Origin of the sequence: Vibrio spartinae (assembly GCF_024347135.1) — a bacterium.
Lineage (GTDB): Bacteria > Pseudomonadota > Gammaproteobacteria > Enterobacterales > Vibrionaceae > Vibrio > Vibrio spartinae.
In genome coordinates, this window is the sequence record NZ_AP024908.1 from 980417 (window position 1) to 1038087 (window position 57671).

The following is a 57671-nucleotide window of genomic DNA, read 5'->3' on the forward strand; positions in this document are numbered from 1 at the left end:
TTATTAGCGTTAGTTTATTTTCAACAGTCTTTGGTTGCTGAACAGCAAGAAGATTACCAAAGTGCATTAGTGGCTTTTAAACGCTACCGCAGTTGTTCCACGTCGCAGCTAGATATGCAAAACAAGCGGGAAAGTAAAGACAAAGTCCGGAATTCGAAAAAACAGTTGGAACAAAGAGCGAGAAAGCTCATTAACCGAATCCGGGGTCAATATGAATATGACCCAGAGAAACATCTGACCAATGTCGTTTCGGAAACTTACTGGTGGGAACAACTGGTCTTATTTAAAACCGCACTGAAATCATCAAACTATTCCGTCATTATTATCTATCATGAGACCCCCCGTTATATTGACGCCTGTACCGAATTAACCCACTCACTCTGTTCAAAACGGGATCTGGTCTCCCGCCTGAGCTCAGACCGACTGGGACTATTACTGGCAGATACCGGTGACAATGCTCAGCAGATTTTCGATATTTTACAGCAGATGATTCAGATTTATCCTTGGGGAAGAAAAGGTCTGACAGGCGACCTTCCGGATATTTCACTTCATAATATCCTTTCTTTCCCGTTTACATTAGATCAACTCACTGAATTACCACTGAAAGGGTCGTAAAATGCAGGACTTACTCAATAAAGTAAAAAATGCAGGTCTTGATGTCACTGCGGTCAGTGGGGAAGAAGCCATCACTTTCTGGGAACAAGTCAAAAATGACATTGCCTCAACACCATGGCAAAAAGCCCAGTGCTATATTATCAGCGCAGAGTACCGAGTATCGCTCAATCAGTTTCAACAAAGTATTGAGGAACTCAAAGCCGCCCGAGCATTCCTGCAATTTCCACAAGATGCTGACAAAATCTTATCGATAGAAATCAGTTTAAGTGAACGCTTTATCGCAATCGGGGATTATCAAACTGCCTTACAAGCGTATATTTCTATTTCAAACCTCGCTGTTGAGTACGGTTTTATTGATGAATACGCTCAGGCTGTTCTGGGGATGGGATCACTCTGTCATCGCTATGGTGACTCGGCTAAAGCAATGCGCTTTTATCAAAAAATCGATAGTATTGATCATGCACTCTCCAGTCGTGTGCTCCGTCTTCGCTATAGAATATCGATGCTCGCCTGCTGTATCGACCTTAAAAATTATAAACAGGCAAAACTGCTCATCAAAGAGTGTGAGGAGCTCAGTATACTGGTCAGTGACAAAACACTGGCGGGTCAGATCCTGTTATACAAAGCAAAAATTTATCTCGCAGAAAATAATGTTTCTGATGCTTTACACGTTATCGCCTCTGTCCCTTATACCACTCGACATCACTACCTGATCTCACTCTCGTGCTTAATCAAAATCGAGCTGGCGCATTGCTTCACTCGAATCGGAAAAGTTCATCTCGCAGAAATGCTACTCCTCAGTCAGAATAAGAAAATTGCGTCATTTACCCATCCGGAATTGAAAAAAGATCTATATCAGGTTCTCAGTTATATTTATGAATATCAACATAAATACCAGCAAGCACTGGACTGTCAAAAGCGCGCCTTTCAGGTCGAATCCGATTTAATGAAACGGATTCCGATCGGCGATTTGGGCACAACGCAACTTCGTCGGCTATCTCGCTTTGAACTTCAGTTAAAACTGATTTTGTCAGAGATCGAAAATCGGGAACTCAAAGAAACAACGGAAAATCAAAAAAATACCGTGGCTCAGCTCCAGCAAGATGTCTTTACCGATCCGCTGACAAAACTCCATAATCGCCGCTGGTTGGATACTAAGCTCAAAGATCTGCTGCTGCATGAAGTCCCCTTCGCCTTTCTTGTCGTGGATATTGATCATTTCAAATCCATTAATGATGAGCTCAGTCACCTTGTCGGAGACAAAGCCATTGTCAATGTATCCAGACTGTTAAGCGAGTATTTCGGTTTTCAACAGGCCTCTTGTGTGCGTTTTGGCGGCGAGGAATTTCTGGTGATTATCGAAGGGACAACACTGGAAAAAGCGCAAACCCATGGTGAACACTTCCGTGAAAATATATACCAATTCAATTGGCAAGAGATTCTGGGAGAAAGAGGATTGACGGTCAGTATTGGAATCACGTTACACCGGGAAGGAGAGAACACACAGCGCACCTTCTATCGCGCGGATAAAGCGCTCTATCGTGCGAAAGCCAACGGCCGTAACCAAGTCTGTGTCGAAGAATAACCCATCGCAAGCCGAATCAAGAACAACGCCCAGAATATGTTGCATCACCAGCGGCTCTGAACTGACAAGAAAATCACGCAAAAAAAAAGCCAAGCGCAATACGCACTTGGCACAATCAATGTGAACAACAAGGTTCACTAACAACGTCAGTTGGCTAGGTGACCCTCGGCTTAAGGGTCATTGTGATTAATGCACATCCCATGCCAACTTTAAATAACCAGCAAATACAGAAAATTAGATGATATGGTCAACAATTGAGTGCATTCATACGAATAGACAAATTGCATTTTGCAAAAAACATCCTCATCTTGCAAAAAGCAAACTGAATTCAAACACCAATTTTGCAAAGTCTATGGGGATCTCGATCAGAATTCGATATACTGAATGCCCAATGACTTTTTATATCTGATTGACTCAATGAATTATTTCATCACTTTCTTAAAAGGCCTCGCCATGGGCGCCGCAGATGTTGTGCCAGGTGTTTCCGGTGGCACGATTGCTTTTATTACCGGTATCTATGACAAACTGCTGGAAAGTATTCGTCGTATTAACCCCAGACTGATCACCTACCTACGTCAATATGGCGTAGCCGACACATTGCGTCATATCAATGCGTTATTTTTACTGAGTCTGTTCAGTGGCATTTTTGTCAGTATTCTCACACTGGCCAAACTGATCTCTTGGTTGCTGGAGACCCACCCGATCCCACTCTGGTCATTCTTCTTCGGTCTTATTCTGGTTTCCGTCTACCATATTTTCAGACAAATCGAGCAGAAACGTTTATTAGACCTCGTCGCATGGGGAGTCGGTTTAGCGCTCGCCTACACCATCACCGTCTTACAACCGCTGAACTTAGACCCCTCACTGCTGAATGTTTTTATTGCCGGGGGCATTGCGATTTGCGCCATGATTCTACCGGGAATTTCCGGGAGTTTTATTCTGCTGCTGCTCGGCATGTATACACCGATTCTTGATGCGGTGAAAGTAATGCAAATCGATATTCTTATGGTCTTTTTGGTCGGGTGTGTTGTAGGGCTATTAAGTTTTTCTCACCTGCTCTCTTGGTTACTGAAACATTACCGGAATATCACATTGTCAGGATTGACGGGGCTTATGGTCGGAACATTACCGAAGATCTGGCCGTGGAAAGAAACGTTGACCTGGCGGACCAACTCTCATGGTGAGCAAGTTCCGCTTGTGCAACACAATCTGTCGCCAATGGCGTATGAGCAACTCACATCGCAATCCGCGCAACTGTTGCTGGCAATCGTAATGATGTGTAGTGCCATTGTCTTGGTACTGGCCCTTGAAAAATTTGCCCGTCCGTCACATGGATAAGCATCGCAGACACATGTCGATTTGGGGAAGGATCACTTCCCCATGATAATATGCAACAAGGCTAATTAGAGAAAATGAACCCACCCTAGAATTTTTAGTCACAAAAAATCAACAAATACAACAAAATCATCCGTTTTACCGCCTGATTAACAATTTTCCTACCTGAAATCTAATTAATTCTAGACACATCATTTTGTCACTATAATATGAATTTTTCTGGACTTGAGTGACACGAATGGTGGCACGAATCACAGCACACGACTTCAGTCTCACGACCGTTCAGAAATATTATAATTCGAATCCGGATGTGATCTGAGACAGAGACAAGCCGTCCTCCGGCAAAAATCAATCCCGATGATCAACATTCCCCCCATCACTAAATCGCAGGAATTAGTATGCAAAGCAACAACATCTTCGCTCGTTTTGCCCGAGGCAACTTAGTGCTGCAAATCATTGCAGGCATTGTTTTCGGCGCACTTCTGGCGACCTTCGCTCCCGAAGCAGCAACAAAAGCCGGCTTGCTGGGCAGCTTTTTTGTCAGCGCACTGAAAGCCGTCGCACCCATTCTCGTTTTCGTTTTAGTTGCAGCTTCTATTGCCAATCAGAAAAGAAACCAACATACCTTTATGCGCCCTATCGTGGGGTTGTATTTACTGGGAACATTTACCGCTGCGCTCACTGCAGTCGTATTAAGTTTTATGTTTCCAACCACATTGACACTGGTTGCCGGTGCGCATGGCGCAACTCCACCACAAGGCATCACAGAAGTCCTTCATACCCTTCTGTTTAAGATTGTCGATAATCCAATCAATGCGATTGTTCAAGCCAACTATATCGGTATTCTGGCTTGGGCAATTGGTTTGGGATTAGCCTTACATCATGCCAGTGCATCCACCAAAGCCTTACTCGAAGATCTCAGCCACGGTGTCACAATGATTGTTCGCTTCGTCATTCGCCTCGCGCCGTTCGGTATCTTTGGTCTGGTGGCTTCAACATTTGCGACAACCGGATTTTCGGCACTTGCCGGCTATACCCATCTGCTTGCGGTCTTGCTGGCATCAATGTTGATTATCGCTCTGTTTGTCAATCCGATCATCGTTTATGTCAAAACGCGTCGCAACCCTTATCCATTGGTTCTGCAATGTCTGCGTGAAAGCGGTGTGACCGCCTTCTTCACCCGTTCGAGTGCTGCCAATATTCCGGTCAACCTCAACCTGTGTGACAAACTCGGATTGGATGAAGATACCTACTCCGTATCCATTCCTCTCGGCGCGACGATCAATATGGCGGGGGCTGCTATCACGATCACCGTTCTGACACTGGCGGCAGTGAATACCATGGGCATTGAAGTTGATATGATGAGCGCATTACTGCTCAGTCTCATTGCAGCAATCTCGGCATGTGGCGCTTCGGGTGTTGCCGGTGGCTCTCTGCTCCTGATTCCACTCGCATGTGGCCTTTTCGGTATCTCTAACGATGTGGCGATGCAGGTCGTTGCGGTCGGATTTATTATCGGGGTCATTCAAGATTCAGCAGAAACCGCGCTAAACAGTTCAACAGATGTTGTGTTCACCGCAGCAGTCTGTCAATCAGAGCATCAGAAGACAGTCTGATGCTGTTGTTTTGTTATCCTGCCTAAGGGCAGGATAACATCTATCAATATTGATGAGCGGGGCTCAGTGCATATGCTTATCGGTAAAGTCCAGTTTGAGATTCGTTTCCTCACCCCCACCTTTTCCAGTGTCAGCATCCGCTGGTGCTTCACCGCTGGTTGTATCGTCATGCGGACCGGGCAACAACTCTTCCATTTCTGCAACCAACGCATCGCTGTCATCGGTTGACGGTAAGTCGTCATCTGGATACTCACGTTGGGGAATCGGAACATTACGCTTATATAACTTATTGAAAGCCCGAATAATCAGATGCTTCCCGATTGTCCCTGACTTAATTTTTTTCAACAATGGTTTGGCAAAACTTTGCAACAACACAATCGAGTCAACCCCAAGGCGGCTACCGACATCATCCCGCATCCCTTTTGCCGGTTCATAACCACAATGTGCCGATAAAAATAGCCAGATATAAGCGACTGAATTACCGTATGCACCATGATCCATCCACGCTTTCCCGGCATGATACATCGCCTCGGCATTGCCTCTTTCTCCGGCACATTCCAGCCAGTAGCAGCCTTTGCGATGATCTTGGCTCACACCATTGCCCTTGAGATAACTCAAACCTAATTTCATCATGGCCTCCGAGCTATCCAGCCTCGCAGCCTTGGCATACCAGAAACAAGCATCTTCAGGCTTCGGGACCGGGTTATCCCGGGAAACATACCAGTCTCCTAAGTTCAGTTGGGCCGGGATGAAGTTTGACATTGCCACCTTTTCGAGGATCCGGACCCCTTTTTCAATATCTACGGCAATCCCCAAACCGGAGAAATAGGCTTTCGCCGTTTCGCAAAGTGCATGTAAATCCCCTTCCAGACCACGAATATACACTTGCCAGAACCTTGCTTTTTCTTCGAATATCGTATCCTTGCGGGAACGCTGACAAATCCGCACGACACCATACATTCCGGTAATATTTTCCAGAGACGCCGCCTTCTCATACCAAAATAATGCTTCCCGCAGATCGCGTTTCTCGGCTTCTTTAGCCAAATAAAGAATAGTCGGAATGTGGCCTTCATCGGCTTTTTTCTGCCGCTCTTTCCGGTCTTCTGCCATGGCTTGCTCTCTCGCACGACGCCCTGAGTCTTCTCTTGCCTGACGTTCAGCTTCCAGCCGTTTTTGTTTTACCGAAAGGACCAGCATCCAAGACACCAATAAAATCAGTGATAGACCAGCCAGTCCCATTAAAAATCCGATAATATTCATTCATGCCTATTTCTGGTTGGTTGCAAAGCAGAGCAATCAGGCACTGATGCCTGATGATTCCAATATCAAAAAGAATATCAGCAACAGATGTAATCATGCGAGTCATTTTCCTCACAAAGTGATATCTACCTAAAATAAGGATGAGAATCGATGCTGAAGATTAGTCACTTCTGACAGACTTTCATCGACTCCCGCCGCAAAAATAAATCCTGTGGTATATAAAATATATAACTAAAATATATAGCGTGTGTCGCCTTCGTTTGCGTTAACCTTGTAGCAATCGCGTGATCTGTGTACATTTTGTGACGAACTGTACATTTTGTAACGAACACTTGACCAATGCACAACAAAGTTTTTTACTAGAACTGTTTTTAGCAGAAACAATACAAGTAAGAATAACCGGGTGGAAAACTAAATGCATAAAGTGAACGATACGGTCCAATCTCAACCTTATCCTTTAGGTGCCACACTGGACGCCGACGGATGCAACTTTTCTGTTTATGCACCGGGGGAGCAGTCCATTCGGCTCGCATTATTCGATGAACAAGGACGCTACGACACATATCCACTCGACGATGAGTATGCCGGCATCCGGTTTACCTATATTCCGGCAATTCGCGCCGGTCAAAAATATGGCTATCTCATCAAGCAGCCAGAGCAGAAAAAGTGGCAATATATCTCCGACCCTTATGCAAAATCACTGGATGGGCCACTCAGCTATACCCCCCCATTCACCATCAAATCAAGTTTTCAACTGCCCAAATGTGTGGTTGTCGATGACCGCTTTGACTGGCAGGAAACATCTCACCCCAATATTCCACGGGAAAAGACTGTTCTATTCGAAACCCATGTGAAGGGTTTGACACAACAACATCCGGATATCCCGCCCAAGTTGCGAGGAAAGTATCTCGGACTGATTCACCCGGCGATGATGGCATTTTATCAAAAGCAGCATATTCAAACGCTCCAGCTCCTGCCTATCGCCGCTTGTATGCATGAACCTCACCTGTTAAAAGCACAACAAGTCAATTATTGGGGATACAATCCGTATCTGTTTATGGTGCCCGATCCACGCTACGCGATTGATGATCCGGTCACAGAGTTAAAAACGGTGATTCGCACGCTGCATGAGGCGGGTATTGAAGTGATTTTGGATGTGGTATACAACCACACTGCCGAAGGTGGCGCTGATGGGCCGCTCTTCAACCTGAGAGGGTTAGACCCCAAATATTACATCACGGATGACCATGCTTATGCCAATTTTACCGGGTGTGGCAACACCATCGATCTGGCTTATCAGCCGTCTCTCAATCTGGTCATGGATACACTCCGCTATTGGGTCAGTGAATATCACATCGATGGCTTCCGTTTCGATCTTGCCGCAACCCTCGGCCGTTCCGGAGAATCATTTAGCCCGAATGCTCCGTTTTTTAAAGCCGTTGCTCAAGACCCCGTACTCAAGCAAACCAAACTGATCGCAGAACCTTGGGATATTGGGCCGAACGGTTATCAAGTCGGCAACTTCCCGTTCGGCTGGAACGAAACCAACGATAAGCTCAGAGATATCAGTCGCAGCTTCTGGCGTGGTGATCAGGGATACCTCAAAGAATTTGCAACCCGAATCATGGGTTCACGGGATTTATACAGTGCTGCAAACTGGCCTTTCAAACTCACGGTCAATTACATCACTTATCATGACGGCTTTACCCTTCAAGACCTGGTGTCATACAAACACAAGCATAATGAAGCCAATGGTGAACAGAACCGGGACGGTCACGGCGACAACCGCTCTGAAAACTATGGCATCGAAGGCCCGACCCAAGATGCGGAGATTAACAAAGTCCGGATGCAGCAGAAACGCAACTTTATGGCCACAGTTCTGTTTTCATTTGGTATCCCGCACCTCCTGACGGCCGACTTGCTGTCCCATACACAACAAGGCAATAACAACGCATACTGTCAGGATAACGAGATTAGCTGGCTCAAATGGCAGTTAAACAAAGATGAACAGCAGTTTCAGGCTTGGCTGGGCAAACTTGTCACCGCGCGGGAAAAATATATGGTGCCGTTTATTCAGGCATTCAGCGGTGACTCTCGCAACTCGAACCGGGTTTTCTGGCGTAAGGAGGATGGCTCACTGATGACTCAAGACGACTGGAACCAACTCAATCGTGTTTCGCTGCATTTGGGGCTCGGAGATACCGGTGACGAAATCCTCTACCTGATCAACCGCACCCAGGAATCGATCCTATTTTCTCTCCCCGAAGGTCAGCAAGTCTGGCAAGTTTTATTTGATACCGCCGCCTTTGAAATGATGTCCACCATAGACAAGAACGAACGGTCACAACCCGCCATGTCTTTTGCCATTCTCTATTGTGCATCTCAGGATTGCTCATCTCAGCAAACGTCTCTATCGTAACAGTTCTCAATCGTAACAGCTCTATCGTAACAGACTGTGAAAGCCTCCAAAGATGATTATAATGGAGGCTGATTGTTTTCTCACTCGCTGCCGGGTAACCGTCTGCTCGGAGAGCAACACCATACCGCCGTGATTTACCCAATGATTACCGAAACCAAAGGACCTTTATGTTTAAGCGATTTGAGGGGTTTACGCAGGCTTTTCCCTCAGAAGAGCCACAACAACCGCCAACGACTTTATGGGCGTTTTGTCGTCATTATACGCAAGGATTTATCAAGCCATTAATCATCATCGCTTTATTGAGTATGGCAATCGCCATTATTGAAGTCGCCCTGATCGGATTTATGGGTCGATTGGTAGACTGGCTTTCTGCCAGCCAGCCGGAAACATTTCTTGCCGATAATCAATCGCTTTTGATTGGTCTGACGGTGTTAATCCTGATCGGTATGCCACTGATTGTCGCGATTCATTCATTATTGATTCACCAAACGATGCTCGGGAACTATCCGATGTCGATTCGTTGGCTGGCACACCGCTATCTGTTAAAACAAAGCCTCTCTTTTTACCAGGATGAATTTGCCGGGCGCATTGCAACCAAAGTGATGCAGACCTCGTTGGCCATTCGCGAAACCGTGATGAAAATGGTTGATGTTTTTATTTACGTCAGTGTTTATCTCACCGCGATTTTGGTCCTGCTTGGCGATTCTGACTGGCGTCTGATGCTCCCCATGCTGCTCTGGCTCATCAGTTACATCGGCATCCAGTTTTTCTATGTCCCCAAGCTCAAACATGTTTCGTCACTGCAAGCCGATGCCCGTTCAACCATGACAGGACGCTTCGTTGACAGCTACACCAACATCCAGACGGTCAAGCTGTTCTCACACAATCACCGGGAAACCAGCTACGTTCAAGAGAGTATGGAAGGATTTCTCGGTACCGTGTACCGCCAGATGCGTCTGGTGACCGGATTTAATCTCTCGGTTGAGGTCGCCAATTACCTGCTGCTCTTTTCGATTTCTGCCATTTCGATTTACTTGTGGTCACAACAAGCCATTACCGTCGGTGCTATCGCCGTGGCGATCTCACTGGCACTACGTATCAACGGAATGTCCAAATGGATCATGTGGGAAATCGGCGGACTGTTTGAGAACATGGGGACCGTCGTGGACGGGATGAACTCACTGTCCCGCTCGATTTCAGTTCAAGATAAACCGGATGCCGAACCATTGCAGATCACCCAAGGGGCCATTGAGTTTGATCACGTCCATTTTTGCTACGGCACCGATATCCATGTCATCAATGACTTAAACCTGCATATCCGACCCGGAGAAAAAGTCGGGATAGTCGGACGTTCCGGCGCTGGAAAGTCAACGTTGGTTAACTTACTGCTCCGTTTTCACGACGTCGAAAGCGGTCAAATTCGCATTGACGGTCAAGCCATTGATGCAATGACCCAGGATTCACTCCGCCGCGTGATTGGTATGGTTACGCAAGATACATCGCTGCTTCATCGTTCCATCCGTGAAAACATTCTCTACGGTAATCCCGAAGCAACAGAAGAACAGATGATTCGCGCGGCACAACAAGCGCACGCCCATGAGTTCATTGAAACATTGTCAGACCCGCACGGTAACCGCGGTTATGACGCCCAAGTCGGTGAACGCGGTATTAAGTTATCCGGTGGACAACGTCAACGCATCGCCATTACTCGGGTATTGCTGAAAAATGCCCCGATTCTGATTCTGGACGAAGCGACGTCAGCCCTCGACTCAGAAGTGGAGGCCGCAATTCAGGAAAGTCTCTATGAGCTAATGGAAGGCAAAACGGTGATTGCGATTGCTCACCGTCTCTCAACGATCGCGGCGATGGATCGCCTGATCGTGCTCGATCAAGGCAAAATCGTCGAAGAAGGGACGCATCAAGCACTACTCGCCAAACGTGGCATTTACGCGCACCTCTGGCAACATCAGACTGGCGGATTCATCGGTTGTAAGTAAATCACTCACATGTGCCACTACGGTGGCGCATGCTGATTTTTCTCATCCGATACACCGCTTCACGAATCAACCTTGATTGTTTGTTACTCCGCAATCAAGGCTTTGCTTCTAAAACGAACCGTTTTCTTCTAAAATCCGCCTGTTTCGAGATTTTCAGGAGATGAGACACCAATATGACCAACAAAAGCCTTTATACCAACCTGATTGCGATTCTCTGCATGTTTGCAGGCTATCAGCTGAATGAGGATATTCTATTCACTGCGGGGCTATTTGCCTTTTCTGGTGCGATCACCAACTGGCTCGCCATTCATATGCTCTTCGAGAAAGTGCCCGGATTATACGGCTCAGGTGTGATTCCCAAACGCTTTGATGCATTTCGTTCCGCGATCAAATCTCTGATGATGGAGCAATTTTTTACCGATACCAACATTGATAAATTTCTCGATCAAGAACTCAACCAAACAAGTCAACTCAGCTTAGAACCAGTCATCGCGCAAGTGGATTTTAATCCAACGTTTGATGCATTAGTTGAAACCATTGCTCAATCATCCTTCGGCGGCATGCTGGCCATGTTTGGCGGAACCGATGCTCTGCAACCGCTGAAACAGCCTTTTGTCGAAAAAATGCAGCAGGCAATGGTTGAAATCAGCCACAGCGACTCGGTCCAAAACGCGCTGAAAGAACAGTTAGAATCCGAGACCATGAAAGCGGATATCCGTCAGAATATCGAACAGATCATCGATCAGCGACTCAGTGAGTTAACCCCGCAACTGGTCAAAGAGATGGTACAGAAAATGATTAAAGAACATCTGGGGTGGTTGGTCATTTGGGGTGGAGTGTTTGGTGCGCTCATCGGTGTGATTACCGCACTGTTATCATAACCGCCTATACCACAAGCAGGATGGACACAACAGGTGTAACCATTGCAGGCCGACTTACCATGGACAGAGCGTTTGACGCCCGATAGCTTTGCAACGATGACTTTGAAAACATAGCTTTGGCAACGATGGCTCTGAAACAACAAAAACCACATGGATAACCATGTGGTTTTTTTGTTGTCTCAATGCATCAATGTATCAATCGACAGATTAATCGAGTTTAAATGTCGCCACTTTCGAATTCAGATCTACCGCCTGATCTTTCATTTCATTGGTCTGGCGTAATCCGGCTTCAGCACCGCTTGCCAGCCCCTCAGTAACATCTTTAATCGCGGTCACATTCTGAGTGATTTCACCGGTCACATGGGTCTGCTCTTCTGCTGCGGTCGCAATCTGCGTCGCCATATCGCTAATCAGACCCACAGAGGTCAGGATATCTTCTAAAGCCTGACTGGCATGATCCGCATCCTGAACCGAGCTTTCAGCCAGCTTGCTACTATTTTCCATAAAACTGACCGCTCTTTGGGTCATTTCCTGAAGCGTTTGAATCGTGGATTTGATCTCTTCGGTTGAAGTGTGTGTCCGCTGAGAAAGCACCCGAACCTCATCAGCCACCACCGCAAACCCACGCCCTTGCTCTCCGGCACGGGCAGCTTCGATTGCAGCATTCAAGGCTAACAGATTGGTCTGCTCCGAGATCCCCTGAATGGTACTCAGCACTGCCGAGATTTCCGCAGAGTGCTGATCGAGCGCTAAAATCACCGTACTGGCCTGAGTAACTTCACTCGCCAAATGATTGATCGATTCTCTGGTATTCATCACCAACTGATGCCCATGCTGAGTGCTCTCAGAAGAAGTCTGAGCCGAATGGGCTGTCTGTTCTGCATGCGAGGCGATTTCCTGCGTTGCAGAAGCCATCTCCGTCACTGCGGTGGCAACCATGGCGATTTCCTGCTGCTGTACCGAAAGCTCCTCTGCGGTCTGATGAACCCGCTCTGTACTCTTTTGCGACATCAGGGTTAAAGCATCGGATTGCTGACGAATATGCCTGATTAACTGTTGCAGACTATCAACGAAGGTATTAAATCCATGCGCCACTTTGCCCACTTCATCATGGCTACGGATCTCAATCCGCTGCGTCAGATCACCGCTGCCGCTTGCGATCTGCTCCAATGCATCCGAGACATGCTGCAACGGACGGAATAAAATATTACAGATCCAGTTGAACAGCGCGATACCAATCAAGACCAACACACCCGTCACCGCAAGTTGGCTATACAATGTATGATAAAGCGGTTCGACCAAAGACTGCTGATCAATGACCGCGACCGTAATCAAATCACTGTCTTGGATCGCCCGTGCGTAAATTACATATTTTTTCCCCTGAATCTCGATCACTTTATCTTGACCTGAGCGGACAATGTCCTGAATATCTGCAAAAGAGATCCCCAGCGTTTCAACCGGCTGATTCAGTAAAGAAACATCCTGATGAATGAAGATATGCCCTGCCTTATTGGTCATAAACATATAGCCATCGCCCGGCAAAACCACATGCTCCAGACTATTGAGAATATCATTCAACTCAATATCAATGCCCAGTACCAACTCTGAACCAAACAGATTGACGGCTCTCCCCATCGACACCACATTTTTTCCGGTGGCCGCAGCGACAGTCGGGTTATCCATAAACACTTTACCCGGATTTTTCTTCGCATTGATGTACCAGCCCCACGTTCTGGGATCATCATTACCCGGAGGTAACACGACCCCGTTGGCATTCTTCTGACTGCCGTCAGGGTAAGCAAGGAATACATTTTCAAAACCCGCGGCACGTTTCATCTGTTTCAAATGAGTGACCACGGACCCTTCCTGAACTTCTTCAGATAGGGAAGTTAAAGCCAGTTCTTTCGACTTCAGCCAATCAGCCACATATTGGTTATAAGAAGCACTGGAACTCAGCAATCGCTGTTCGACAGAAACGGATAATCGCTCCAAAGAAGCATAAAATGAAATGATCTCGACCAGCATGCAGCCGACAATGATGGCGATACTGGCCGATATCGCTAACTTATTTTTTAGTGATAAATTTTTAAACATAGACACACCTTGTTAAATTGAGGTATGAAATATATTTCCCAATAAATATATTTTTAATGGCAATACATTTTCAATGACAAAGCATTTTAACTTTATCTGCCTATTTCAGGCACATGGCAATGATGACTGTCATACTTTGATGAATCTCCAAGAAAATCAAAACAAAAGATACACTAGTCGTATTTATCGTAGTCTATGAATATTTCTTTGCTATGTTTTCAATAAAATAGTGATATATATCACACTACGATCTACTTTCTACTTAAAAAACATGTAACTTAAAAAAACATGTACACCTCTCAGGATAAATGAAAATCAGCCACCGTTACACTGCCCGTAAAAAACGGATGCAGATGACGTTCTGCACTTACGACACTTCTATCGCAAGCAAACGCAAGGTAAGATGACCCCGACTTTAACCCGAAACCCTATCTAAGCAGACAATTCATATTGTTAGGCTGAGCAAAACGCTATGACCAAAACGACCGTTACGCCCCGAAGACCGAAAAAAAACCGCACCACCTTACAAGACGTAGCCGATGCGGTCGGTGTAACGAAGATGACCGTCTCCCGGTATATGCGCAACCCTGAATCCGTGGCTCAAAAGACCCAAGAAAAAATCGCCACAATGATTGAACAACTGGGTTATATCGAAAACCGCGCACCGGCAATGCTGTCCCGATCTTCAAGTAATGCGATCGGGGTGTTACTCCCATCACTATCTAATCAGATCTTCGCTTCATTTATGCAAGGCGTGGAGACCGTCACGAAAGCCAATGGCTATGAAACGCTTTTGGCTCACTTTGGTTATGACGAACAAGAAGAAGAACGCAAAATCGCATCCCTCCTCTCCTATCAGGTCGATGGTTTGATTCTCACCGCCAGCAACCACACCCCGAGAACACTACAGATGATCAAAAACGCTGGTGTTCCCGTGGTTGAAACGATGGAGCTTCCGCCGTCTCCGATTGATATGGTCGTCGGACTGGATCATATGGATGCTTCCTATCAGGTGGTACGTCGTATCATTGCAGCAGGTAAACGGTCCATCGCTTACTTTGGTGCCCGCCTTGATACCCGCACGCATCTCCGGATGCTTGGCTATGACAAAGCCATGCGAGAAGCCGGGTTAGCGACAAAACACATTCTCACCAAAGAACACTCCAGTTTTTCATTAGCCAGTGATTTACTTGATAAAGCCATGCAGCAATACCCTGACTTAGATGGCATCTTCTGTACCAACGACGATATCGCCATTGGTACCTTATTCGCGGCTCAAAAGCGTGGTATCAAGGTGCCTGAGCAGCTTTCTATTGTGGGATACAACGCTTTAGATATTGGTAAAACCATTCATCCCAAAATCACCAGCATCGATACCCCCCGGTTTGACATTGGCCAAAAAAGCGCAGAATTAATCATTGCAAGGCTCAAGAACGAACCTATTGCGCATCCGATTATTGATATGGGATATATCATTCGTGAAGGAGAAAGTATTTAGCCACATTACTTCAGGAACTTTTCTCTTCAGGAGCCTTTACTTCTGGTGTCTTTACTTCAGGGATTTGCGCCTGTTTAAGTTGAGTCACAATCCGTTCAATCACTTGTTCAATAGTGCCTTGAATACTGACCACAATCGTCTGGGGTTCATGATCTGGTCGCTCCAGCGTATCAAACTGACTTTTCACCATATTTTCTTTCATAAAGTGACCTTGTCGCATCCGCATTCGTTCAAGGATCAACGCCATCTCGCCATCCAGAAAGACGAAAGTCACCTGTTTATTCCCTTTGCGGATTTGATCACGATAGTCTTTTTTTAATGCCGAACAGACCAACACACCATGTTCATTGTGACTTTCAAAGCGACAAGCAACATCTCGGATGCTTTCCAGCCACGGCTGACGGTCTGTATCATCCAACGGCTGCCCCGCTGCCATTTTCTGAATATTCGCGCTGGGATGAAGATCATCACCATCAATAAACTGACGCCCGAGCCGATTCGCCAGCCGTTCACCAATGGTGCTTTTACCGCACCCGCAAACCCCCATCACGACGATACTGCTACCTGACATACTCAATCCTTATCACAAACTTGCGCGTGATCTCATTTTTGAAATTCACGCGAAGATAGGGGTTTACCCGATTAACTTTACCGGTAACATGTTACCGGTAACTTAAAGCACTGTAAAGTCACTTACTCAACCAATCTAATAACAAAACAAATGCATTTTTCCGGCTAAGATTTTTCGCCAAAGCCACTCGAATCACGGATGAGCATCACCGGGAAGCGTTTCTAGGAGATAACAATGTCCAACAATTACAAGACAATTGCGCAATCCGTTGTCACACACGTGGGAGGAAAAGATAACGTCTCCGCGCTGACCCACTGCATGACACGGCTCCGCTTTGTACTCAACGACGCGAGCTTGGTTGATATCCCTCAGCTCAAAGCGACTCAAGGCGTGATGGGCGTGGTTGATAATGGCGATAAAATCCAAGTGATCATCGGTAACGAAGTGGCTGTTGCTTACAAAGAAGTGATGTCTCTTATCGATATTGATGCCGCACCGCCCGTGACCTCCACAGAGAAAAAGCAAAAACTGACGGCAAAGGTCATCGGTGCAAAAATGCTGGATGCGCTTGTCGGCACCATGTCGCCCCTCATCCCTGCGATTATCGGCGGCTCGATGGTGAAGCTGCTGGCGATGGTCTTAGAGATGACCGGTTGGGTTGAACCCAACGCGCCGACGTTGATCATTCTCAAAGCGATTGGTGACGGTGCTTTCTTCTTCCTGCCCGTAATGGTAGCCGCTTCAGCAGCAATCAAATTCAAAACCAATATGTCACTGGCGATTGCGATTGCCGGGGTACTGATTCATCCCAATTTTATCGCCCTGATGGCTCAGGCAGCGCAGGGCCAGCAAGTTGATCTGTTCGGGGTCTCCATTACTGCGGTGAAGTACACCTATACGGTGATTCCGGCACTGGTGATGACTTGGGTCCTGTCCTACATTGAGCACTGGGTGGATCGGATTACGCCGGTCGTGACCAAAAACTTCCTCAAACCGATGCTAATCGTCTTGATTGCCGCGCCCATTGCTATTGTGGTGATTGGCCCTGTCGGTATCTGGATCGGGACAGCCATTTCAGCGGTGGTTTATACTATTCACGGCACACTGGGCTGGTTATCGGTTGCGATCATGGGCGCACTATGGCCTCTCTTGGTACTCACCGGGATGCACCGCGTCTTTACGCCAACCATTATCCAAACCATTGCGGAAACAGGCCGGGAAGGTATGGTCATGCCGTCTGAAATCGGAGCGAATTTAGGCATGGGCGGCGCATGTTTAGCCGTCGCTTACAAAACCAAAAACATCGCGCTCAAACAAACCGCGCTCGCGGCAGGCGCTTCAGCGATTTTCGCGGGTATCTCTGAGCCGGCACTGTATGGTGTCCTTGTCCGTCTCAAACGCCCGCTGATTGCGACGATGATTACGGGGTTCATTGTCGGTGCGCTCGCTGGGATGGGCGGTTTAGCCAGTCATTCCATGGCGTCACCGAGCTTATTTACCAGTGTGCAGTTCTTCGATGTCAACGACCCGATGAGTATTGTCTGGGTGTTCGGTCTGATTGCCCTCGCGATTGTACTCTCGTTTGTTCTGACGCTGATACTCGGCTTTGAAGATGATCCTCAAGTCGATGATGACCAAGCGCTCAACGCTGACCATGCTGCTGGCGATGAGAATGATGACCATAAAGTCACATCACCACAAGCGACCACTTAATCAGTATTTGATATATGCAAGCCATCTGATATTGAAGATGGCTTGCATCGATAAAAAGGAAACACATGTCTGAACTGCATTTTCCACAAAATTTTCTCTGGGGTGGCGCCATTGCCGCAAACCAATCAGAAGGGGCTTACCTTGCAGACGGCAAAGGTTTAACCACGGTTGATATGATCCCATACGGTGAAAATCGGCTGCCGATTAAACTGGGGCAAGTTGCCAACGTTACACTCAGTGAAGATGAATTCTATCCAAGCCATCATGCCATTGACTTCTATCATCGCTATCGTGAAGATATCGCCCTGTTGGCGGAAATGGGTTTCAAAGTGTTTCGCCTGTCGATTGCATGGAGTCGCATTTACCCCAATGGCGATGACGCTGAGCCGAACCAAGCAGGCTTAGACTTCTATCTGAACGTCTTTAAAGAGTGCCACAAGTATGGCATCGAACCGTTGGTTACTTTGTGCCACTTTGATGTGCCCATGAATCTGGTCAATCAATACGGCTCATGGCGCAACCGTGACATGATCACGTTCTTTACCCGTTATGCGCGCACCTGTTTCGAACACTATCGTGGTCTGGTCAAATACTGGCTCACATTCAACGAGATCAACATCTTGCTGGCGAGCCCATTCTCAGGTGCCGGATTACTGTTTCAAGCCGGTGAAAATCACGACCAGGTGAAGTATCAAGCCGCGCATCATCAATTAGTTGCCAGCGCACTGGCGACCAAAATCGCCCATGAAACAGACCCGCAAAACCAAGTCGGTTGTATGCTCGCAGGCGGGAACTTCTACCCTTATTCCTGTAAGCCGCAGGATGTGTTGACCGCGATGGAAAAAGACCGCGAAAACCTATTCTTTATCGATGTGCAATCGCGCGGCTATTACCCGGCATACAGCCAATCGGTCTTCGAGAAAAAAGGCGTACAACTTCAGACCGACGCTGAAGACTTTGAAATTCTCAAACATACCGTCGATTTCATTTCCTTCAGTTATTACGCTTCGCGCTGCGCATCTGCCGATATGAATGACGGCAACACCAGTGCAGCAAACGTGGTGAAATCAATTCGCAACCCTCATTTACCCGCCAGTGACTGGGGTTGGGTGATTGATCCGCTGGGGTTGAGAATTACCATGAATACCCTGTATGACCGTTACCAAAAACCGCTCTTTTTAGTCGAAAATGGTTTAGGGGCCAAAGACACCCCGAACGAGAACGGTGAAATCAACGATGACTATCGCATTGATTACCTGCGTCAACACATTCAGGCCATGCATGACGCGATGCAAGATGGCGTGCCGCTGATGGGATTCACCCCTTGGGGATGTATCGACTTAGTGGCAGCATCAACCGGTGAAATGAGTAAGCGCTATGGCTTTATCTACGTTGATCGTGACAACTTAGGCCAAGGCACCCTAAACCGGACACCGAAGAAGTCCTTCTACTGGTACAAAAAAGTCATTGCCAGCAATGGCAAAGATGTCCGTTAACAGCAACCCGAGTTTAACAATCCCCTTTTCACCCTCCCTCAAATCAAGAAAAGGGGATTGTTTCTTTCTACTCACGCAATCCTGAAAAAGCCATTCGTGGATTGCCCAACAGCCCTTTGGCAATCTCCATCGCTTCCTCGTGCGACGCAGCAACAATCAACGGGTAGCCCCAGAACTTAGCAAAGAGCACTGCAAACGCCTTGATACCGAGGCGTTTGGCTTGACTGGGTTCCACCATAATCATGGCCTGAACCAGCTTGCGCAACTCAGCCTTGTGTTCTCTCATCCAGAATGCAGTGCGTCTCTTCTCTTCCGGTGAATGTTCATGGTCTTCAGCAGGTGCAGTATCGGTCAATAGCACAAAGGGTTCGCCGCGCTTCAGATTGGCCTCGAATGCTGCGAAGTCTTTTTCGTGGTCATGCCCCGGCTCATGCGAAAAACGCATCCAGACGAAGGGAAAGTTTGAGCTATTCATCGACATCATGTACTCCTTTGCTCTTGAGGTGGCACCAAGTGGCTACAATGGCGAACACGCCCGGCACAGTGATGAAGAAAACAGCGGAGAAGGCAACGTACCAACCGTCGCGCACCCCATCGGAGATCCCGCCGAGGGTATTGAGGACGACCATCAGACTACCGAGGATCAGCGCCCCCCACTGAGCCTTCCGGGTGCCGATCAGTGCGAGCAACACCGTGATGATCCAACACCCATAGAATGTCGGAAATACCCACAGTACGTCGGGCTCAAACGTCATCGTCGGCGTTGCGCCCTGTGCTCTGACAAAGCCGTTGACGTAAAAGAACAGCTGGAAGGTGACAAAAAGCACGGCGCCGACGCCGCTAGTCAGCCAGAACAGGGCAACCCTGTTCTGGTGGTGGATGGTCGCAGGGCGACGCGGGTAGAGATTAGATTGGGATGACATAATTTTCTCTCTTATCAAGTTAGGTATGCAAAAGAACAGATGTGCTATACGGACACACTCACAACTTGTAGTTCAGCGTTAACATGACGTTGCGCGGTGCACCATAGCTCACGGTGTCGAAGTCACCCTTCTGTAGCGCGTACTTCTTGTCGAACACGTTGTTCAGGTTGACTGCCAGATTGATCTCCTTCGTGATGTCGTACCGTCCCATCAGGGATACCAGAGCATAGGAACCCTGTTCCCCGCCCAATGTGCTCGTCCCAGTATTGGCCGTTTGGTAGAAACGACTTTGCCACTGAATACCGCCGCCAAGCGTCAACGAGTGCCAGTCTCCGGACAACTGGTAGGTATTGAAAAGCTGGGCCGTGGTGCGTGGTAGCTTCGAATTCAGACGCACGCCATGACCATCTTCCGCCGTGAAGTGAGCGATGCCGGCGTAGATATTCCAGCCCGGTGCCAGCTCGCCCTGCAAGTCGAGCTCGATGCCGCGCGATTTCGTTCCATCAGCGCCCTGATAAGCTTGGGATCCGCTCGGTGTATAGGTCCCTGCAACCATTTGTGCCGCGTTGTCCAGTTTGGTCTCGAACAAGTCCACCGACGCATTCAGACGCCCGTCCATGTAAGCCCCTTTGAGGCCGATTTCCTTGGTTTTTCCCTGTGACGGTGTGAGCACGTTGCCGCGACTGTCCCGATAGTCGGTTTGCGGATTGAATATGTCTGTGTAGCTGACGTAAGTCGAATAAGTCTTGTTGATGTCGTAGACCAAGCCGGCATACGGCGTAAATTCACCGCTCTTTTTGTAGTGCAATGAAGTGCCATTGACGTTGTCATCGATGGCGTAGTTGCTGAAGCGGCCGCCGATAATGAGTTTTAGAGGATCGGCCAGCGAAAACCGGACTGCGCTATAGATACCGCTCTGCTTGACTCGGGTGTGGGTCGGAACCGAAGTCTTGGCATCGAAGTCAGGGCGGGGATAGGCAGGCCCCAAGTCATAGACATTGACCGGTGCAATACCGGCATAGAATGGTGCAATATCCTCTTGGCTCGATGTGCGGCGCGAACTCGTCGCCCCCACCACTAAATCGTGTTGGCGACCCAGCAGTTCGAAGGGGCCGCTTGCCATCACGTCGAAGGTATTTTGACGGCTGTGACCTCCGGATGCCAGCGCGACCGGACGGGCGCCATAGGGAAAGGAACCCAGGCCTGTTTCACGATCAGGGCGACCGACCAAGCCGAGCAATTCGGCATCGTATTCCGTGCGGTACTGGTTAGCCGTGGCTTTGATATTCCAGCCATTGTCGAAGAAGTGTTCGATCTCGGCAAACGCCGTCTTGAGCGTGTTGTCCCAGTGGCTCCAGTCCTGCGCGTAGTTCTTACCGCGTGCATACTCTGCCTGTGTACCGTCGCTGAACCATAACGGCAAACCGCCCCAGGTCGACCCCTTCGGCGTGATGTCCTGATAGTCATAACCCAGACTCAACGTCGTGTTCTCGGTCAGATCTGCCTCGATGATGCCGTAGAACCCTTTCCGCTGCGGCTTGTAGCCGTCGAGGTACGAATGGCCGTCTTGATACGTCCCGACGATACGGGCGCGAATACGACCGTCTTCGGTCAACGGTGTCGATATGTCGGCCATACCTCGGTGAGTATCCCAGCTCCCCGCACCAATTGAGGCGGCAGCCGAGAAGTCACGGGTTGGCCGTTTGCGCACGAGGTTGATGGCAGCCGAGGGATTACCGGTGCCCGTCAGCAAGCCAGAACCCCCGCGCACGACTTCGACCTGATCATAGAACGCGGTATCGAGAGAACCGATGCCACTGCCATTGACGACGTCACCGACAACGGTGGGAATACCGTCGTACTGAACGTTATTGATCAAAAAACCCCGCGAATAGAAACTCGTTCGCTCACTGTCGGACTGGTACGACGCGATGCCTGTGGTGTTGTCCAACACGCCCTGCACCGAATTCAACTGCTGATCATCGATACGCTGGCGCGTGATCACCGTGACCGCCTGTGGTGTTTCCTGCAGCGACAGCGGCAAGCGCGTCGCCGCCGCGGTCTTACCAATCGTATAGGCATCAGTCCCTTCGCCCATAACCGTCATGGTCGGCAAGGTCGCCGTTTCCTGAGCCGTTTTCTTCCCATCCTTGTTTTGGCGCTGCTCTGACTTGGCAGCGAATGCGCTCTGTGCGCTGATGAGAACAACCGCCGCGACAGCAGAACCAAGCACGGTGCGGGGTGTACTTCTGATGGCCCCTTTGTATAACCCATCGGGCAGAGGATAGATAGTCGGCTCGGTGCGCGTATCAGTTGACCCACGCAACTTCCCTGTAGTTTTGAAACAACCCATTAAATGATACTCATTTGCAATTAGATGTTCTATTTAATAATAAAATTGCATGGGTGTAATGGCGAAATTAGGCCTAATTATTATTCATTTAGGCCAAATACATTTGTCTCACTCTTTTTGGCTGGATTGCAAAATAAATTGGCTTAATTTCGCCATGAGCGGCTTATAGAGATGACGATCACGCCGGCTCCAGCGTAGGAACGCTTCTGGTGCGAAACCAAATCAGGTTAGACCCTGTTCGGAAAGTATGATGGCTGGCACAGCCGTCGTCTCTCCGTTGGTCATTCGTTCCGAGATGTATCGCGCTGGGGGCTTGCCGACTGCCTTGCGGAACATGGTCACGAAACCACTGGCATTCTCGTAACCCAATTCCAACGCCACCGTCTGCACGCTTTCACCTTTGGTCAGGCGCTGGAGTGCAAGGATCACATGCAATTGCCGCCGCCAGCGTCCGAAACTCATACCGATTTCGTTCAGCAGCAGCCGACTCATGTTTCGTTCACTCATGCCGATGCGGGTAGCCCACTCCCCCTTCAATGTTTTATCTGTGGGGTCGGCCAGCAGCATCTCCGCGAGCTGACGCAATCGCGGATCGTGTGGCACCGGCAGATGGAGGTTTTCTACCGGTGCTGCCGCCAGCTCATCCAGTAAAGTAGCGATCAGCCGATCTTCCCGGCTTCCGAGTTCATACAATTTGGGAAAGCCAGCCACCTTCAGCAGCAATTCACGTAGCAGCGGCGATACTGAAATCGTGCAGCAGGTTTTTGGCAGATCCGGTGCGGCATCAGGCTCGACGAACAGGCAATAACATTCCGTTTCACCCGCTCCCCGGGATGAGTGGGGCAAGTTTCCCGGTATCCATACAGCGCACTGCGGCGGCACGATCCAGACTCCGTCTTCAACTTCGCAGTTGAGAATACCGCGAACGGAGTAAATCAGTTGCGCCTTGTGATGCTGATGACGGGCCTGTTCCCAGTCCTTTGTTACCGATGTGGCACTCAGCGCAACCACCGGCCGGGGGACATTATCAACATCTCGGGCAGTGCTCAGGTCGGTGATTGTAATGTTAGACATAGTCAGTTCTGAACCTCGGATCGACGATGAGAAGGTCAAATATTTTGGCCGAATTGAAAAATATTATGGCGAAATGATGCAATGACGTCCAGCGATCCTACAGGTATCTTAGGATCAACGATGCTGCCTGTTCTGCTCGCTCGGAGCTGACCACCAGCAATTTCTTGTAATGTTCTGAAGGAGTATTGGTATGCAGATTGATACCTCGCAGTTTCCTCTGGTCTGGACGCGATTCAACGCGCCGGGCACCGATCCCGAAACCTCGCCTTTTGCCGAGTTCGAGGCATTACTCGCTCGCAAGAGCGCCTTTGTGCTGCTCAACGACGAGGGGCTTGATAAAGGCGATCACGAACATTCGCCGGATGAAATGAAACAAACATCGCGTTGGATGAAACGTAATAAAAGCGAGTTGAAAGCCTTTGTGAAAGCTGCGATCTACATCGAGCCGAATATCGCCAAGCGAATGGCAACGAAAGCGTTCGCCTCGGTATATGAGAAGTTCTGGGGTTATCCCATGCTCATGGTTGCCACCAAGGACGAAGCACTGGCTCTGGCGCAGAAGTTCTTAGCAGACGAGACCTGAAAGATGAACTGGTGTACAGAGCATCGATGCCTCTGAAATTGGATACAAAGTCATCCTTGACAGCATCGTCGTTTATCATACTCCGTGTGCTAGACGTTGCTATTGCCCGAACTGTTGAATGAGTACATTCGAACTTCATCCCGAGCAAACCAGCCTAGCCTTTCATAAAATTGTTGGGCATTCACATTGTCGTTATACACAAATAAGTGAGTTTTAGGGACACCTATTTTAGCTAGCGAACGGACGGCTTGGTCAACTCACTCACGACCGAGCTTCGCCCACCAAAGGGCTATCACTTCGTCATAGTCCACGATTTCCATTTCACGAATTTTTACCACGTGACTCTCCTTGCGTATACGCTTGTCATGCTACCTTTTCGCCATTGGGTGGTCTGGGTTTAATTGAAGAAGATCCCACAAGTTTCCATACAAATCTTCAAACACGGCTACCGTGCCATAGTCTTGTTCAGTTGGCTCTCGGACGAAGTGAATACCAATCGATTTCATGCGCTCAAAGTCACGCCAGAAATCATCAGTATTTAGAAATAGGAATACTCGACCACCGGCTTGATTACCAATGAAATCATGCTGTTCTGGCTTCGAGGCTTTGGCAAGTAACAATGTGACACCATGAGAATTTGGTGGCGCGACAACCACCCAGCGTTTGTCTTGTGCAGGTTGATAAGTATCTTCAATCAGTTCAAATTTGAGTTTGTTTACGTAAAAATCAATTGCTTCATCATAGTCTTTTACAACCAAAGCAATATGGACAATGTTCTGTTTCATCGTATTCCTTATTAAAGATTTTGACCGGTAGCATGATACCCCAATCAATTGCGCATTGCGCTGGGACCAAGCGGTTGAAAAACATGAAAAGGCAACCGCGAAGCTTAACTGTATCAATTGCTTTGATTTGTGATGATCACGTCACCGACGTAACGCTAACCAATCCCTTTCACTTGGCATCGTTTCAAATTGCGGAAGACCATCGTTTATGAACCCCACATCCCAGTTTGCATGAGATCCAACATAGACATGAGCGACAACTTTTGTATCCACCGGCTCGGACAGCAAACCAGCAGGCACCCAGTATGAATCACCATTCGAGCTGATATTGGGTACCGGACTACCACACTGACAACAAAAATCAGATTTAAAACCCGAGTGAGTAGAGAACGACCTGATTTGCTCCTCGCCGCTACACCAATTAAAATTGGATACCTTAACTATCAAAGCTGAGTTTGATGAAGAACCCGACACTTTGCGACACAACGAACAATGACATTGATAAATGGGTGGTAATTCGCCTGACAACTCAAACGAGACCTCTCCACATAAACAGTTTCCTTTCAATTGAATGATTCCTTGTCAATGAGTACGCATAACGCCAAGCTAAGCGCTGCCGCATTCAGCGTCCTTGCTTGCGCTTTTTGTATGCTTACTTACGTAAAAAACACCCAGCACCATACCGACCGTCAAGCCGAGAACATGGCCTGGCTTCGGATAATGAGCGGAAATAACGCCCGCAATAAGGTGTGCCCCGTTGAACCAGCCAAGCGCACCGAACTTTAAACCAAAACTGACGAGTGTAACGCATCACCTTGATTGCCTTGTTAGCTGGCTATGCCGAATTAGCATTGAATGCATTGGCATTGTTGCATTTAAACTCAAAGTAATGTGTTGCTATCTTTTCCATTCATAACGGATATTTGTACAGTATTGGGAAAATCCTATCTTCTTGTACATCCCGAACCCTTTATTCGAGGACTGGAGAATCGCAACCTTATACCCGTCATTAAAAGCATCTTTTAAGATAACATTCATCATATTTCGACCAATACCTTTTCCCCTAAAGCTCGGTATTGTTGAGACCCAATAAACACCAACGACCCCGTCGCTATAAAAACAACTAGCAGTAGCAACAGGCTGACCATCATATAAACCTAAATAACTTTTCACAGGATTTTTAAAACCTGCATCCATTAGAATTTTTTTATATATTGGCCTAAGTTCATGGCTTAATTGAAAACCTTCAAACAAAGTAATGACCCAATCTTCTAAACCTTCCTCAGTACTCACTTGTTTTACAGTTAATTTTTCTAATGATTGTGGAGGAAATTCATGACACGCAAGATCGGCTGCCATCCCCGGATTTTCAGAAGAAACCTTTAGCCCCTGAGATACAAGTATTTCCCCTAAGTTTTTTGGACAACTTGAGGACCACACTTTCCAACAGAAGCCATCCTTTCTCGACTCTAAACTGTCCAGCATGTCACGAATAAGTGTATCTGGGTCATTTGGGTTAATTGTGGTTTCCAAAACCCCATTAAAAATTGGGATAGGGTTGGTACTTTCAATCCGGATGAATTGCTCATTGTTTTCTAGTGTAATAACACCTGACTGGGCCAGAAATAAATCATAAGAGAGTTGATTTTTATCGATCAACTTGGATAAACGCTGAGGTTCAAAATCTTTAATAGAATACATACTTTCTCTCCAAGTTAATCTAAACAGTACTACCATTTCATTTAACGATTGCCGCTTGTCGCTCCTGCCAGCTAACAGTGATTAGACAGCATCCCGCCGTATAACATCCCAGCACTGTGCTGTATAACACAACTTATGATATTAGAACATTGTTGTCTATCTTGCTGAAAATAAAAACAAAATGATGCATGAAATATGAGATGGGGGTAGACATTACAGCACTGTGCTGTCTAAAATCTGCCGCTCGCTCTTTTATCAGTGAACTTGAGATAAGATTCTCTCTCCTTTCTCTGCAAAGAAAATCAATAAAATCTGAATCATTAGGGCGAAAATGCCATGAGGTGACTGTTTTGTCCAAAACCCGACGATTCCTGTCAACTTCTGTTCAGATATGATCCACAAACCCTTCTAGCATGAATGTTCCCTTTCCTAACCTATGGACAGATTCAACATGCTAGCCACGCCATCAGACAAATATGTACCCGCACCGGTCATTCGTTTTCCGCAAAGAACTTGGCCGTCAAAACAGTTAGAACAAGGCCCCCGCTGGTGCTCGACCGATTTAAGAGACGGCAACCAGTCGTTAGCCAACCCGATGAACATCGATAAAAAATTGAAGTTTTTTGATCATCTGGTGACGTGTGGATTTAAGGAGGTTGAAGTGGCATTTCCGTCTGCATCACAAAGAGTCAGCTTATCAGGACACACACCTTAAAGTGCGTCATATTTCGGTGCCGGAGGCTGGGAAGGTAAATTGTAATTCCGTAGTTTGGGAAAACCACCCGACCAAGAAAACCATTCACGGATGAATGGTTAGGCTTTTCCGGGCAGGACGCCCGTAAAAGCCGATTCTGGACAACGCACGACGCCGCCAAACAAAAAATATTTTCTGGTTCGTCTTTCATCTCTGCGAAAATTACGAGGACACACACCATAAGTAAATCCATTCCTTGAGGTGCGTGTCCTGATTATTTTTTCTTTGCCTGTACCCTACTCACCTGCACCAATTATTTACCCAAGTCCCACAACATCGAAAAACTGGGTAAACTATGCGCCCAAATCGATGCTGAATTTGCAATGATTTTCCCTCTCGATAACAAATTCCACCGCCGCTGCTTCCGCCGCCGACAACGCGCCTATATCGAAGCCCGCTATTCAGAGCATTATGAGATTACCGTGGAAGAATTGGCATATCTGGAAACAGAAGTGCGGCGGTTGAAAGGATTGGTGGAACGGGTTTGTTTGGGGTAGGCTGGAACTGAAGTTCCAGATTACCCAGTAATTACTCACTTGAAAAAAATTCAGGTTCCCACTCTAAAATTAAATTTTTTATCGCATCAATATTCCATTGTTTATTCAGATCATCATCGGATTGTTTATCCAGATACAAAAAACATTCTTTTAAAGTTGGTAAATATTCTTTCCATCCCTGACCTCCAATTAACCTCATAAAAAGTGTCACATCTAGTGTCATTTCACAAAGCAACAATAGTATCTTTGTTGCTAGAGGAAATATTTTCTTTCGTGCATACTCTCCTTGATTAAAAGATGTATCTGCACATCTTGCGTAATAGTCATATGTACTAGATAAAAATGATTCATAGGTCGTGTCGTAAAATGTATGTAACCGATGAGGTTCCAAGTTCCCTAATTGATCAATACGTTGATCAATACAGTATTGATAATAATCAATAGCTTTTTCATTACCCCAAGCAGCGAGAAGCTTACAGGCTTCAAGAGAAATTAATGAATATTTCGGTTCATGAATCGGCTTTAGTAAAGCTTCTAATTGGGGGATGCGTTCTTGAGGAATTTCTTCATTCTCGCAACCGAAAACATCCTCCATATCATCAATTAAACATCCACTTTTATCATAATGAATGTATAAAAGATCATAAATTTCTTGTCCCATTAATTCTTGCAAACTACTCATCCATTACGCCTTTTTTAATGTAATCACGAGAAACACAGCCAGAGATTAGACACTCATTATCCCTCACTGCATTAGACAAGTCACCTTTAGCTCTATCAAGCTTTTTTAGATTGTCCAGACTAGGATTCGTATCATAACGCTTCTGCGCCTTATCAATTTTTTGTTGAAGTGCGGCTTGTACCTGTTGAGGGGTAATAATTTTAACATGTTTAATTTTACCTGAATCAATATCTTGCTGTAAGCGACCAGTATCGATTTCTATCGCATCAGAACCATAATTTTTCTCAGTTCTAGCAGTGTTACCATCGACTGCGGTTGCCGAAATATACTGACTATTACTTTTTGCTGGATCAGAACCACGAATATGTTGTTGAATAGTAACATTTCCATCTGGGTTAGCTGGGACCAAATTGCCATTCTCATCTATATACGCTTTTTTCTGATTTCTATAATTTGTTGTTGCATAAAAATCACTGTCTCGTCGAATGACAGAAGTAGGAACACCACTACTAGAGCTAGAAGTCGTAGACAATTTCCCTTCAACTGACGCTGAACTAACCGAATCAGCTTTCTCCCCTATTCCCTTGAGTACCTTATATGCTGCTGCATCCTCTGCTGTCGCTGCGCCAGTATATTTGCCCCCTTTCGCCGCACCTAACCCAGCGGCAAGACCACTCAAGAAACCAACCCCTGACTCAAACTGCTCTTTAGTGATATTGGTTCCGTAGGCCTCATTGAATGCTTTCAGACTATTCTCAGTCCCTTGATCCATACCCGCTTGATACCGATCCGTCCGCGCATCGCTGTCGGTGTAGCCAAATGATTTGTCCACTACCGTTGCCATGTCCATATTATCGGCAACTTTCAGGAAGCTATATTTCAACAACACTTCCTGTGCTTCCGGATTGCTGGCCCCAGCCTCTTCAAGGGCTTTCATTTCATTATATTTTTCTGTGCCGACTGCATATTCCGCAGAGCAATGCGTCAAGGCACAGGCGGCCTCTTTCAGCTCTTGCTGACGGCGCTCATCATTCCCGGCAAGTGCCAGAATCGCAGTTCGCTCATCAGCATTCGGCTGACGATAATCAATCGTCGGGTCTCGCAATAATGGCGCTGCCGTTTGTGTATTTTCTTGGACTAAATCACTACGATTTGTGCCTCGCTGTAAATTCCAGCCACCGAAATCACCGCGCCCTGTATTGGCGAAGTTGAAACCAACATAATCTTCAGTGGCTTCACCCATCGTGTCGGCATACTCTTCCCGATTCGCCTTATAGGCATCATTATGTGTACCGGTACTTTGAGCATCGTCCAGATAATGTTGGGTTTCATGGCCGATGGTGTTGACAATATCTTCAAGACGGTAATGCGCTGCATCATTGATGAGCACCGTCCCTTCAGCATATGCGCCTTTCGCGGACTGACCATTCGCTGTTTTGACCAGCGCTGTCATCACTTGTGCCGGGTTCAAACCAAACTGCTCAGCAATGGAGGCTGACAGTGCCTGATAAGCCGTCTCCTTTTGCGCCGGAGTTGCAGTCGGGTTATTGAGTGTCTCGACATACGCCTGATTGTCATCGCTTGTCACAAATGTTTTTGCTGCGGTAAAGAACCCTTGTTTCTGTCCCACATGCTCCCGCAGGCTGCTGACACCACTGTCGTCATCACTCAATAAGCCTACGCTCTTTTTCGTTACCGTATCGGCAATCGCAGTGCCAGTGATTGCATTGCGTTTAAAGTCTTCCTTGATTTGTGCACGCCCCGTCTCACTCAGCAACCGATGGTCAACCGTGACATCAACGTTGCCCTGCTGACGGTCCACTGAATACAGGTCTTTCTCGGTATGCTCGACATCCCGGTTCAGACGCTCGGTATCATCACTGTTGTGTGTGTCCTCGATACGCAACCGTGTGTGTCCTCGATACGCAACCTACAAATGCCACCGCCGCTGCTTCCGTCGCCTACAACGCGCCTATATCGAAGCCCGCTATTCAGAGCATTATGAGATTACCGTGGGAGAATTGGCGTATCTGGAGGTTGAGGTGCAAAAGCTGAAAGGGTTGGTGGAACGGATTTGTTTGGGGCGGGTTGATCCCCAAACAAACCAAAATTAAGGGAGGTTTAGCCAATGAAAACTACTTGTTCAGTACTACTGTATGCCGATATATTCAATTTAGATTTGAACAAAAATCAGCCTGGCTCAAAGCACTCTTATCAAGAAGAAAACATCGGTCCTTTAGCCTATATATCTCAGTAATTCTACCCTGTTAAGCATTTATTCTTTCGTTTTAATTAATATTTACCCGAGTTTATTAGTACTTTCATCATTATCAGACAAAAGCAAACTTAGAGACATATCAATCCATTGATATGACGACATACCTTCAGATTCTGGTCTAAAGCTTCCGCCAATGTCGTTAATAAAACTCTGGGGTAAGTTATCAGTCTCACGCAGTGCTAAAAGGCAACTGTACAGCTCGTGAACTGTGTCTTCTGTTTCACATTTTACAAAACTCTCCATCAAAGACTTAGAGGTAGAGTGGTCATAGCGCCAGTCTTGATGAAAATATGCTTCAGCTAGATACCGTAAAATACTATCCATTTATTACCTATTCATTTGGTTTAGGAAAAGAAGTCTAAAAATTACAAGGACACACACCATAAGTAAATCCATTCCTTGAGGTGCGTTTCCTGATTATTATTTCTTGATTATTTGCTTTTAATCTGTGTGTCCCATGACTACTCAAATGAATCGCTGAAAGAAGAAAACCATTCCGGGAGAATGGTTAGGCTTTTCCGGGCAGGACGCCTGTAAAAGCCGGTTCTGGAAAGCACACGCCCAAGCCAAACAAAAAAGATTTTCTGGTTCGTCTTTCATCTCTGAAAGATGAACTGGCGCACAGAGCACTGATGCCTCTGAAACCGAAAAACGTAATTGTGCGTCATGCCTCGAAGTCAAAGGCGACAAGAATCACCAGACAAACCAATAAAACCGAACCCCGTCGCATTTCTCCCGGCTACCCATCTAAAACCATGACAAACAGTGTTTTTTGCCGCTCGCTTCTTTTATCCTATGGCGATTCAATCCACACAGACCGAATATCGCTTTATGAAAACATCTCTCGACCATTTGCCCGAATCCAAACAGCACGAGCTTCAGAACATTTCAACCATTCTGCGCGATACGCTGGACGACTATCTTCAGGGCAAAACAGCGAGTAAAAGCGAGTTTCGCATCCTAAAAATCATCCTGTTCGGCAGCCATGCCAAAGGCACTTGGGTCAACGATCCGGTCAACGGCTATATCAGCGATTACGATATTTTGGTGATTGTGAACAAAGCCGCACTGGTTGAGGAAGATGTGGTCTGGCAACGCGCTAAAGAGCAGATCGACCGAAAAGTCACTTCCGCACCACTGGGATTGATTGTCCATGATTTGCAGGAAGTGAACGAACGGCTACAGCAAGGGCACTACTTTTTTAAGGATATCCGTGAAGAAGGGATTGAACTGTTTGCCGCCACACCGAAACCATTGGCCGAGCCGGGGGATTTAACCGAAGCAGAAAAGCAGGAAATTGCCCGTAAGCATTATGAACAGTGGTTCAAAAGCGCCAATGGTTTCTTTGATCATTTCCAGTTCAGTTTAGAAAAAGGGGATGAGAAAATTTCTGCATTCATGCTTCATCAAGTCACAGAAAGACTCTTTGCCTGTACCCTACTCACCTGCACCAATTATTTACCCAAGTCCCACAATATCGAAAAACTGGGCAAACTATGCGCCCAAATCGATGCTGAATTTGCAACCATTTTCCCACTCGACAACAAATTCCACCGCCGCTGCTTCCGTCGCCTGCAACGCGCCTATATCGAAGCCCGCTATTCGGAGCATTACGAGATTACCGTGGAAGAATTGGCATATCTGGAGGGTGAAGTGCAGAAGCTGAAAGGATTGGTGGAACGGGTTTGTTTGGGGCGGACGCAGAGCTGAAACCTGACGTGGTCTCAGCTTTGCATCCACTTTGAAGGATGGCTCACCCCATATCTGGATTTATAAACATGGGCGTGATACCAGAATAATGAACAGTCTCTTCAGGAACCGTATTTATCGACGCATTTCTTCCACTCTTCCTCTGGTATATATTTTTCTTCTGCTTCTTCCAAACTCAATTCACTGACCCGTTTCATAAACAAGCCTGGCCAGGAATCATCTTCTGGTATATACGCAAAGTCCATCTTAAATTTACCAGCTTCTGTCAATGTCGCTTTAAAATGTGTCCAAGGCTCTTGTTTATACGGTTCAGTTTTTTGTAATAGTTCAGCCTTGCTAAGAATAAATAGCTCAACATCCTCTGGATTTTCACCAAACTTAAACCAAGAAATTGAGCTATCTTTTTTTAACTTAAACTCAGTTGTACAACCTTTTGATTTAGGAAAAATATCACCATAAAAATAAATCTCCGAGGCTGTATGAGGCATTATATTCCAAAGAGATCTTCCTATTTCTGCATATATTTTTTGGTCGTCTGTCATTATTCACCTGTAGGAGTATTTTGCAGTATACGGGTAATTGTCTTACCACTGTTAGCCGAATACCTAACTTTAAAAGTATCAGGTCTCTTACTCTTACCTGAATATATCGGCTCTACCTTCACTTTCACAGAGCCTCCTTTACCAAGAATATTACGCCATTGTGTTTCAAGTTTGTACCACTCACCACCAGAACCGTTTAATTTTCCATTCATGGGTACCAAATTGATCCCCTCACCGGGACCACCAAACATAGAGGCAATCAAATGTCCACCGCAATCATCCGGGCTCCGACACTCTCGACCAGAAACTTTTTGCTGGTAAGTGTTACGATCCCAAGGATCTAATTTGAGATCTGCTTCCACCGAATTCACTCGTCCATCGGAATCAGTTTTATAACTATAACCATTTTCAAATTGATAGTGTGAATCTGGCTCCGGGTTGTTAGCCATCTTATTCCAATCACCTTTCACTCCCCGCTGTAAATTTATAGCTTGCTCTGTGTTATCTATGGCCCCTTGTGCAGCAGATTGTCCATCAAACTCCCCTTCAACAACCGACGACCCATTACCTCCCAAAGACTTCGGCACAGATTTACTATCAACAACGGCACTATCCAGCTTCCCACTCGCCTGCGCATACGACTGATATAGACCATCCATTTCTTGCTTCGACGCTTGAGTGATATCCACATCCCAAGCTTTTGCCGTGGCAATAAACTCCTCTTTGCTTAATTGCGCGACGCCTTTCTTACCCAATAACTGGGCGATATCTGCTCCTAAACTTGCAAGCCCGATTCCAGCTGAAGGGACTCCTGCCGCTGTAAATGCATTATCCCAGACTTCCTGAATTGCCCGCACTCGCTCACTGGTTGACGGATCCCGAATCATATCTGCCACACCCATAGTCGTGACATTGATCAATGCTCTCCCTAACGCATGATATTGTTCACGATCTGGACCGATAATGTCTGACATTCTGGATGTATTATCTTTCAGGAATTGAATGACTCTCGGATCCGTTCCCTGCTGTTGCAGCTTTTCAACAACGTAAGCCATTTTCTCAGAAGCCGCTGCTGGTGAATTAGCAACACCATCACCATAAGTCATCAGATAAGTGACATTATCAAGCAACGCATTCATCTGCCCTAATGTCATCTCATTCAAACGAGGCTCGGACTGCACTAATTGGGAGAAATTTTTGTAACCGCCATCTCTGACAATCTCAAAATCTAATTGGCTTACCGGAACATCTTTAATGGTATTCCAGTTGTTCTGTGTCAGAACCGAACCATTACCAATATGGCTGTTCACATCTCCCGGATTCAGGTCACCCAGCCCGGCATGCTCCAGCGCAAAAGCAAAGTTATCCTCGGCATAGCCACCAATCAGGTCAGAATATTCCTCATTCAGTGACGAGCTTCCTTTGTCAGAGACGGCTCCCTGAGCAGTCAACCCATGTGTCACCTCATGGGCAAGCGTCCGCATATAAGCCTGAGCATTTTTCATAGCCGCATCGTTAATCACGATATTGCTGCCGTTTTGCCCCATGTAATGCGCGCCCCCCATCGACTTATCGACAGCAATCACAAGCGCACTTTCTATACTGATATCGAAAACCTGTGCGTACGCCGCAGCGTAATCATTAATTGCCTGCTGTTTCTGGGCGGCCGTCGCTGTATTCAGATGATTCAGACGAACTGTAGACTCACCATTACGGCTGGCGACCAGCATTTCAACATCAAGCTCTTTCTGAACAACATCGACATGCTCAAGCGCATTACTCAGTGTGACCGAATCCTCTAAAGCGATATCCACCAAAGATTTCCCAGCCAATTTGTTCCGCTGTATATCCTCAGCAATCTCATTCTGACCGGTCTCACTCAGCCACCGGTGGTCAACCGTGACATCAACGTTGCCCTGCTGACGGTCCACTGAGTACAGGTCTTTCTCGGTATGCTCGACATCCCGGTTCAGACGCTCGGTATCATCACTGTGGTGTGTGTCCTCGATACGCAGCACGCCCTGTCCGACCGTCGCCAACGTTTTGCTCTTGTGATAACCGCTTTGATTGGTGTACTGATATCTCGATGAATTACGGGACGCGTCTATTTGAGTCGCACCATCCTTATCCGGGCCGATACTGACACTCGAGCTGACACCTGCATTGCGGCTGCTGGTATAACCGGTATTACTCAGGTCGGTATAGCTCAACGTGTCTGTTTTCAGATTGAGCTTTCCTGCGTCACTGCCGTCTTCATTCACCGTCGCAATCGTCGCGCCCTTGATATCGGTATTACCACCCACGGTGATATTGGCATCACCGCCGGAAGTAATATGGGTCAGCACGGTTTCCCGGCTATGTGAACGCCCGTTTGAGAGGTTCACACCGCTATTCACGCCCTGTAAGTTCCCGGCATGGTCAAAACCGCTCACAGCACCGCCTTGACCGACATCCCCACCGGAGAGGCCCACTCCACCACTGACAGAGCCGCCGTGATTGGTGCTGCTGTAACGGTTCTGTACCGAAGCCACATTCAGGTCACCGCCAACAGACATATCCAGTTGCTCATCTGCCGCAACGTCGGCACCGTTCACATCGGTATTACCGTCCGAGGTAATTTGAATATGATCGCCACTCAACACACTGTTGGTGTGGGTCTGACTGTTAGATACAGTCTCATTGCGGCTATAGCTGGCATCAAGGTTAATCCCGCTGTTCGCCCCGAATAGCGTCACCGAAGCACCGACATGCGCGGACTCGCTGCCATTGGTGTTGCTGCTTTGCTCATCCGACGCCAGCAGGCTCACCTGATTGCCACTGACAGCAAGGGTGTCATCCGCATGAATGACTGAGCCCTGAACCGTCGCTGACTGTCCGGCTTGGTGACCCGCCTCAATGGTGACATTCTGCCCCGACAATTGAGAGCCGACCGACGTCACCCGCTGTGACTGACTGTTTTGTTTGTCGGCATCAATATCCAGATGCAGCCCGGCATCAAAACCAAACGCCCCGGAAGTGATACTGTTTACCGCAGCATGACTTTGTTTGTACAAGAGCGTGGTTTTTGAAGTGACATTCTCCGCAGCCAGCGCAATGCCAGCGGCATACCACGCTTCATCCCCCTTGAGGTCTGAGACAAGGTCTTGTAGTTCCTCGATATCCTCAAAATTAACCCCCGGCTTTTTCGCTGCATAGTCAGCTTGCAGCGTCGCCAGCGTACCTTGCAGTGACGCCAGTTGTTTTTTGTACTGTTGATAATCTTGCTTGGCCTGTTTCAGGGCTTTAGTTGCTTCCTGAACGCCTTTGACCGCCTTCGCCACTTCAACAGACTGATGCTGAACCACGAGACTGGCTGCAGCTTTAGCGTGAACTTCTTTACTCTGGGTCTGCTCGGTCTCTTTGGCTTCCTGTATCAGGATATTGTCTGCTGCCAAACTCAAATCACCTGCACCGCTGCCATCTTGGTCTGCCGCGATCCGGCTGCCCATCACCGTCAGGTCGTTGGCTGCACTGAGTGATACATCATTGTTGGCAAGAACATTCGAGCCTGTCTGCGTCGTAGCTGTTGTCTGGTTATCCACCTGATCATAGGTCGCTTTACCAATTTGCAGCCGAATTTGACCATCGGTAATTTGCAGCGCCGATTCGGGGTGACTCAGCATCTCAAAAATCGGTATATCCACACTGATTTTCTTATGCTGTGAGGTCTGGTGAATACGATTCTGTGCCGAACGAATATCCAGATGACCGGTATCCGCTTTCAAGACCGTATCTTCACCAGCGACGACATCGGAGCCCACCAGTGCGATACTGCCGCCCTGAATGTTAACGTTGCCGTGTGAGGCGATCTGGCTGCCCTGTGCGGTACTGCTTTGCATCCCTTCGCGATCTGAGGACATCTCCATCAGATGTCCGCCACTGAGGAAGCTGCTCTTTTCATCCCACTGCTGAGTTTGGCGCAGGATGTTATCTGCGGTCACCAACACTTCATCCAGCGCCTGCATGTTGACATCACCACCGGCACTGACGGTACTGGCGATCACCCCGATATCGTTACCGGAGTTGATATTGATATGGCTGGCCGCGATGGTGTTGGCACCTTCGAGCAGCGTCGCATCGTCCAGATTACCGCGGTTACTGCCACTCAGGCCGCCGAAGCCTTTTTTGATGGTCTGGTTGTATTCGTATTCACGGTACTGCTGCGCAGCCAGAATCACATCGCCGTCGGCACTGAGGTTGATAGTATCCCCGGCATTGAGGTTCGAGCCGACCACCTGAATATCACTGTCGCCACCGGCCAGCTTGGCTTTGGTATATTTTTGTGCCTTGATAGTGATCTCACCACCGGCGGCAATCGAGCTACCGCGGACGGTTTCTTTCAGGCTTTCATGAATAGTGGTTTTCGAACGGCCGAACGATTTTTTATGGGTATGCTTGGAATACGAATAATCGCTATCGTTTACCGCAAGGACATTGACATTACCTTTAGCCGTCAGTGTTGCATCATTGGTTGCGCTGATATGTGCCCGGGACAATGTAATATCCTGCCCGGCGTTGACTTCTACATGGTTAGCCTGAGCCGATGCGCCCTGATGGCGAATCGATTGGGTAATATCAACCCCACCATTTTGATAGAACACTCTGCGCTTATCCTTTTGGATTGCGCTAAATTCAACATTCTCTCCCGCATTGAGAGACAGATTATTCGCGGCCTGAAGCGCTGCGCCCTGATTGACGATATCTTTGCCGACACCAATAGTCAGGTCATTGCCGGCGCGTATTGAACCAAGCCTGCCCACATGTGTATCAACCCAGTCATCCAGATAGGTATCCGTTTGAAATTCGGTCGAATTGATGAGGCTGCCCTGAGCACTGGTTAGAGAGACATTATCACCGACAATCGTGCCACTTTTATTAATGATATTGCCTTGGGCGTCAACAGACAGTGTTGTATCGGCCTGAATATCACCGCGCTCATTGGCTAATGTCCCGGTGTTGATATCAACCCGGTTACCAGCCAGTAACGCACCATTTGAAATATCATTCACTCGTGCTTTCGCCAGATACAATCGAGGGGCTAATACTGTTTGTCCGCCGACTTCTGTATATTCATACCAGAGAATGTCATGGGTTAAATTTGCCACCTGCTCGGCCGTCAGTGCATGACCGACCGTGAGCGCGAGTGATTGCTGCTCTTTGGCAGCGTTATCCATCAACTGCGCCATCTGCTCAGTATCACTTCCGACACTCTGATTCAGATAACGCTTTCCTGTTTGCTCAAAAATCATTTGAGTGATGATTCGTGTATCATAATACGCATCACCGAGAAACTTCACTGCTTGAGCAGGATTATAATTCACCTGACTTCTGAAATAGTCCGACCCCAAAAATTGCGCTTTATCCGTAAAAATGGGATCAGTCTCTATGACATAGTGACTATCTGGCTCTGTTGAAATAATAAATAACTGATCAAGTCCCTGAGGCAAGAGCTCCGATGGCATCACCTGTCTGCCGTGACTTGTGGTGGGTTGTAAGACACCCGTTGTCGCGCCTGTCGGTTGAGCACTCATCGGTGGCGGAGTAACACCACCACTCATCACCGAGTTATTCGTTTGGGCAGCATTGATCGTTAAATGATTGGTTGCAGTAATGGACGACTGAATATTCGACTGGGGGCCAATCGGCACATTTTCACGCGTTCCGATTCTTCGGTAATGGATGTCTTTTCCTTTACCACCATTAGGATCAACGATGCTGCCTGTTCTGCTCGCTCGGAGCTGACCACCAGCAATTTCTTGTAATGTTCTGAAGGAGTATTGGTATGCAGATTGATACCTCGCAGTTTCCTCTGGTCTGGACGCGATTCAACGCGCCGGGCACCGATCCCGAAGCCTCGCCTTTTGCCGAGTTCGAGGCATTACTCGCTCGCAAGAGCGCCTTTGTGCTGCTCAACGACGAGGGGCTTGATAAAGGCGATCACGAACATTCGCCGGATGAAATGAAACAAACATCGCGTTGGATGAAACGTAATAAAAGCGAGTTGAAAGCCTTTGTGAAAGCTGCGATCTACATCGAGCCGAATATCGCCAAGCGAATGGCAACGAAAGCGTTCGCCTCGGTATATGAGAAGTTCTGGGGTTATCCAATGCTCATGGTTGCCACCAAGGACGAAGCGCTGGCCCTGGCGCAGAAGTTTTTGTCAGACGAGACCTGAAAAATCCTTCCGTGATTGCCTGACAGGCACATAAAGGTGACATTATTGATGCAGGCTCGTTCAATCCGTCGGCTGGATAGATAGCATGCCGAGCGAGTAGGCGTAAAATATAATTTTAAGCATGATCGAAGGAGGATAAGCGGCCGCGCCATGTTTCTCGTTATGGTAAAGCGCATCAAATGGAGATAAATCTAAGCGTTTATCGACGATGTGAGAAATGGCGTACTCAATGGTTCCCGGAATTAATTGCTCATCGATGATGACAGGAACAAACATGAGCTATTTACTTCACCGTCTTTGAGTACTTCGGAGTTTAATTCGGGAATAAACAATAAGTTATCATATGTGCTCCGTAGTGTTTTTAAAATTAATCGACTATAATCGCTAATATTTTAACTCCATCAACAACTAGACTCCAAGAATATGAATGATTCAGACTATAAAGATTTTTTTGATAAATATATACTAGCATTAAATATCCCTTACTATTCCATATTTTTTCTTGATACATTAACAACAACTCATGCGATTTCGAATATGTCTCATAAATGGTTAGATGAGTTTCTGGCTCTAAAAATGGATCTAAATAGCGACATCATCATTAAGTCACACCATAAATTGACTCCCTTCATTTGGACTATTGGAGATATAAAAAATAGAAAGTTATTAAATTTAGCCACTAGCTATAACATTACAATGGCTGCAACTTTTATTATAAAATCAAAAACTAAAACCATTCTGTTTAATCTATACCCAGGGGATGATCGAGAAAAATTTCTTTCAATTTTTAATTCCCAAAAATCAAAAATTCAGTTTGATTTACTTAGTTATTTTGATGATATTTTATTAGATGAATTTAATATTAAAATTTCTGATAGAGAATTAGATGTATTAAACTATCTTAAAATAGGAAAGACAAATGAAGAAGTTGCTTTGATATTGGGAATAAAAGAGAGAACCGTAAGGTTTCACTGTCATAATATATTGGATAAATTCAATGCAAATTCGATAAAATATGTAATATTTAAAGCGACTAAGTTAGGTATTATATAAATGTTGGATTTTGAGTTCCTGCTTTTGTTCTTTGGTTAGAGTCATTTTCATGGCTGTGAGCCATGATTCTCTGCTCGGATAAAATCAAGTATCTTCAATGATATGGGTATAATCATATTAAACATCTTTCTATTTTATCTTTAACCTGTCGTACTAGACAGTTGTTTAAAATATTAATTGGATGAAAATAAGCTCATTGAGATTGATATTGAGAACAGAGAAAAAATGGAAAGTATTGGTAAATTAACTCATATCTGTAACGATAGGCAGATTTACATTCAAAACATAAAGTCTACAGACACTAACACATTTGAATTTACCATAAAAAATCCGTTAAGCCATTTCCATTTTAATGACTTTTACTGGTCTCAAGATCGTATTGATCCTCTGTATTTACTGGAATGCTGTCGTCAGGCAGAGACCTTTATAGCTCATAAATACTTTAATGTTGGATTTGAAGAAAAGTTTATTTTCAATTGTTTTTCGTTATCTTTGCGTGAACAAAATAGTCTTCTATTATTAAAACATGGAGAAATAAAGGGTTGTATTTACTCAGAAATGAGTACAAACGCTTGTACAAGAATGCGAAATAATGTGTATGTTTTCACAATATTCGTAAGTAACATCGAAGTTTGCGCTATTACTTTGTCTGCTTCCTATTTAAAAAAACATGTGTATCAAAAAATACGCAATTTAAATTTTCTTAGAAAAAACCTTGAATTTAATCTAGATGATAATGTGAATTGCAAATTAGTAGGATATATGAATCAATTAAATTCAATAATATCCTTAAATAATAAAAATAAAGCGTCTATAGTTATTAATAAAAACAACCCCATATATTTTGACCATAAACAAGATCATATAACAGGGATGAATATAGTAGAAGGGTGTAGACAATTTTCTTTTTATTGTGTAAAAGATAAATTCCCAAATAAATTAGATATTTTTGAGATCGATGAAATTAATTCTGAATTTTTTAGTTTTGTGGAACTGTATGCAGAAGCTGTTATTATCCTTAAAGAATTAATCGTTATAGCAAACAAAATTAAATTAATTTTTTCTATTGAACAAGAAAGTAAAACTAAGTGTTCAGTATCAGTTGTTTTAAGAATTAAGGAAAATTAATCATGAATAATAATGAAAATATTGTAGTTGGAATATTAAAAGAAGAATTAGGATTTTTAGAGATTGAAGATTTTGGTATTACTTTTGATGAAATGGGGCTTGATTCAATTGCGTTAATTGAACTCAAATGTGAACTATCTATCCGTTCTGGAATTTCAGAAGACACCTTAAGTGTTAAATGCAATGACACAATTAACACAATCAGCAACCAGTTATCCGAAATGACAGAGGCTGCATAGTCGTGGACAAAGTGAAAGTAGCAGTAACCGGGCTAGGCATTGTGAATTCAGCTGGCTTAAATGTCGAAGAAAGTTGGGCGAACGTATTACAAGGTAACCCCATGGCAAAGATAGATGAGCGGCTTGACGGTCTTTCTGTTAATTGGAGTTGTCCCATAGTTGGCTTCAATGAGCGTTCATCTATTGATCCTAAATTGATGTGGAGAATTGATAAATTTGTTCAATATTTACTGGAAGCCAGCAACGAGGCCATAGCTGATTCTCAATTAGATATAAATGAAAGTTATTCAAAAGGAACAAGGGTTGGTGTTGTCGTTGGAAATTCATTAGGCGGTGTAGAAACTCTTGAAAAGAGCCATTCCAAATTTCTTGAGAAAGGTGAGAGTGGTGCTAAAGCATCGATGATACCAGCTGTGATGGGGAATATGGGGGCTGCACAGATCGCATGTTTACTTGGAATCAAAGGTCCTGTTATTACGATTAATACCGCTTGTGCTTCTGGAGGAGATTCTATCGGTATAGCGAAAAATCTTATAGAAACAGGTAAATGCGATTCGGTAATTGTTGGCTGTAGTGAAGCCCCAATTACCCCCTTGATTGTCTCATCATTTAATAGATTAAGGGCTTTATCAACAAACTCAGATTTAAAACATTCTTCACGACCATTTGATCAGGAACGGGATGGATTTGTTATATCAGAAGGTGCTGGGGTACTAATCGTTGAAAATGAAAAGATGGCAAAAGCAAGGAACGCTTTCATTTATGGATACATTAGTGGTTATGGAACTTCTAATGATGCTTATCATGTTACCACTCCTGCCCCTGAAGGGGATGGTTTAAAAAGAGCGGTTCAAATGGCGTTAGAGGATGCTGGTTTATCAGCCAATAAAATAGACAGTATTAACGCTCATGGCACATCTACGCACTTAAATGATGAAACTGAAGGAATAGTGTTTAAGTCGATTTTTCCTCATCGTCCCGTAGTGACATCTACGAAGGGAGTTACAGGACATAGTTTGGGCGCAACTGGCGCGGTAGAAGCAATCTATTCAGTTTTATCACTTTCACAACAGAGGATTCCTATGGTTAGCGGTTTAGTTAATCCGGATTCCAGCATTGATCTTAATCTAGCTACGGAGACCATAGATAGAGCACATATAAGAAACATTTTAAGTAGCTCAGTTGGTTTCGGTGGACAAAACTCAGTAATTATCTTTTCAAAAAAATAGGATTAAAAATGAACAATCTAAAAAAAATAAAGTTATTTGCAATTGATTCTGATGGTGTCTTACTTAATGACACTTACAGTCCAGTGATTAAACAGTTCGTGGAGAAAAGAGGCATTGAATATACAGCAGATATCGAAAGACATGTATGGGGTTCTCCTCAGGTTGTTGCGGGACACAATATGGCATTAGCCTGCAAGCTTCCTTATTCCGGTGAAGCTACGATTAAGTCGTTTTTTAAAGAGCGTGATTTATACCTTAAATCTCATCCAGTAGAAGTTATGGAAGGCATTGAACACTCATTGGCACTTCTTAAAGAAACTGGTGCGAAAATTGTCTGCTATGGAGGCAGAAACAAAGAATACAGTTTTGATAAATTTCTTCATCAATTTAAAGGCTATTTTGATCTTGAAATTCCTTATGTTGATATTAATGCGTTTCGACCAGGCGTGTATGAAATTGCTCATGATATTTTTGGCTATAATTTCGATGAGGTTGTTTATTTCGATGATATAAATCGAGTGGCCGAAGTTTGTAAAGCATTTAAAGCTGGATTCATCGGGGTTCCTGCTAATCAGTCTCATAATTTTCAGAAAGCCGAAATGGAAAAAAATAACGTGAAGTTTATGGTTGATAAGTTTTCAGAATTAAATGAAAGCATTATAAATGATGTAGATTGTTTGTTGGCACAGGGGAGTTTCTGGGACTAATTATAAATGGATTGAACTAATATCATAGGACGTTATATGAAAAACAAAATATTAAGTTTTATTTTACCGATCATTTGCGGCTTAACTGTCGCAAATATGTACTATGTCCAATCAATCTTTCCAGAGGTTATGCATGCTTTAGATATTAATTATAAAAGCACTGCTATGATTTACACAATGTCGTTAATTGGTAATGCTTGCTCACTAGTGTTTATTGCGCCTTTAGGAGATTTTATAAACCGCAAAAAACTGATTTCATTCTTATATATCATTCTGGCCATTGCTAGTATTGGTGCCAGTTTATCTTTAAATATCTATGAAATGTATGTTGCTGCATTCTTCCTTGGGGTTGGGGTTGCTATCATTCCGATAACAATTTCCTATCTAAGTAAAAATAAAAATTTTGGACTAAGTTATATTGGTAAAATTATGTCCGGAGTGTTATTAGGCGCCCTAATATCACGTTTTCTATCTAGTGAATTCTCAACAATCTGGGGATGGAATTCAATTTATATATTCTCATTTGCCGTAATGTTGTTCTCTCTAATTTTTGTTGCTTTGATGCTACCTAATGACCAGATAGAGAAGACCAAAGAAACTGGTTATGGGAAAATGCTTGGTAGTACATTTTCCCTGTTAATAAGCAATAGTACCGTTCGTAAATATAGTCTGTATGGTTTTTTTGTTATGGCTGTCTTTGCTTCATTTTGGAATAATATTTCGTTCAGTTTGTTTGATGATTATCATCTAACTCAGACTAATATTGGGTTGTTTTCATTAACAGGTGTAGCCGGGGCATCAGCTGCAATGTTTGCTAGCAATATATTGAGGAAGTTAAATTATGATAGTATTTCTTTATTTGTATTAATGTTCATTTCTTTTGCTGTTCTTGCAGTTATTAATTACAGTTTAATTACACTAATAATCGGTTCAGTAGTCATTGATGCAATGATTCAGCTAATACATGTAAATAATCAAACAAACATGTATAAGAACTGCGAAGGAAATGAATCCCGGGCGGCAAGTTGTTATATGACCACTTTTATTTTGGGTGGTGTAGTTGGGTCAAAGGTTTCATCAATTTGCTATATTTCATATGGGTGGCAAGGTATTTGTGTAATGTGTGCTTGTATCGCAATTATTTGCCTGATTCCATTTAAAGAGAAAACTACTGAGAATAATATTAAATTAACTCATTAGTCATAATGCCAACTGATACAACCCACCCAAGACCCTAAACGCCTGCTCCCCTTCCAGACTACCCGGTAATAGGGACTCAAAACAGGCGATTTGGGGTAACGGTATTTGAACTAAGTATATTTTAGAACCAAAACGTGACTCAACCCAGTGCCTGCTCCAAAATCCATAAGATGCATACTTTTATGAAAGTTTAGATTTTTAATTATAGAATTTGCAATGTTTGTAACATTTTAAACTCTATTGTCATCTTTTTCGTATGACTCTGCTCTCTGTTCAAAACATCTCTATTCATAGAACATCCCTTGATTTTGTATAACACCCCTAATAACTGACAAATGGCCAGCCGTTATTTGTACAGTGAATTTAATTGTTAAATTTATGCTTACCAAGCATTACTTAATAGGAGAAAAATTAGCAGCAGATAGTATTTTCGACTCCTGCTTCTCTAGCATATTCATTGCTTCAGGAATAAATTCAGTTAACCATTCAGAATCTTTATATAACTCAATTCTTTTTTGAGACCTTTCATTCAAGTCATGATACGACCATATATGGATCACCTGATTAAGTTCGCCTATTTCGGTATGCCAATACCCAACCAAAGTGGCATATTTAGATATAATAGGCATTCCGATCGTTTCAAAATGATTTATATAATTATTTAACTGCCCAATCTTTATCGTGTAAATTCTCATTTCAAATATCATAAATATCCCTTAACAATTAACACTAAAATCTAACGCCGCCATAATTTCCCGCTTGAAGCACTGCGTAAAGCGATCAAATTGATGGCTTTGTTAAATGCTGACTCGTGAGACCCAATTTTGAATTTCTTAGCCGTAACATAGTTTGTCGTCAGCTAAAGTGGTAAGGCTATCCTGCATAAATCGGTTACCCACGCTACAGTATTAACCACAATACTTGAATAGCCTTAGTAACTCGCTTTTGAGCCTTCTCCCTCACCACATCAGCGGTATGCTTAAGGTGACCAAACCAACAGGAGAAAACTCAATGAAATGCTATAATAACTCACATCCATACTATTGTGGTATCGACTTGCACGCTCGTTTACTTTATATCTGTATTCTTGACTCACAAGCTAATATCATCGTTCATAAAAAGATTGCCGCCCGACAAAACTCCGAGCCAATATCGAAGATGGACATATCCATCCTCGATGTCAAGACGTGCACATGATGAAACATCCCGATACAATTGACGTCAGAGTAGTTTTGACAACCCCCATAGGACTTCTAGATCCGTTACGCGTCTTTATACGCAGTAAATGAACTAGTATTACATTTGCTTTCACCTACAATTAAATTTGTTGTGTAGACTATACTGAGTGGTTTATAAATAATACAGAGCCGTAAGCGGGTCATGCCGAATTTTTAGCAAAAGAAATAAACCGGATCAGACCTTACAATTGATGCAATTTTCGCCGGATAGTGCTTTATATGTTCATTTATTCCCTACGTTTTAAGCTAATCATGCTTCCCGTGATCTGCAGTCTGTTACCTGTGGCGATCATGATTTTGATCACGCCTTCGATGGTGGAAGAGCGTTTTTTAAAGCAGGCAAGCAATACCCATCTGGGACGTATGGCTAGTGATATTCAACGTTTTGCTGAACAGTCAGATGACTGGGGAACCCGCGAGTCTGCTCTGCGGTTTTATCAACGAGCACTGGATCGTGTGGCCCAAAGTCAATCGCGAGGCAAGGCACCACCTCCCCCGGGGGGGCCGCCCCTAGCATCTGAAAATATGCGTTTTGTTTTAGCCGATCCGAATGGCCACGTGATTTTGCCTTTTTTTGGATTTGAAGCAGGGCAAGTAATGACTCGTCAGGAGCTATCCGAAGCCACGCCTTTGTATAAGGATCGCGTTTTACAGGGCTATGCCTTGGCTCGTGGTAAGGCAGCGCTCTCCCCCAAAGATGAGTCGTATCTGGCGACACTACAAAAGACTCTACTGATATCTGCGTCCATTGCTGTTTTCGGTGCTTTTCTTTTTGGTTTTGCCATAACGTGTTCTATTCATAAACGTGTTCACTCATTGATTGCAGCAACACGCCACTTAAGCGACCGGAAAAAGCCTCAGCTACTCAATATGCGAGGTAAAGATGAGGTTTCGTTATTGGCTCGGGAGTTTGATGCCATGTCAGTCAAACTGACTGAACAGCATCAGCAACTCAGAGAATCGAATCAGACAATTGCTGCACAGGCCAACGCTTTGAAAAAGCTGAGCTACACCGATGAACTAACCAACCTTGCGAATCGCCGGTTCTTTAACGAACAGCTTGCCGCTTGGCAGGCCAGCAACATGGACGAGTTAAGCCTGATTTTGTGCGACGTCGATCACTTCAAGCGAGTAAACGATAATTTTTCCCATGACATCGGAGATCAAGTACTTCGCCAAGTAGCAAATTTATTAAAGCAGAATACCCGAGAGCAGGACGTGGTTGCCCGGATTGGCGGGGAAGAATTGGTAATCTTAATGCCACATACATGTAAAGAGCAGGCATTAGATATTGCCGATAGGATTCGCCACTCGGTAGAGCAAAATGAATGGCATAAAATTGCCCTGGGACTGAAGTTGACGCTTAGTTCTGGGGTCAGCAGTACTGCGGAACTTGATGATCCTGAGCGTATCTTAGAAGTTGCGGATGAACACCTTTACCGTGCAAAAGATTTAGGGAGAAATAGGGTTTGTAGTTAATCAGTCTCGTACAAAGTCATCATTGACGGCAGAGTCGTTTGTTAGTTTTTTATTAGCACCTTTTGATAAAAAATTTTATCAATCCCTTTTACCAAATAGTCCTTATAACGACCAACTTCCTTGAAACCATGAGACTCATAAAATTTGGGAGCTTGAAACGTATGCGTATCAACTGCGATATTCCTGATTTATCCCGAACAAAAATAGCAAAAGACTCATCTGTTATTTCAGGTACAAATCTTTGATTAAAATCGCTTAATCCTTGATAGATACAATCGATGTCCTCAGCATTTGGCGACTGAGTAAAAATGATATCCACAATGATTTCTCCGTAATCTGATTAAACAACTAACGCCTCGCATCACCGGGAAAATGAAGTTGCAGAGCGGCACTGCTTTATTTTTTACGAGTGAATGCGTTAGCTTTGCTTGCTCAGGGCTAACTTAAGACCAAAGCCGATAAACAAACTACCAGTTAACTTATTAAGAGCATGAGTTATAAGCTTATTATGTTTTATTTTCACACTAAGTGTTGATGAAGACCAAGCTAAAAAATGACACCAAACCATACCATTAACATTGAAAACGACTCCTAAAAATATAAATGCGAGTGCTTTACTTGGTGCATCATGAGAAATAAATTGAGGAACAAATGCAAGAAAGAACAATGCAACTTTAGGATTTAAAACATTAGTCAGAAACCCTTGATAGCATATTTTTGATAAGGAGGCCTTTTGCTGATCAGATGATCTAGCCGTATTATCGCTTTTTTTACTCAGTAACATTGAAAATCCGATATAGAGAAGATATACACAACCAATTATTTTTACTACTGTAAAGGCAATTGCAGATGTAGCTAAAATTGCAGATAACCCAAAAGCAGCTGCTAATATATGAACTAACGTGCCAGCTCCAATGCCCAAAGCAGCTGACGATCCAGCTCGGAAACCTTGGCTAGCACTTCTGCCTATAATATATAAAGAATCTGGACCCGGTATAAAATTCAAAGCTATTCCTGATATTACAAATAGCCAAAGATCATGCACTCCAAACATTAATATTTACCACCATACTAAATTAAAAATAACGCTAGCAACAGCAGCAAACTAGAGCCTAAGCGATTAGTTTGTCTGATGATTGCTCTTGTTATGCGTAATTTCACGAATCGCATCGATTAAACCATACACAAGCAACGAACTTTGAACACGGGCTGCTGGGTGCGCATACATTACAACAGGTTTATTCTGCTGATTTACGAACCACTTTACGCCTCTTGAAGTTTCATAAACTTGTTCATCGTTTAAATCCAAAGCAAACCGTAAATCCCATCCAGTGCCACAACAAATGGTCAAATCAGGATTATAAATTTCATATTGCTCTTTAATAAACTTCTTGTCTTCAGCTACAACCGCATCGAAATCAGCTCGTACCGTTGTATGAGTGCCAGGAGACTTCTTAAGGTTCATTGCACATATCGTCCGTAAAGTATCAATTCTTTGCTTTTTAGAAATTGATTCAAAATTAGCCCATGGAATATCATCATTACCATGATTAATGCTTTTAACCCAACGGGTTACATTATTCCATGTTTGAGAACAAGAGCCAGCACGGATGAATTCTCTTAAATCCCAGCCACCACCATGCTCATCGTTCACTTCTTTAAGAACAAAACAAAGTTTAATTTTAGAATTTAAATAATCTTGTTCCGAAACAACGCCATCAGTAACAAAACCAACTCGGTTACTTTCCCACTGATGAAATAACTCTGACTCTCTTTCTTTAATGCTCATAAGTCCTCATTCTCCCCAAACATTCGATTCATGGCCGTAATCTTGAAGCCATGAAACGCGAATTTGCAAATTATCATCTTCAAAGTATTGCTCAAAATTTTTACTACTCATTAGATTATTTTCTAAATCTAGCTGGGAATCCAAACTCGGCTGGACTCATAACAGTTATTAGACAGCATCTTGCCGTATAACATCCCAGCATTGTGCTGTCTAAAATCTGCCGCTCGCTCTTTTATCAGTGAACTTGAGATAAGATTCTCTCTCCTTTCTCTGCAAAGAAAATCAATAAAATCTGAATCATTAGGGCGAAAATGCCATGAGGTGACTGTTTTGTCCAAAACCCGACGATTCCTGTCAACTTCTGTTCAGATATGATCCACAAACCCTTCTAGCATGAATGTTCCCTTTCCTAACCTATGGACAGATTCAACATGCTAGCCACGCCATCAGACAAATATGTACCCGCACCGGTCATTCGTTTTCCGCAAAGAACTTGGCCGTCAAAACAGTTAGAACAAGGCCCCCGCTGGTGCTCGACCGATTTAAGAGACGGCAACCAGTCGTTAGCCAACCCGATGAACATCGATAAAAAATTGAAGTTTTTTGATCATCTGGTGACGTGTGGATTTAAGGAGGTTGAAGTGGCATTTCCGTCTGCATCACAAACGGATTTTGACTTTGTCCGCCAGTTGATCGACAACGCATTGATTCCTGATGATGTGACCATTCAGGTGATTACCCAATCCAGACCGGACTTGATCGAGAGAACCATTGAGTCACTGATCGGTGCTGCCAAGGCCATTGTTCACTTATACAATGCCACCGCACCGGCTTTCAGAGAAATCGTCTTCAATCAAGACAGACCAGCGACGTTAGTGCTTGCGGTCAAAGGCGCGCAGCAGATCAGAGCATTATGTGAACAGCATCCTGAAACGCAATGGACACTGGAGTATTCACCGGAAACATTTAACTTTACCGAGCCGGAATTTGCCCTTGAAATCTGTCAGGCCGTCGCCGAAGTATGGCAACCTTGTGAGGCTCGCCCCCTGATTATTAACCTGCCAACGACTGTTGAGCGCAACACCCCGAATGTATTTGCCGATCAGATAGAGCACTTCATCCATAACTTTCATTCATTGGCGCATGTCACCATCAGTGTGCATCCGCATAATGATCGGGGCACGGGTGTTGCCAGCGCTGAACTGGCGATGCTTGCCGGTGCGACGCGGGTCGAAGGCTGTTTGTTCGGCAATGGCGAACGCACCGGAAATGTTGATTTGGTTACGCTGGCCTTAAACCTCTATTCACAGGGGATCGACCCGCAATTACGCTTTGCCGACATTCAAAATACGGTTGAACTGGTCGAACAGTGCAATCAATTGCCAGTGCACCCGCGTCACCCCTATGCGGGCAGACTGGTGTTTACCGCTTTCTCCGGATCTCACCAAGATGCGATCAAAAAAGGATTTACCCGCTATCATGCGCAACCACTCGGCCACTGGAATATCCCTTACTTACCTATCGACCCGATGGATCTGGGGTGCAATTATGAAGAAGTCATTCGCGTCAATAGTCAGTCAGGTAAGAGCGGTGCCGCGTGGTTACTACAAGAAAACCATGGCTTGGTGCTACCGAAGATGCTTCAGGTTGATTTAAGCAAAAGAGTGAAAAATCATACTGACAGCACCGGCAGTGAAATGAATATTGCACAGTTATGGCAACTGTTCAGAACCTCATATGGGTTAGTCAGCCAGCCTTTGATGAGCTTGCAGCGCTATCACAGCCAACCGACAGCGGACGGACAAAAGATTGAGGCGCAGATTCGTTACCACGACCAAGATATCGTCTGTGTCGGATGCGGCATCGGACTGATGTCGGCCTTATTAACCGGGTTAATGCAGCAGTTTGATTGCCAAGCTAATGTGGTTGATTACCACGAGCACACGCTGGGCACACAAACCCACAGTAAAGCGGCGAGTTATGTGCAGCTTCAGTCCACGATGTCTAATGTCAGTATTTTTGGCGTTGCGATTGAAGAGGATGCCACCAAAGCGTCGTTACAGGCATTGCTAAACGCCTATGCGCAACTCTTGCGAGCTCCCGCAAGCTTCGCCTGATGCATTAGCGGGCTAATGGCATTGTCGGTGGACAATATTCACTCGGAGACAACCCGGTGCGGCTTTTAAACATTGCGCTAAATGCACTCGGGCTGTCATAGCCAATCGCTAATGCGGTATCTAACACGCTACAGCCACTGGCTAACAGTTCCAGTGCATGGAGTAATCGCTTCTGACGTAACCATTCGGTAAAGGTTAACCCCAGTTCTTGCTGGAATCGGCGTGATACCGTCCGCTCGCTTTGGCCGAGCGATTTCGCTGCATCAGAAGCCGTCCATGGATGCGAGAGACGCTCAGAGATGTTGCGACAGAGCGCCACCAACGCTTCAGAACTTGGATAAGGCAGATAAAAATCAATCGGGTCCAATCGGCGTAACTCGTCCAGAATCAACTCAAATATGCGCTCTTCGCGTGTCCCTGCCATGCGAATGTCGGGCAGAGCAACCGCCTCCACAATTAAACAGGTCAACAACGGGGAGACCGTCGATAACACACAAGTATTCGGCAGATCAGCCCGCGCCATCGGGTCAACAAACAGCGTACGAACGCGAACCTCACCGGTAATTCTGAGGCTATGGGAAACACCTGCCGGGATCCACAACCCCTTATTGGCGGTCACCACCCATGACCCTGTTTGCGTATCCACGCGAATCACCCCATTGAGCGCATGTAAAAACTGGGCGCACTGATGGATGTGAGGCGCTTCAATGTCCCCGTGCGCATAATTGTGTGCATAAGCAATAATTGGCGGCCCTAACGCTTCGTCACAAAATTTCATCCATCATCACACTCATCCCGACCCGTTTCAGGTATTTAAAGCCAATCACGAACAGGTTGTCAAACTCAGCCTTGGCGCATTGAATGCAACAAAAGGCATAGTGCGATACGTCAAAGTCAGTGCCTCAATGAACATTCCGTTAATAACCACATCTATTTTCCAGCAACATATCGCATAACCGCAAATTGCCCGCCTTTAAGACTGTGATTGATGAACAATTGCAGATAACATACTCATTTGAGCTCATTCATACAATTCAAATAGAACATGGCAAAACTGGGATATTGTGAAATCGATAATTTAAAGTTGAGTCGTCAGAGCAAACGTGCTGTATTTGAGATTCATGACATCATGTATCATGCTAATCTTTTCAGTACTGCTATGGGCTCTATCCCGTTTGTTCAGATTTTTATGAGTCCGAGTATCACCAGTAGCCCACTGGAGACTGGGATCAATATTCATGAATATGATTGGCAAACATTTAGCGATGAGTGCTGTGCCGAAAATCGTTCGCTATAAAATCCGCTCTGTTGCAGAACCCATGAGTTGGTATACAGGTGGAAAAGAAGGGGAATTTTGGAGATATATCAGTGAAGCCGCGTTATAGCATTTTTTATATATTCATGATGCTGCTGAGTGGTTGTACAAATCGAGTCAATAGTGTTCAAGCCCTCACCCAATGGGACAAAGCTTATGGTCAGTGTCTCGCTCAGGAGCAAAACAGTCCTGTCAGATTTCCTGAAGATAATGCTTGGTTTAATTCACTCAGCTCAATCCAGAAGAAGCATGTTGTGCTGTATATTTATCAGGAAAAGATGTATCAGTGCTCGGCTCGACAACAGGCCCAGCTTAAGCAAGCACTCACTGCTGAAAATAACCAAACCCTATTGAAACTCTTTCGTGACATGAAGTTCTTGAGTACACCGGATAAAACACTGGTTGAGAATATTGATCCTGCCCAACTGCACAGACTGAGCCAAAATATCTCCATTTTCAATTTAGGGAAAGTTGCCGCCCAGCTTCATTTCCGTGAGCGATGAATATACATTGAGAAAGCTTGGTGTCGATGAAGCAAAATTGATTGTTCATGCAATCGCTGTTGCAGGACTACTCATGTTAGCGCCACTCAATTCATGTTTCCGACTCGTTTATAAACGGGAGCTTAATATCAAAATACTTTACGCGATCCCTCTGTTAGCTGGCTGTTTATCCGCTTTCCTTAATTTTCAGATATATCAACAAATTATAACGCCACAAGGGTTGGTTGAATGCCCGAAACAAGCGGGCTACAAAAAGAATTTACTCAGGAATTATGTAAAAAATATCCAACAGTGTGAAAAGTTCTAATCGACTGGAGATCGACAATGTTCAACCCAAACACCATCTCAATTGTCATCATTCCCCAGCCGCGCCTGACACAGCCGTTCCACCAGCGCTTTTAGTTTCTCCACTTCATCTTGTAAATAGGCCAGCTCTTCTGAGGTGATTTCATAGTGCATTGAATAACGCGCATCGATATAGGCGCGTTGCAGACGGCGGAAGCTGCGGCGGTGGAATTTATCATCCATCGGGAAAATGTCGGCAAACGCGAGATCCTGACTGGCACAGTATTTTTTCAGCTTTTCAATATTATGCGTTTTCGGCAGATAGTTGGTCAGCACCAGTAAGGTACAGGCAAAAAAACGTTCTGTCGCTTGATGTAAAAGGAAAGCCGATTGAGCAAATTTTTGTTTATCCAAAGAAAATTGAAATAATTCAAGGAAATCGGAAGCGCTGGCAAACCAATGACCATAATGCTTTTGCGCGATTTGATGCATTTCAGCTTCACTCAAATTACCCGGCTCGGCCAGCGCTCTTGGTGTCGCGGCAAAGATTTCTATCCCTTCCTGACGGATATCCTTAAAAAAGTAGTGACCTTGCCGCAGCTGTTCATTGACTTCCTGCCAAGTGTGAACAATCAAACCTAACGGCGCACTTTTCACTTTACGGTCGATCTGATCTTCTGCCCGGCGCCAGATTAAATCTTCTTCCACCAGTGCGGGCTGATTCACAATCACCAAGATGTCATAGTCGCTGACATAACCATTCGGAATATCACTCACCCAACCGCCTTTGGCATGGCTACCGAACAGAATGATTTTCAGGATCTTGAACTCAGACTTACTCCCCTGCTTGTTGGCGATGAAATCATCCAACGTATCGCGCAGAATGGTCGAAATCAGCCCCAGCTCGTGCTGTTTTCGTTCAGGAAGGTGGTCGAGAGCAGTCTTCATATTGAATGATTTTAACCAGTTAGCCGACAATGCCCCTAGTGTGGCGAGGCGCCGGACAAATGTCTATGCCTTTGTCCGGGGTTCACCGGAGTAACGATTTAAATCTGCGAGTCAGGACAAAATAAGGTGCCGAGAGTGATCAGGACTTAAGTAGCAGACATTAATATGCCGTCCGCCAAACCAATGAAAGGGAGCTATGCAGCTCCCTTCTCTCTCATTCCTGCATCATATCTTCATGATCAGGATTCTGTTGGGGGTCACCCAGCGCTTTACGCTGCCCTACCAGAAGTACACCGCAATCAGAGTAAGCAGAATAATACAGGCGATATTTAAATAAATACCGACTCGCATCATCTCGGACTGCTGAATATGACCTGAGGCAAATACAATGGCGTTCGGCGGTGTGGCGACTGGCAGCATAAATGCACAGGATGCCGCAACCGCGATTAATACCGAGAGCAACACCGGTGAAACCCCGAACGCTTCGGCAACACTGGCAAAGACCGGAATCAATAACGCCGCACTGGCCGTATTACTGGCAAACTCAGTCAGAAAGACCACAAATGTCGCGATGATGATCACGATCCAGAGCATCCCGAGGTTTGAAATCATACTGCTCAGTTCGTGGGCAATGAAGACACTGGTTCCGGTATGCTTGAGGACATTACTGAGACAAATACCCCCACCGAACAACAGTAAGACCCCCCAGTCTGCGGTTTTTTCAATTTCTTTCCAGTGTACCACCCGGGCGAAACTCACCAGAATAATCGCACTAAGTGCAATGATAGTATCAAACGATTTGAATCCGCCCAGCATGGCGTTGATTGGTTTACTGAATATCCAGAAAAACACCACCAGCGCAAAAATACCGAGCGTCACAACCTTGCCTTTATCCCAATCCACCGGTTCATGGTTCAGTTCAAAATTACCGGACAAATCAGGCTTAAGCAACAGATAGAGAATCCCAATCATTACCGGCAGCATGACCACCGTGGTTGGCAAACCAAATTTCATCCAGTCGATAAATGTTAACCCGACTTGGGCAGCGGCTATCGCATTCGGTGGACTACCGACGACAGTCGCTATCCCACCGATACTGGCGCTATACGCAATCCCTAATAAGACGAAAACATAAGTTTTATGGCCTTTGTCTGCATCGACTTTACTCAGAATGCCCAGCACCAGTGGCAGCATCATCGCGGTTGTCGCAGTATTACTGATCCACATCGATATCACCGCAGTGACACTAAACAGCATAAAAACCGCGACACTCATTCTGCCTTTCGCCATCAAGAGCACTTTATCGGCAACCACTTTATCCAACCCTTGCTGGTGCATGGCTGCGGCTAACGCAAAGCCCCCCAGAAAGAGATAAATAATCGGGTTGGAAAAGTAGCTCAGCGCGGTGGTGGTATCAAATACACCGAACAATACCGAGAGAACCGGGACCAGAACGGCGGTCACCGTCACATGGAGTGCTTCGGTTAGCCACAACACCGCAATGAAGGCGAGCAGGCTGATCCCCAGTACCACATCAGGCTGAAACGGTAAGTTAAAATAAAGTAACAAGAACAGCACGATATCGATCAAGATAATGATACTATTACGGTTTAAAAACCATTCTCGGGTGTTCGCGGGGAGAGGGACATTATCGTTTTTATTCATTAGACTTCCTTTTATTTGGGCTATGTTGAACCTCAACAATCCGACTGGAAAAGGTCAGTGAGATGACCATCCATGACAAGCGGTTGTGAGTTATTATTGAATCAATTGCGCAATAAGCAACATAAACAATTAATGACATAAGACATACCTTGGTTCTGTTACGCGAGTCAATAAAAGCAGTTATCTCCGTAAAAATGATAATGATTTGATTCACCGGTCAGCAATTTGCGGCCATGATGCAGAGGCGAATCAATCATAGCTTCACATACCAATCAGGAACGTTATGGATTTACTACTACAACAACTGCAATTCTCACTGTCGGTGACCGGCCCGATCTGTCTGATGCTCTTTTTAGGGATTTATTTTCGACGCAGTCAGCTCATCGATGACCATTTTATTGAAATCGCATCGCGCCTTGTATTTAAAGCCACGCTCCCGACGCTACTCTTTCTGAGTATTGTCAATTCCCCACATGATGTGACCAGCGGTGGCTCATTGGTGCTCTATGGCGTCATCTCTAACTTTGCTTTTTTCCTGTTGATCACACTGGTGGTCAAATATTATTTCAAGCGCGAGGCCGATCAAGGGGTAATTATTCAAGGCGCTTTTCGCGGCAACAGCGGCATTATCGGGCTGGCTTTGATTGCCAATGCATACGGACCCGACGGTTTGGCTCAGGCCGCACTGTATGTGGCAGCAATAACGCTGCTCTTTAACGTACAGGCGGTCATCACGCTGACCCCAAAAGGCAGCCAGTCGGGGATGAAGGTACTGGTGATGGTGGGCAAAACACTGACCAAGAATCCGCTGATCATCTCCATATTATTGGGGCTTGGCTTCTCTCAACTCAATCTGACACTGCCGTATGTCGCCAGCACGGCCGGGCAATATTTCGCCAATATGACCCTGCCATTGGCACTGATTTGCGGTGGTGGGTCACTGAATATCCGTCAACTCAATCATGATAAAGCTCCGACTTGGTCGGCGACAGCGTTCAAATTACTCGCCTGCCCGATTCTGATCACCTTCGGTGCCTGGATCTATGGGTTCCGCGGCCCTGAGCTGGGCATCATCTATTTATGTAGTTCCGCACCCTCCGCTGCCGCCAGCTATGTGATGGCACGCGCAATGGGCGGAAACGCGACACTGGCCGCCAATGTCATTGTGCTGACCACTTTATTGTCGCTGTTAACCACCACGCTCGGTGTGTTTGTGTTGTCATCACTGGCGCTGATCTAGTCGATCAAAAAGGCAGTCTTGAACAGACTGCCTCAACAACATAGGCCGATAACAAGCGATTACAATAGGTTTGCCGGAGAATACTGATCGGTTAAAGGCCGGGCGGAGCGGTCCCAGTCTGCCTTGGTGGACATCAATGACGGGAACCGTTCGATCAAGACATCATAAGGGGCTAATAGCTTTGCCAATGGCTTCGCACGCTCTCGCATGACTTGTCGGGAAGGCAGCGGCTGTTTACCATTACCGACAATGATGATCCGGTTACCATAGTTTTGTTCCTGTTTAACTTTGAAATTAAAGAACGGACCAAACACCTGACGATAGGTCTCGGATTCATGCGCATAAAGCTGACTGGACGAC

General features: G+C 45.5%; 50 protein-coding genes and 4 pseudogenes (2 of these 54 running past the window's edge). 28 read left to right on the forward strand and 26 right to left on the reverse strand.

Annotation, left to right across the window (positions count from 1 at the left end; translation table 11 throughout):
• From OCU60_RS22085 to sstT, 4 genes are all read left to right on the forward strand, one after another.
• Positions 1-615, forward strand: the final stretch of a protein-coding gene (locus tag OCU60_RS22085; protein ID WP_074374357.1) for a hypothetical protein. It extends 852 nt beyond the left edge of the window; 615 of the gene's 1467 nt are visible here — the last part of the coding sequence; its start codon lies beyond the left edge, outside the window; it ends in the stop codon at positions 613-615.
• Position 616: 1 nt separating this feature from the next.
• Positions 617-2200, forward strand: coding sequence for a GGDEF domain-containing protein (locus tag OCU60_RS22090; RefSeq protein WP_074374358.1), 1584 nt, complete (start codon positions 617-619; stop codon positions 2198-2200).
• Positions 2201-2617: 417 nt separating this feature from the next.
• The gene (locus OCU60_RS22095) at positions 2618-3538 is read left to right on the forward strand and encodes a DUF368 domain-containing protein (protein ID WP_074374457.1); all 921 of its coding nucleotides are present in this window, start codon (positions 2618-2620) and stop codon (positions 3536-3538) included.
• A gap of 395 nt (positions 3539-3933) precedes the next feature.
• Complete coding sequence (gene sstT, locus OCU60_RS22100) at positions 3934-5151, forward strand: serine/threonine transporter SstT (protein ID WP_074374359.1); 1218 nt, start codon at positions 3934-3936, stop codon at positions 5149-5151.
• 63 nt (positions 5152-5214) lie between these two features.
• Here sstT and OCU60_RS22105 read toward each other — a convergent pair whose 3' ends face one another.
• Positions 5215-6348 (reverse strand): tetratricopeptide repeat protein, encoded by a 1134-nt coding sequence (locus OCU60_RS22105; protein ID WP_228449075.1) that lies wholly within the window; start codon positions 6346-6348, stop codon positions 5215-5217.
• A complete protein-coding gene (locus OCU60_RS22110; protein ID WP_228449074.1) occupies positions 6308-6508 on the reverse strand; it encodes a hypothetical protein in 201 nt (66 codons plus the stop codon). The genes OCU60_RS22105 and OCU60_RS22110 overlap by 41 nt, the downstream gene beginning before the upstream one ends.
• Positions 6509-6826: 318 nt before the next feature.
• Between OCU60_RS22110 and glgX the strand changes: the two genes are divergently transcribed.
• The 3 genes from glgX (at position 6827) to OCU60_RS22125 (ending at position 11708) form a co-directional block, all read left to right on the forward strand.
• Complete coding sequence (gene glgX / locus OCU60_RS22115; protein ID WP_074374361.1) at positions 6827-8830, forward strand: glycogen debranching protein GlgX; 2004 nt, start codon at positions 6827-6829, stop codon at positions 8828-8830.
• Positions 8831-8997: 167 nt separating this feature from the next.
• Positions 8998-10827, forward strand: coding sequence for an ABC transporter ATP-binding protein (locus tag OCU60_RS22120; protein WP_074374362.1), 1830 nt, complete (start codon positions 8998-9000; stop codon positions 10825-10827).
• 173 nt (positions 10828-11000) lie between these two features.
• Entirely contained in the window at positions 11001-11708 is a 708-nt protein-coding gene (locus OCU60_RS22125) for a DUF445 domain-containing protein (protein WP_074374363.1), read from the forward strand.
• Between the two features lie 207 nt (positions 11709-11915).
• Here the strand turns inward: OCU60_RS22125 and OCU60_RS22130 are convergent, their stop codons facing one another.
• Complete coding sequence (locus OCU60_RS22130; RefSeq protein WP_074374364.1) at positions 11916-13802, reverse strand: methyl-accepting chemotaxis protein; 1887 nt, start codon at positions 13800-13802, stop codon at positions 11916-11918.
• Between the two features lie 472 nt (positions 13803-14274).
• Here OCU60_RS22130 and OCU60_RS22135 point away from each other — a divergent pair, with 472 nt between their 5' ends.
• Entirely contained in the window at positions 14275-15300 is a 1026-nt protein-coding gene (locus tag OCU60_RS22135; protein WP_074374365.1) for a substrate-binding domain-containing protein, read from the forward strand.
• Between the two features lie 10 nt (positions 15301-15310).
• Here the strand turns inward: OCU60_RS22135 and OCU60_RS22140 are convergent, their stop codons facing one another.
• On the reverse strand, positions 15311-15871 hold the full coding sequence (locus tag OCU60_RS22140) for a gluconokinase (protein WP_074374366.1): 561 nt from the start codon (positions 15869-15871) through the stop codon (positions 15311-15313).
• A gap of 234 nt (positions 15872-16105) precedes the next feature.
• On the opposite strand from OCU60_RS22140, the gene ascF reads away from it, so the two are divergent.
• Together ascF and ascB are read left to right on the forward strand one after the other, a co-directional pair.
• On the forward strand, positions 16106-17584 hold the full coding sequence (ascF, locus tag OCU60_RS22145; RefSeq protein WP_074374367.1) for a PTS cellobiose/arbutin/salicin transporter subunit IIBC: 1479 nt from the start codon (positions 16106-16108) through the stop codon (positions 17582-17584).
• Between the two features lie 65 nt (positions 17585-17649).
• Entirely contained in the window at positions 17650-19080 is a 1431-nt protein-coding gene (gene ascB / locus OCU60_RS22150; RefSeq protein WP_074374368.1) for a 6-phospho-beta-glucosidase, read from the forward strand.
• Between the two features lie 67 nt (positions 19081-19147).
• Here the strand turns inward: ascB and OCU60_RS22155 are convergent, their stop codons facing one another.
• The 4 genes from OCU60_RS22155 to OCU60_RS22170 form a co-directional block, all read right to left on the reverse strand.
• A complete protein-coding gene (locus tag OCU60_RS22155; protein WP_205410521.1) occupies positions 19148-19564 on the reverse strand; it encodes a hypothetical protein in 417 nt (138 codons plus the stop codon).
• The gene (locus tag OCU60_RS22160) at positions 19548-20003 is read right to left on the reverse strand and encodes a hypothetical protein (protein WP_074374370.1); all 456 of its coding nucleotides are present in this window, start codon (positions 20001-20003) and stop codon (positions 19548-19550) included. The genes OCU60_RS22155 and OCU60_RS22160 overlap by 17 nt, the downstream gene beginning before the upstream one ends.
• A 58-nt stretch (positions 20004-20061) precedes the next feature.
• The gene (locus OCU60_RS22165) at positions 20062-22356 is read right to left on the reverse strand and encodes a TonB-dependent siderophore receptor (RefSeq protein WP_083602726.1); all 2295 of its coding nucleotides are present in this window, start codon (positions 22354-22356) and stop codon (positions 20062-20064) included.
• A gap of 222 nt (positions 22357-22578) precedes the next feature.
• Positions 22579-23430 (reverse strand): AraC family transcriptional regulator, encoded by an 852-nt coding sequence (locus OCU60_RS22170; protein WP_074374371.1) that lies wholly within the window; start codon positions 23428-23430, stop codon positions 22579-22581.
• A 190-nt stretch (positions 23431-23620) separates the two neighbouring features.
• Here OCU60_RS22170 and OCU60_RS22175 point away from each other — a divergent pair, with 190 nt between their 5' ends.
• Complete coding sequence (locus tag OCU60_RS22175; RefSeq protein WP_074374372.1) at positions 23621-24013, forward strand: hypothetical protein; 393 nt, start codon at positions 23621-23623, stop codon at positions 24011-24013.
• An 89-nt stretch (positions 24014-24102) separates the two neighbouring features.
• Here OCU60_RS22175 and OCU60_RS22180 read toward each other — a convergent pair.
• From OCU60_RS22180 to OCU60_RS22195, 4 genes and pseudogenes are all read right to left on the reverse strand, one after another.
• Positions 24103-24270: pseudogene (locus OCU60_RS22180) on the reverse strand (GNAT family N-acetyltransferase); the annotation flags it as partial.
• A gap of 111 nt (positions 24271-24381) precedes the next feature.
• On the reverse strand, positions 24382-24798 hold the full coding sequence (locus OCU60_RS22185; protein WP_074374373.1) for a VOC family protein: 417 nt from the start codon (positions 24796-24798) through the stop codon (positions 24382-24384).
• A 141-nt stretch (positions 24799-24939) separates the two neighbouring features.
• The gene (locus OCU60_RS22190) at positions 24940-25365 is read right to left on the reverse strand and encodes a GFA family protein (RefSeq protein ID WP_074374374.1); all 426 of its coding nucleotides are present in this window, start codon (positions 25363-25365) and stop codon (positions 24940-24942) included.
• 330 nt (positions 25366-25695) lie between these two features.
• Positions 25696-26499 carry a GNAT family N-acetyltransferase gene (locus tag OCU60_RS22195; protein WP_159439486.1) on the reverse strand — a complete coding sequence of 268 codons (804 nt, stop codon included), beginning with the start codon at positions 26497-26499 and terminating at the stop codon, positions 25696-25698.
• Positions 26500-26950: 451 nt separating this feature from the next.
• Here OCU60_RS22195 and OCU60_RS22200 point away from each other — a divergent pair, with 451 nt between their 5' ends.
• Both OCU60_RS22200 and OCU60_RS22205 read left to right on the forward strand, forming a co-directional pair.
• A complete protein-coding gene (locus tag OCU60_RS22200; RefSeq protein ID WP_074374377.1) occupies positions 26951-27214 on the forward strand; it encodes a hypothetical protein in 264 nt (87 codons plus the stop codon).
• A 362-nt stretch (positions 27215-27576) separates the two neighbouring features.
• Positions 27577-27750 (forward strand): nucleotidyltransferase, encoded by a 174-nt coding sequence (locus OCU60_RS22205; RefSeq protein ID WP_095533334.1) that lies wholly within the window; start codon positions 27577-27579, stop codon positions 27748-27750.
• 31 nt (positions 27751-27781) lie between these two features.
• Here the strand turns inward: OCU60_RS22205 and OCU60_RS22210 are convergent, their stop codons facing one another.
• Positions 27782-28432: a hypothetical protein gene (locus tag OCU60_RS22210; protein ID WP_074374378.1), complete on the reverse strand. Its 651-nt coding sequence runs from the start codon at positions 28430-28432 to the stop codon at positions 27782-27784.
• Positions 28425-30338, reverse strand: a complete 1914-nt coding sequence (locus tag OCU60_RS22215; protein WP_205410522.1) for a hypothetical protein — start codon at positions 30336-30338, stop codon at positions 28425-28427. The genes OCU60_RS22210 and OCU60_RS22215 overlap by 8 nt, the downstream gene beginning before the upstream one ends.
• 4 nt (positions 30339-30342) lie before the next feature.
• Here OCU60_RS22215 and OCU60_RS22220 point away from each other — a divergent pair, with 4 nt between their 5' ends.
• Positions 30343-30546, forward strand: a complete 204-nt coding sequence (locus OCU60_RS22220) for a HEPN domain-containing protein (protein WP_205410523.1) — start codon at positions 30343-30345, stop codon at positions 30544-30546.
• A 185-nt stretch (positions 30547-30731) separates the two neighbouring features.
• Here OCU60_RS22220 and OCU60_RS22225 read toward each other — a convergent pair whose 3' ends face one another.
• A complete protein-coding gene (locus OCU60_RS22225; RefSeq protein WP_074374380.1) occupies positions 30732-31034 on the reverse strand; it encodes a contact-dependent growth inhibition system immunity protein in 303 nt (100 codons plus the stop codon).
• Between the two features lie 507 nt (positions 31035-31541).
• Between OCU60_RS22225 and OCU60_RS22230 the strand changes: the two genes are divergently transcribed.
• Positions 31542-32420, forward strand: a complete 879-nt coding sequence (locus OCU60_RS22230; RefSeq protein WP_074374460.1) for a HEPN domain-containing protein — start codon at positions 31542-31544, stop codon at positions 32418-32420.
• 101 nt (positions 32421-32521) lie between these two features.
• Here OCU60_RS22230 and OCU60_RS22235 read toward each other — a convergent pair whose 3' ends face one another.
• Both OCU60_RS22235 and OCU60_RS22240 read right to left on the reverse strand, forming a co-directional pair.
• Positions 32522-32962, reverse strand: coding sequence for an immunity protein YezG family protein (locus OCU60_RS22235; RefSeq protein ID WP_074374381.1), 441 nt, complete (start codon positions 32960-32962; stop codon positions 32522-32524).
• Positions 32962-38649 (reverse strand): hemagglutinin repeat-containing protein, encoded by a 5688-nt coding sequence (locus tag OCU60_RS22240; protein ID WP_074374382.1) that lies wholly within the window; start codon positions 38647-38649, stop codon positions 32962-32964. Before OCU60_RS22240 ends, OCU60_RS22235 begins: the two co-directional genes overlap by 1 nt.
• A gap of 134 nt (positions 38650-38783) precedes the next feature.
• On the opposite strand from OCU60_RS22240, the gene OCU60_RS22245 reads away from it, so the two are divergent.
• A complete protein-coding gene (locus OCU60_RS22245; protein WP_074374383.1) occupies positions 38784-39176 on the forward strand; it encodes a hypothetical protein in 393 nt (130 codons plus the stop codon).
• A gap of 14 nt (positions 39177-39190) precedes the next feature.
• On the opposite strand, the pseudogene OCU60_RS22250 reads toward OCU60_RS22245, so the two are convergent.
• Positions 39191-39452: pseudogene (locus OCU60_RS22250) on the reverse strand (transposase); the annotation flags it as partial.
• Positions 39453-39599: 147 nt separating this feature from the next.
• On the opposite strand from OCU60_RS22250, the gene OCU60_RS22255 reads away from it, so the two are divergent.
• The 6 genes from OCU60_RS22255 (at position 39600) to OCU60_RS22280 (ending at position 44732) form a co-directional block, all read left to right on the forward strand.
• Positions 39600-40229: a helix-turn-helix transcriptional regulator gene (locus OCU60_RS22255; RefSeq protein WP_074374384.1), complete on the forward strand. Its 630-nt coding sequence runs from the start codon at positions 39600-39602 to the stop codon at positions 40227-40229.
• Positions 40230-40454: 225 nt separating this feature from the next.
• Complete coding sequence (locus OCU60_RS22260) at positions 40455-41357, forward strand: AfsA-related hotdog domain-containing protein (protein ID WP_074374385.1); 903 nt, start codon at positions 40455-40457, stop codon at positions 41355-41357.
• A gap of 2 nt (positions 41358-41359) precedes the next feature.
• Positions 41360-41596, forward strand: a complete 237-nt coding sequence (locus OCU60_RS22265) for a phosphopantetheine-binding protein (RefSeq protein WP_074374386.1) — start codon at positions 41360-41362, stop codon at positions 41594-41596.
• Between the two features lie 2 nt (positions 41597-41598).
• Positions 41599-42825 carry a beta-ketoacyl-[acyl-carrier-protein] synthase family protein gene (locus OCU60_RS22270; protein WP_074374387.1) on the forward strand — a complete coding sequence of 409 codons (1227 nt, stop codon included), beginning with the start codon at positions 41599-41601 and terminating at the stop codon, positions 42823-42825.
• 8 nt (positions 42826-42833) lie between these two features.
• Positions 42834-43532 (forward strand): HAD family hydrolase, encoded by a 699-nt coding sequence (locus tag OCU60_RS22275; RefSeq protein WP_074374388.1) that lies wholly within the window; start codon positions 42834-42836, stop codon positions 43530-43532.
• Positions 43533-43568: 36 nt separating this feature from the next.
• Positions 43569-44732, forward strand: a complete 1164-nt coding sequence (locus tag OCU60_RS22280) for an MFS transporter (protein WP_074374389.1) — start codon at positions 43569-43571, stop codon at positions 44730-44732.
• On the opposite strand, the pseudogene OCU60_RS23065 reads toward OCU60_RS22280, so the two are convergent.
• Both OCU60_RS23065 and OCU60_RS22285 read right to left on the reverse strand, forming a co-directional pair.
• Positions 44733-44861, reverse strand: a pseudogene (locus OCU60_RS23065) (NAD(+)--dinitrogen-reductase ADP-D-ribosyltransferase); the annotation flags it as partial.
• A gap of 263 nt (positions 44862-45124) precedes the next feature.
• A complete protein-coding gene (locus tag OCU60_RS22285; RefSeq protein ID WP_074374390.1) occupies positions 45125-45439 on the reverse strand; it encodes an NIPSNAP family protein in 315 nt (104 codons plus the stop codon).
• Between the two features lie 304 nt (positions 45440-45743).
• Here OCU60_RS22285 and OCU60_RS22290 point away from each other — a divergent pair.
• Both OCU60_RS22290 and OCU60_RS22295 read left to right on the forward strand, forming a co-directional pair.
• Positions 45744-45863, forward strand: a pseudogene (locus OCU60_RS22290) (IS110 family transposase); the annotation flags it as partial.
• 326 nt (positions 45864-46189) lie between these two features.
• Entirely contained in the window at positions 46190-47449 is a 1260-nt protein-coding gene (locus tag OCU60_RS22295) for a GGDEF domain-containing protein (protein WP_074374392.1), read from the forward strand.
• A 418-nt stretch (positions 47450-47867) separates the two neighbouring features.
• Here the strand turns inward: OCU60_RS22295 and OCU60_RS22300 are convergent, their stop codons facing one another.
• Together OCU60_RS22300 and OCU60_RS22305 are read right to left on the reverse strand one after the other, a co-directional pair.
• A complete protein-coding gene (locus OCU60_RS22300) occupies positions 47868-48503 on the reverse strand; it encodes a LysE family translocator (RefSeq protein WP_074374394.1) in 636 nt (211 codons plus the stop codon).
• A 66-nt stretch (positions 48504-48569) separates the two neighbouring features.
• A complete protein-coding gene (locus OCU60_RS22305) occupies positions 48570-49238 on the reverse strand; it encodes a hypothetical protein (RefSeq protein ID WP_074374395.1) in 669 nt (222 codons plus the stop codon).
• A gap of 431 nt (positions 49239-49669) precedes the next feature.
• On the opposite strand from OCU60_RS22305, the gene leuA reads away from it, so the two are divergent.
• Positions 49670-51355 (forward strand): 2-isopropylmalate synthase, encoded by a 1686-nt coding sequence (gene leuA / locus OCU60_RS22310; protein ID WP_074374396.1) that lies wholly within the window; start codon positions 49670-49672, stop codon positions 51353-51355.
• Positions 51356-51359: 4 nt separating this feature from the next.
• Here the strand turns inward: leuA and OCU60_RS22315 are convergent, their stop codons facing one another.
• Positions 51360-52133, reverse strand: coding sequence for an AraC family transcriptional regulator (locus OCU60_RS22315; RefSeq protein ID WP_074374397.1), 774 nt, complete (start codon positions 52131-52133; stop codon positions 51360-51362).
• Positions 52134-52593: 460 nt separating this feature from the next.
• Between OCU60_RS22315 and OCU60_RS22320 the strand changes: the two genes are divergently transcribed.
• Both OCU60_RS22320 and OCU60_RS22325 read left to right on the forward strand, forming a co-directional pair.
• The gene (locus OCU60_RS22320) at positions 52594-52740 is read left to right on the forward strand and encodes a hypothetical protein (protein ID WP_235862217.1); all 147 of its coding nucleotides are present in this window, start codon (positions 52594-52596) and stop codon (positions 52738-52740) included.
• Positions 52724-53173 (forward strand): hypothetical protein, encoded by a 450-nt coding sequence (locus OCU60_RS22325; protein ID WP_074374398.1) that lies wholly within the window; start codon positions 52724-52726, stop codon positions 53171-53173. The genes OCU60_RS22320 and OCU60_RS22325 overlap by 17 nt, the downstream gene beginning before the upstream one ends.
• Positions 53174-53518: 345 nt before the next feature.
• Here OCU60_RS22325 and OCU60_RS22330 read toward each other — a convergent pair whose 3' ends face one another.
• On the reverse strand, positions 53519-54406 hold the full coding sequence (locus OCU60_RS22330; protein WP_074374400.1) for a HEPN domain-containing protein: 888 nt from the start codon (positions 54404-54406) through the stop codon (positions 53519-53521).
• 279 nt (positions 54407-54685) lie between these two features.
• Positions 54686-56071: an SLC13 family permease gene (locus tag OCU60_RS22335; RefSeq protein WP_074374401.1), complete on the reverse strand. Its 1386-nt coding sequence runs from the start codon at positions 56069-56071 to the stop codon at positions 54686-54688.
• Between the two features lie 283 nt (positions 56072-56354).
• Between OCU60_RS22335 and OCU60_RS22340 the strand changes: the two genes are divergently transcribed.
• Positions 56355-57311 carry an AEC family transporter gene (locus OCU60_RS22340; RefSeq protein ID WP_074374402.1) on the forward strand — a complete coding sequence of 319 codons (957 nt, stop codon included), beginning with the start codon at positions 56355-56357 and terminating at the stop codon, positions 57309-57311.
• 59 nt (positions 57312-57370) lie between these two features.
• Here the strand turns inward: OCU60_RS22340 and OCU60_RS22345 are convergent, their stop codons facing one another.
• Positions 57371-57671, reverse strand: partial view of a spermidine synthase gene (locus OCU60_RS22345; protein WP_228449071.1) — the 3' end only. The gene runs 611 nt beyond the window's last position; the window shows 301 of its 912 coding nt (coding positions 612-912); the start codon falls outside the window, past its right edge; the stop codon is at positions 57371-57373.

Coding starts and splice junctions, on each gene's coding strand:
- OCU60_RS22130 (WP_074374364.1), bottom strand. CDS start 13,802: ATGTTTAAAAATTTATCACTAAAAAATAAGTTAGCGATATCGGCCAGT.
- OCU60_RS22110 (WP_228449074.1), bottom strand. CDS start 6,508: ATGATTACATCTGTTGCTGATATTCTTTTTGATATTGGAATCATCAGG.
- sstT (WP_074374359.1), top strand. CDS start 3,934: ATGCAAAGCAACAACATCTTCGCTCGTTTTGCCCGAGGCAACTTAGTG.
- OCU60_RS22340 (WP_074374402.1), top strand. CDS start 56,355: ATGGATTTACTACTACAACAACTGCAATTCTCACTGTCGGTGACCGGC.
- ascF (WP_074374367.1), top strand. CDS start 16,106: ATGTCCAACAATTACAAGACAATTGCGCAATCCGTTGTCACACACGTG.
- OCU60_RS22200 (WP_074374377.1), top strand. CDS start 26,951: ATGCTAGCCACGCCATCAGACAAATATGTACCCGCACCGGTCATTCGT.
- OCU60_RS22160 (WP_074374370.1), bottom strand. CDS start 20,003: ATGTCATCCCAATCTAATCTCTACCCGCGTCGCCCTGCGACCATCCAC.
- OCU60_RS22265 (WP_074374386.1), top strand. CDS start 41,360: ATGAATAATAATGAAAATATTGTAGTTGGAATATTAAAAGAAGAATTA.
- OCU60_RS22255 (WP_074374384.1), top strand. CDS start 39,600: ATGAATGATTCAGACTATAAAGATTTTTTTGATAAATATATACTAGCA.
- OCU60_RS22320 (WP_235862217.1), top strand. CDS start 52,594: ATGAATATGATTGGCAAACATTTAGCGATGAGTGCTGTGCCGAAAATC.
- glgX (WP_074374361.1), top strand. CDS start 6,827: ATGCATAAAGTGAACGATACGGTCCAATCTCAACCTTATCCTTTAGGT.
- OCU60_RS22170 (WP_074374371.1), bottom strand. CDS start 23,430: ATGTCTAACATTACAATCACCGACCTGAGCACTGCCCGAGATGTTGAT.
- OCU60_RS22195 (WP_159439486.1), bottom strand. CDS start 26,499: ATGTATTCTATTAAAGATTTTGAACCTCAGCGTTTATCCAAGTTGATC.
- OCU60_RS22300 (WP_074374394.1), bottom strand. CDS start 48,503: ATGTTTGGAGTGCATGATCTTTGGCTATTTGTAATATCAGGAATAGCT.
- OCU60_RS22295 (WP_074374392.1), top strand. CDS start 46,190: ATGTTCATTTATTCCCTACGTTTTAAGCTAATCATGCTTCCCGTGATC.
- OCU60_RS22280 (WP_074374389.1), top strand. CDS start 43,569: ATGAAAAACAAAATATTAAGTTTTATTTTACCGATCATTTGCGGCTTA.
- OCU60_RS22155 (WP_205410521.1), bottom strand. CDS start 19,564: ATGATGTCGATGAATAGCTCAAACTTTCCCTTCGTCTGGATGCGTTTT.
- leuA (WP_074374396.1), top strand. CDS start 49,670: ATGCTAGCCACGCCATCAGACAAATATGTACCCGCACCGGTCATTCGT.
- OCU60_RS22105 (WP_228449075.1), bottom strand. CDS start 6,348: ATGCTGGTCCTTTCGGTAAAACAAAAACGGCTGGAAGCTGAACGTCAG.
- OCU60_RS22120 (WP_074374362.1), top strand. CDS start 8,998: ATGTTTAAGCGATTTGAGGGGTTTACGCAGGCTTTTCCCTCAGAAGAG.
- OCU60_RS22125 (WP_074374363.1), top strand. CDS start 11,001: ATGACCAACAAAAGCCTTTATACCAACCTGATTGCGATTCTCTGCATG.
- OCU60_RS22260 (WP_074374385.1), top strand. CDS start 40,455: ATGGAAAGTATTGGTAAATTAACTCATATCTGTAACGATAGGCAGATT.
- ascB (WP_074374368.1), top strand. CDS start 17,650: ATGTCTGAACTGCATTTTCCACAAAATTTTCTCTGGGGTGGCGCCATT.
- OCU60_RS22205 (WP_095533334.1), top strand. CDS start 27,577: ATGATTTTCCCTCTCGATAACAAATTCCACCGCCGCTGCTTCCGCCGC.
- OCU60_RS22335 (WP_074374401.1), bottom strand. CDS start 56,071: ATGAATAAAAACGATAATGTCCCTCTCCCCGCGAACACCCGAGAATGG.
- OCU60_RS22245 (WP_074374383.1), top strand. CDS start 38,784: ATGCAGATTGATACCTCGCAGTTTCCTCTGGTCTGGACGCGATTCAAC.
- OCU60_RS22210 (WP_074374378.1), bottom strand. CDS start 28,432: ATGAGTAGTTTGCAAGAATTAATGGGACAAGAAATTTATGATCTTTTA.
- OCU60_RS22175 (WP_074374372.1), top strand. CDS start 23,621: ATGCAGATTGATACCTCGCAGTTTCCTCTGGTCTGGACGCGATTCAAC.
- OCU60_RS22095 (WP_074374457.1), top strand. CDS start 2,618: ATGAATTATTTCATCACTTTCTTAAAAGGCCTCGCCATGGGCGCCGCA.
- OCU60_RS22165 (WP_083602726.1), bottom strand. CDS start 22,356: ATGGGTTGTTTCAAAACTACAGGGAAGTTGCGTGGGTCAACTGATACG.
- OCU60_RS22285 (WP_074374390.1), bottom strand. CDS start 45,439: ATGATATTTGAAATGAGAATTTACACGATAAAGATTGGGCAGTTAAAT.
- OCU60_RS22305 (WP_074374395.1), bottom strand. CDS start 49,238: ATGAGCATTAAAGAAAGAGAGTCAGAGTTATTTCATCAGTGGGAAAGT.
- OCU60_RS22225 (WP_074374380.1), bottom strand. CDS start 31,034: ATGGATAGTATTTTACGGTATCTAGCTGAAGCATATTTTCATCAAGAC.
- OCU60_RS22235 (WP_074374381.1), bottom strand. CDS start 32,962: ATGACAGACGACCAAAAAATATATGCAGAAATAGGAAGATCTCTTTGG.
- OCU60_RS22230 (WP_074374460.1), top strand. CDS start 31,542: ATGAAAACATCTCTCGACCATTTGCCCGAATCCAAACAGCACGAGCTT.
- OCU60_RS22275 (WP_074374388.1), top strand. CDS start 42,834: ATGAACAATCTAAAAAAAATAAAGTTATTTGCAATTGATTCTGATGGT.
- OCU60_RS22135 (WP_074374365.1), top strand. CDS start 14,275: ATGACCAAAACGACCGTTACGCCCCGAAGACCGAAAAAAAACCGCACC.
- OCU60_RS22185 (WP_074374373.1), bottom strand. CDS start 24,798: ATGAAACAGAACATTGTCCATATTGCTTTGGTTGTAAAAGACTATGAT.
- OCU60_RS22090 (WP_074374358.1), top strand. CDS start 617: ATGCAGGACTTACTCAATAAAGTAAAAAATGCAGGTCTTGATGTCACT.
- OCU60_RS22140 (WP_074374366.1), bottom strand. CDS start 15,871: ATGTCAGGTAGCAGTATCGTCGTGATGGGGGTTTGCGGGTGCGGTAAA.
- OCU60_RS22330 (WP_074374400.1), bottom strand. CDS start 54,406: ATGAAGACTGCTCTCGACCACCTTCCTGAACGAAAACAGCACGAGCTG.
- OCU60_RS22315 (WP_074374397.1), bottom strand. CDS start 52,133: ATGAAATTTTGTGACGAAGCGTTAGGGCCGCCAATTATTGCTTATGCA.